The organism is Achromobacter sp. (assembly GCF_050285585.1).
In the GTDB taxonomy this organism is placed as follows: Bacteria; Pseudomonadota; Gammaproteobacteria; order Burkholderiales; family Burkholderiaceae_B; genus Achromobacter.
Genome location: NZ_JBLZXF010000007.1, coordinates 166459 through 219844, shown reverse-complemented (window position 1 = coordinate 219844; position 53386 = coordinate 166459). Strand labels below are relative to the sequence as shown.

Genomic DNA, 53386 nt, shown 5'->3' with positions numbered 1-53386 from the left:
TACAGGGTGGCCAGGTCGATTTCGCCCAACGGCTGCGGCGAGACGATGCCGACGTTGTTGACCACCGCGTCGACGGGGAATTTCTCGCGGATTTCGCGCAGCACTTCCTCGGTGCGGCCGGCGTCCGCCAGGTCACAGGCGTAGAGATAGCCGGGAAAATCCACGTCGGTGGTGTTGCGCGCAATGCCCACCACGTGACAGCCCATGTCGGACAGCCGCTGCGTAAGGGCCCAGCCTATGCCTTTGGTGGCGCCCGTGATGAGTACGCATTTGTCCTTCATGGATTGAAACCTCGTCGTCTGTTTTCTTGGTCAAAAACGGGCGCTTGAGCGCCCGGTCTTCCAAGTAGACACCATCCGGCGCCACCTGTCTTGTAAATTGCGTAGCAATTCTTGCACGCCGGACGTGTCGGCTCAGGCGTCCCGAGTGACCGGGACGCGCGGCGCCAGCGCGCACAGCAGCTCGTAGCCAATGGTGCCGGCGGCCTGGGCGACCTCGTCCACGGAGGGGCCGTCCTCGCCCCAGAGCGACACGGGCGTGCCCACGCCGGCCGCGGGAATCGGGCCCAGATCGACGATCAGCATGTCCATGGATACGCGGCCCACCAACTGGGTGCGGATGCCGGCCACGACCACGGGCGTGCCGGTGGCGGCGTGGCGGGGATAGCCGTCGGCGTAGCCGCAGGCCACGATGCCGATGCGCATGGAGCGCTCGGCGCGGAAAATGGCGCCGTAGCCGACGGAGTCGCCCGCCTTCAGATCCTGCACGGCGATGATTTCCGAACGCAGCGACATGGCCGGCTTCAGGCCGAAGGAGACGGCCTCGGCGTCTGCGAACGGCGAGGCCCCGTAGAGGCAGATACCGGGGCGTACCCAGTGCGATTGCGTTTCCGAGCCCACGGCGATCTCGGCGAAGCGCAGCGTGGCCGCTGAATTGCAGACGCTGATGGTGCCCGGCAGCTTATGCGTCACCGAATTGAAGAGGCCCAGCTGTTCGTTCACGCCCTGCGGGCCGTCGGCGCAGGCGAAGTGGGTCATCTTGCCCACCGAGCCCAGGGTGCCCTGCTGTTGCAGCAGCATGGCGCGTTCGTGCGCCGCGGCATAGGCGGCCGGGCTGAAGCCCAGGCGGTTCATGCCGCTGTTGAGCTTGAGCATGATGTCCACCCGGCGCGACAGGCGCGCCCGCGCCAGCATGTCCAGCTGCTCGCGGTTATGCACGGTGGAGCTCAGGTGGTAGCGGTCGACGATCTCCAGGTCGGACGGGCTGAAAAACCCTTCCAGCAGCAGGATCGGCCCGCCCCACCCCGCCTCGCGGCAACGCACGGCTTCGTCCAGGTCCAGCATCGCCAGGCCCTGCGCCTTGGAGAAACCCGCCACCGCCTGCTCGATGCCATGCCCGTAGGCGTTGGCCTTGATGACCGCCCAGATCGAGGGCGGCAGGCCGGACGCGGCGGCCGCGGTCTGGTCGAGATGGCGGCGCACCGCCGCAAGGTTGTGCGCAAGGGCGGAAACGGAGACGGAGGCTGAAATTGGGCGCGGCATGGTGTGCAATCCTGTGGCGCTTAAGTCTAACTGATCCTTGCCCCCGCGGCATGGCCCCATGCCCGGGCCAAACGGCCGGGGCTCGTTCACCTTAAAATGGGTTCGTCAGGGCCCCCGGGGCCGCACCGCAAACCCGCTTTATGTCCATCGATCACTACGAGAACTTCCCCGTCGCCTCGCTGCTGCTGCCGCGCAGGCTGCGCGGCGCCGTGACCGATATCTACCGGTTCGCCCGCGCCGCGGACGACATCGCCGACGAAGGCAGCGCCACGGACGAGGAACGGCTGAGCCAGTTGGCCGCGTTCCGGGCCGAACTGCACCGCATCGGCGCCGAACCGGGCTCGACGCCGGAACCCGGCTCGCCCGAACTGGCCGGCATCTTCCGGCCGCTGGCGGCCACCATCGCCCGCCACCAGTTGCCCATCACCCCTTTCTACGACCTGCTGTCCGCCTTCGAGCAGGACATCAGCGTCAAGCGCTACGAAGACTACGCCGCCCTGGCCGACTACTGCACCCGTTCCGCCAATCCGGTGGGCCGGCTGATGCTGCATCTGTTCGAAGCCACCAATCCGCAGAACGTGGACGAGGCGGACGCGATCTGCACCGGCCTGCAGCTCGTGAACTTCTGGCAGGACGTGCGGGTGGATTGGCGCAAGCATCGCGTCTACCTGCCGCAGGAAGACCTGCGCCGCCATGGCGTGACCGACGATGACCTGGCAGCCTGCCGGCTGACGCCCGCCTGGCGCGACCTGATGGCCTTCGAGGTGGAACGCGCCCGCGCGCTGCTACACTTCGGCGCTCCGCTGGCGCGCCGCCTGCCGGGCCGCATGGGCCTGGAGCTGCGCCTGGTGGTGCAAGGCGGGCTGCGCGTGCTGGAGCGTATCGAGGCGAGCGGCTACGATGTATTCATGAATCGCCCCGAATTGGGCGCCAAAGACTGGGCCATCATGGTGTGGCGCGCAATTACCTGATATGACCCCTGACGAATATTGCCAGGAAAAAGCCGCCAAAAGCGGTTCGAGCTTCTACTACGCCTTCCTGTTCCTGCCGCCCGAGCGGCGGCGCGCCATCACGGCGCTGTATGCCTATTGCCGCGAAGTCGACGACGTGGTGGACGAATGCACCGACCCGTCGCTCGCCCGCGTCAAGCTGGCCTGGTGGCGCACCCAGATCGACCAGATGTTCGACGGCACGCCGGACCACCCGGTAACGCGCGCCCTGCAACCGCACCTCGAAAGCTGTTCGATCACCCGCGAACGCCTGCAGGCCGTGGTGGACGGCATGGAAATGGACCTGGACCAGACCCGCTACCTGGATTGGCCCGGCCTGCGGAAGTACTGCTGGCATGCCGCCGGCGTGGTGGGCGAGCTGTCGGCCGGCGTGTTCGGCTACTCCGATCCCAAGACCCTGGTCTACGCGGAGAAGCTCGGCCTGGCGTTCCAGATGACGAACATCATCCGCGACGTGGGCGACGACGCCCGCCGCGGCCGCATCTACCTGCCCGTCAACGACATGCAGCAATTCGAGGTCAAGGCCTCTGACATTCTGAACGGCCAGTACTCCGAGCGCTTCAGCGCGCTGATGAAGTTCCAGGCCGACCGCGCGCGCGGCCTGTACCGCGAGGCAATGAACAACCTGCCCGAGGCCGACCGCCGTTCGCAGCGGCCCGGGCTGATGATGGCCGCGATCTACCACGCGCTGCTCGACGAGATCGAGCGCGACAACTGGCAGGTGCTGCACCAGCGGATTTCGCTCACGCCCCTGCGCAAACTGTGGCTGGCCTGGAAGACCTGGGTGGGCGGCGGACGCGGACTCGTCCGTCGGTTGGCGCGGTGAAGGCCGCGGTCATCGGCGCGGGCTGGGCCGGACTGGCGGCCAGCGTGGCGCTGCGCGAGGCGGGCGCCAAGGTCACCGTGTTCGAAGCCGGCCATACCCCCGGCGGGCGCGCTCGCCGTGTCTTCCACACCGAATTCGACGCGCCGCTGGACAACGGCCAGCACCTGCTTTCGGGGGCCTACAAGCACACGCTGGCGCTGATGCGCCGGGTGGGCCGCAATCCGGACGCCCTGCTGATGCGCCGCCCCCTGCGGCTGGCCAGCCTGGACGGCCGTTTCCGCCTGTCGGCCCCGCGCCTGCCCGCCCCGCTGCACATGGCCATCGCCATCCTGCGGGCGCGCGGCCTGTCCTGGGCCGACCGGCTGGCCACCCTGCGCCTCATGCGCGGGCTGAAAACCATGTCCTGGACGCCTCCGCGCGATTGGACCGTGCTGCACCTGCTGCACTACCACGGCCAGTCCGACGCGCTGATCCGCCAGCTCTGGGAACCGCTCTGCCTGGCCGCGCTGAACACACCGATGGCCACGGCCAGCGCCGCGCTGTTCGCGCGCGTGCTGCGCGACAGCCTGGCGGGCAGCCGCGAGGACAGCGACATGCTGCTGCCCTGCACCGACCTGTCGGCGCTATGGCCCGACGCGGCCGCGCGCCAGGTCACCATGCGCTACGGCAGCACGGTGCGCCAGATACGCCCGTCCGACGACGGCATCGACATCAACCAGGAACGCTTCGACGCGGCGGTGCTGGCCGTGCCGCCCACCTTCGCGGCCCGGCTGCTGGACGCCCCGCTGCGGGAAGCCGGCGCCAGCGGCCTGCTCGAGGCCCTGAAGGCCTTCGACTACCTGCCCATCGCCACGCTCAACCTGCGGCTGGCGGAGCCCTGGCGGTTGCCGGAGCCCATGATGATGCTGCGCGAGGAAGCCGCCCGCGGCCACATCGGCCAATGGCTGTTCGACCGCGCGCAACTGGCCGGCGACGCCAAGGCCGGCGAACTGGCCGTGGTGGCCAGCGCCGCCGCCGGCATCGCGGACCGCAACCGCCAGCAGGTCATCGAGGAACTGATCGACCAGGTGGCCGAGCAGGCAGCGCGCCATCCCGCGCGCCTGCCCGCCATGCCGGAAGTGACGGCGGCGGAACTCTTCATCGAGAAACGCGCGACCTTCGCGGCGGTGCCGGGCCTGACCCGCCCGCTGAATTCCACGCCTTGGCCCACCCTGGCGCTTGCCGGCGACTGGACCGACACAGGCTACCCCGGCGTGCTGGAAGGCGCGGTGCGCAGCGGCCTGCAGGCCGCGCGCGTGCTGGCCCCGCTGGCCGGCTAGCGCAGCAGGCTGGCGGTGGCCAGGCCCGCCGCCGTCAGCAGCAGCGAACCCGCCAGGCTGAAGCCGGCATAGCCCACCGCGGTGCCGTAGGCGCCGCGCTCCAGCATGGCGACGGTTTCCGCGGAGAAGGTCGAAAACGTGGTCAAGCCGCCCATGAAGCCGGTGATCGCGCCGAGCCGCACCCAGGCGGGCCATTCGGGATGGCCGGCCACCAGGGCCAGCACCAGCCCCACCAGATAGCCCCCCGCGAGGTTCACCGCGAAGGTCCCCCACGGCCAGGACTCGACGTTCAGCCACAGACCGACCAGCCAACGGACCCAGGCGCCGAGCGTGGCGCCCACGCCCACGGCGAGGAAATTCAGGGGGATCAGGGTCTGGTATGCGGACATCGGGAATCAGGACGCCTTGTGCTGTCTGAGTCGGAAGGAAAAAACCAGCAGAAGTATGCCGAAAAACACGGCATAGATGCCAATGACCCAGACCAGCGCCAGCGCGCCCGCGCCGGGCTGCATGATGAGCATGCCGCCGAACAGCACCGACACCAGCCCCGACAGGCCGAGCAGCCATTCGTTGCGGATTTCCTTGCGGAAGCGGACGGCGGCGATGATCTGGAATACGCCCGACACCAGCGCCCAGATCGCGATGATGTACAGCAGGATCAGCGCGGTCAGTCCGGGCCAGAGAAAGGTGACGATCCCCGCGGCGACGCCCAGCAGGCCCACGACGATGAGCGCCCACAGCGGCTTGCCATTGTCCCGGATGCGCACGCCGGCGATCAGCGCCAGCACGCCGTCGGCCAGCGCGAAGGCGCCCCACACCAGCACCAGCGCGGAGAGGGTGATGGCTGGCATCGACATGGCCATGAGGCCAAACAGGATGGCGACGACGCCGCGCAGAGCCACCCACCCCCAATGACGACCGATGCGATCCGCGACTTGCTGTTCAAGCATGACGACCTCCGGTGTTTGTAACGGGTGGCCTATCTTATCGCCGCCAGCGCACAGGCGCCACGCCGCGCGCCCCCCCAAGGGGCAGCGAGCCCGAAATCGATTGAAATCGCCTCTCAGGCGCAATCGCGGCATTTATAAGATTCATTCTCATTAAATGTTAGAATCCGCGGGCTTTCACCCGATACCCCATGGACAGTCAACCCACCCCTCGCCGCCGGGCCTATTGGCTCAAGACGCTGCATCAATGGCACTGGATCAGTTCGGCGCTGTGCCTGCTGGGAATGCTGCTGTTCGCCGTCACGGGGCTGACCTTGAACAACGCCTCGCACATCGAGGCCAAGGCGGTGGTGACCAGCCGCGAGGCCAGGCTGCCCGCCGCCGTGCTGGCGCAATTGTCCCCCCCTCCCGCGCAGAAAAAAGCGCCCCTGCCCGCCCCCGTCGCGCAGTGGCTGGACGACACGCTGGACGCCGCCGCGGCCGGCAGGGCCGCCGAATGGTCCGCGGACGAGATCTATCTGTCGCTGCCGCGCGCCGGCGGCGATGCCTGGCTGTCCATAGACCTGTCCAGCGGCGACGTCGAATACGAACGCACCGACCGCGGCTGGATCTCGTACCTGAACGATCTGCACAAGGGCCGCAACACGGGCCTGGCCTGGAGCTGGTTCCTGGACATTTTCGCCGCCGCCTGTCTGGTCTTTTCGCTGACCGGGCTGGTACTGCTGAAAATGCACGCCGGCAACCGCAGCGCGACCTGGCCCATGGTCGGGCTCGGCGTCGTGATCCCGGTCGTGCTGGCCCTGCTCTTCATTCATTGATCCCATCGATCCGCCCTGGAGACTTCCATGCGCAAGCTGTTGCTGTCGGCCCTGCTGGCCGGCCTGATCGCCCGAACGGCCCAAGCGGCCGACATCGGCCTGTCCATCGAGGTTCCGCGCCTCGATGTCGCGGAATACCACCGCCCCTACGTGGCGATCTGGATCGAGAATCCCGACCAGAGCGTCGCCACCGATCTGGCGGTCTGGTACGACGTGGCCAAGAAGAACAACGAAGGCACCGAATGGCTCAAGGACATGCGCCAGTGGTGGCGCCGCAGCGGGCGCAACCAGCAGTTCCCGGTGGACGGCGTGAGCGGCGCGACCAAGCCGGTGGGCAAGCACGCGCTGAGCTTCGACGCGGCCAGCAAGCCCCTGTCGCAGCTCAAGCCCGGCCAGTACGCGATGGTGGTGGAAGCGGCGCGCGAAGTCGGCGGCCGCGAACTGCTGCGCATCCCCTTCCAATGGCCGCCGCAAAAGGCCGAGCAGTTGACGGCCCGCGGCGAGCATGAACTGGGCGCCGTCGCGCTCGACCTGAAACCCTGACTAGGAACGCAACGATGAAATCCGCCGCCAAACTGGCCGCCGCCCTGGCGCTCTGCCTGCCTTTCGCCGCCCACGCGCACGACGTCTGGATCGTGCCGTCCTCGACGGTGCTGTCCGGCACCGACAGCTGGATCACGGTCGACGCCGCCGTGGGCAACGACAAGTTCTATTTCAACCACGCGCCGCTGCGCCTGGACGGCCTGGCCGTGACGGCGCCCGACGGCGCCTCCGCCGAGGCCGAGAACCTCAACCGCGGCAAGCTGCGCAGCACCTTCGACCTGCAGCTCAAGCAAAGCGGCACGTACCGCGTGGCCGTCGTCAACGACGGCGTGTTCGCTCGCTGGAAGGAAGACGGCAAGAACAAGCGCTATTTCGGCAAGGCCGAAGGCCTGGCCCAGGCCGTGCCCGCCAAGGCCGAGGACCTGGAAATCTCCCAGAGCCTGGGCCGCGTCGAAACCTTCGTCACCGCCGGCAAGCCCTCGGCCGTCAAGCCGGTGGGCCGCGGCCTGGAACTGGCTCCCGTCAGCCACCCCAACGACCTGTTCACGGACGAATCCGCCACCTTCCAGATGCTGCTGGACGGCAAGCCCGCGGCGGAACTGGAAGTCAACGTCGTGCCCGGCGGCAGCCGCTATCGCGACAAGGTCGGCGAGATCCAGCTGAAGACCGACAAGGACGGCAAGTTCTCGGTGAAGTGGCCGCAACCCGGCCTGTACTGGATCGAGGCCGGCATGGAAGACGCCAAGGTCAGCGTGCCGCAGGCCAAGAAGCGCCGCCTGTCGTACGCGGGCACGGTCGAAGTGCTGCAGCCCTGAGCCTGCCTGGCCGCATGACGACTCCCCCTTCCTACGCTCCGCGCGGCGCGGCCGTCGCCACGCCGCGCGTCGCCTATGGCGCCATGCCGGCCCGGCCGGCGGCGCTGGCCGGGGCGACCATGGGCACCACCTGGTCGGCGCGCATGGCCCTGCCGGCCGGACGCACCGAGGCCGCCGCGCGGCAGGCCATCCAGGCCGCGCTGGACGAAGTGGTGGCCCAGATGAGCACCTGGGAAGCGGATTCCGACATCACGCGCTACAACCAGGCGGGCCCCGGCTGGCAAACGCTGCCCGCCGGCTTCTTCCACGTGCTGGACCACGCGCTGGCGCTGGCCGAGGAAACCGGCGGCGCCTACGACCCGACCGTGGGGCCGCTGGTGAACGCCTGGGGCTTCGGTCCGCACCAGCGCGCGTTCGAGCCGCCCTCGCCCGCCGCCATCGAAGCCGCCCGCGCGCGCTGCGGTTGGCGCCGCGTCCGGCTCGATTCCGGCAGGCGCGCGGCGATGCAGGAAGGCGGCACCTATCTGGACCTGTCTTCCATCGCCAAGGGCTACGGCGTGGATCGCGCCGCGATGGCGCTCGACGCCCTGGGCATCACGCAATACCTGGTGGAAGTCGGCGGCGAACTGCGCGCGCGCGGCAAGCGGCCCGACGGCCAGCCCTGGCGCGTGGCCGTCGAAGTGCCCGACGCCAGCGACGGCCACGCGCTGGCGCTGCCGCTTGCGGAATGCAGCATCGCCACCTCGGGCGACTACCGTCGCCACGCGGGCAGCGGCGACGAACGCTACGCCCACACCATCGATCCCCGCAGCGGCCAGCCCGTGCGCAACGGACTGGCCTCGGTCACCGTGGTGCACCGGAGCTGCATGCAGGCCGACGCGCTGGCCACCGCCCTGACGGTGCTGGGCCTGGACGACGGCCTGGCCCATGCCCGCCGGCACGGCCTGGCGGCCCTCTTTATCCTTCGCGACCCCGACGCTTATCGCGTCGCCGCCACCCCGGCGTTCCAGGCGCTGGCCCTCCCCCGCTGAAACCATGGCCCCTACCCGGTTGATCGCGGCGGCGTGCGTGGTGGGGCTGTGGCTGCTCCTGTGCCTATGGGCGCTGCGCCGCGCCCGGCGCCAGGAAGCCCAGCACGCGCAGGCGCGGCAGGCCCTGGACGCCCCCGTTCCCGAAGACACCCTGCTGGTCGCCTACGCGACGCAGACCGGCTACGCCGAATCGTTGGCCGAACAGACCGCCGAATCCCTGCGGGCGGGCGGCCTGACGGTGCGCGTCGCGGCGCTGGGCCAGTTGGACCTGGCGCGCCTTGCCGGCTACCGCCGCATGCTGTTCGTGGCCAGCACCTATGGCGAAGGCGACCCGCCCGACGCCGCCGCCGCATTTTCCGACCGGATGCTTGCCGGCGCGGCCGGGCGAGGCGGACCCTCGCTGGCGGGCTCGCAATACGCGGTGCTGGCGCTGGGCGACCGCGAGTACGCAAACTATTGCGGCTTCGGCCGCCGCCTCGGCGAATGGCTGCATGCGCAAGGCGCCGCGCCGCTGTTCGACCTGGTCGAGGTCGACAATGGCGATCCCGCCGCGTTGCGGCACTGGCAGCACCACCTGGGGCTGCTGGCCGGACGCAGCGATCTGCCCGACTGGCAGGCGCCCGCGTACCAGTCCTGGCGCCTGGACGCGCGCGAACGGCTCAATCCGGACAGCCGGGGCGGCCCGTGCTACCTGCTGACCCTGACGCCGCCCGCGGACGCCGAGGCCGCCTGGCAGGCCGGCGACATCGCCGAGATCGGCCCGAGGCTGGAAGCCGGCGGCCCGTTGCATGCGCACCGCGAATACTCCATCGCCTCGCTGCCCGAAGACGGGGCCATCCAGCTGCTCGTGCGCCAGATGCGAGGCGCGGACGGCGCCCTGGGATTGGGCAGCGGCTGGCTGACCCACATCGCCCAGCCCGGCGATGCGATAGACCTGCGCGTGCGCGTGAACCGCAATTTCCACGCCCCGGCCGACGGCCGCCCGCTGATCCTGGTGGGCAACGGCACGGGCCTGGCCGGCCTGCGCGCGCTCATCAAGGCGCGCCGCGCGGCCGGCCACCGGCGCAACTGGCTGGTGTTCGGCGAGCGCAACGCCGCGCACGATTGGTTCTGCAAGGCCGATATCGCCGCCTGGCGCGGCGACGGCACGCTGGAACGCGTGGATGCGGTGTTCTCGCGCGACCAGCCCGAACGCCGCTACGTGCAGCATCATTTGCGCGAACAGGCGGATGCCGTGCGCGCCTGGGTCGACGATGGCGCGGCCATCTACGTCTGCGGCAGCCTGCAGGGCATGGCCGGCGGCGTCGACGCCGCCCTGCAGGACATCCTGGGCGACGCGCGCCTGCAGGCCATGCAGCGCGACGGCCGCTACCGCCGCGACGTGTACTGAGCGGGCGCGGGCGCGGCCGCCCGCGCCATCACTGCAGCTTGATCTGCGCCTTGTCGATCACCGACTTCCAGCGGTCGCGCTCGGTGCGGATCTGCTCGCCGAACGCCGCGGGCGTGTTGCCCAGCGGGAAGGCGCCGGTCTCTTCCATCTTCGCGGCGGTCGCCGGATCGCGCACCGCCTGGGCGAAGGCCTGGGCCAGCTTGTCGCGCACATCGGCCGGCATGCCCGCCGGGCCCACCACGCCGTACCACGCGGTCACGTCGTAATCCTTGTAGCCCTGCTCGGCGAAGGTCGGCACGTCCGGCAGGCGCGGGTTGCGCTCGGTGCCCGTGATGGCCAGGGCGCGCAGGTGGTTGCTCTTCAGATAGGGCAGCGAGGACGGAAAGTTGTCGAAGATCACCGGCACCACCCCGCCCACCGTGTCGGTCAGCGCGGGCGCCGAGCCCCGGTACGAAATGCTGTTCATCTTGCCGCCGATGATCTGCAGGAACCAGATCATGCCCAGGTCGTTCACGCCGCCGGCGCCCGCGTTGGCGTAGCCGTCCTTGTTCGGGTTGGCGCGCACGTGCGTCACGAATTCCGCCAGCGTCTTGGCGGGGAACTGCGGGTTCACGCTGAGGATGTTGGGGCTGGTGACCAGGTTGCTGACCGGCGTGAAATCCTTGACGGGATCGTAGGCCAGGTTGGGAAACAGGTGCGGCGCCGTGCCGTGCGTGCTGACGGTGGCCAGCCCCACGGTATAGCCGTCGGGCTTGGCGCGGGCCGTGGCCGTCATGCCGATCGTGCCGGACGCGCCCGTGCGGTTCTCGACCACGATCTGCTGGCCCAGGATCTCGCCTGCCTTGGCCGCGGCAAGCCGGCCGACGATGTCGGTCGGGCCGCCCGCCGGGAAAGGCACGATCAGGGTGATGGGGCGGTCCGGAAAGGCCGCGTGAGCGGCGGGCAGCACGGCGGCCAGCGCCAGGGCGATGCAGGTCTTGCGCATCATGGGGGTTGTCTCCTGTAGGAATGGGATATGTTTTATCGAAGGGAGCCCGCGGCATCCGGCTCCATCGCCTCGCGCCGCAGGATCCTGCCGGGCCGCGGCATGCCCGCCGACGCCGGGAAGACCTGGCTGCCATTGACCAGCACGCGCTCGACGCCCGCGGACGCCAGGGTCGGCGCTTCCCAGGTGGCGCGGTCCTCGACGGTGTCGGCATCGAACACCACGATGTCCGCCCACGCGCCTTCGGTGAGCTGGCCGCGTCCCGCCAGGCCGAACACGCGCGCCGGCAGGGCGGTCATCTTGGCGACCGCGGCCTCCAGCGTAAGCAGCCGCGCCTCGCGCACATAGCGGCCCAGCACGCGCGTGAAGCTGCCCCACAGCCGCGGGTGGGGATGCGCGTCGTTGGGCAGCCCGTCGGAACCGACCATGCAGCGCTCATGCTGGAAAATGCGCTGGACCTCGGCCTCGTCCATGGCGAAATAGATGGCGCCCGCCGGGCACAGCCGGCGCGCCGCCGTGGTCTTGTCGCAGCCCCAGCGCGCCGCGATATCGCTCAGGTATTGGCCGCCGCATTCGGGGTGCGGGGTAGACCAGGTGATGCGGATATCGTCGATGATCTCGGCGCGTTCCGGGATCAGGATGGTGGAACTGCCCGGATACGGATAGATGTCCAGGGCCACGTCCAGGCCCTCCGCCCGGGCCCGGTCGATGTTGGCCAGTGTGGCGCGGCTCTTGCCCCAATTGCGCGGCAACATGCATTTGTGATGCGACAGCACCGTGGCGCAGCCGGTATTGCGGCCCACGGACAGCACTTCGTCCACCGCGGCCTCGACCTGATCGCCCTCGTTGCGGATGTGGCTGGTGTGCATGGCGCCGCGCGCGGCCGCCACCTTCGCCAGGCCCTCCAGCTCCGCCGGCTGCGCGGCGCCGCCCGGCTGGTAGGCCAGGCCGGTGCTGAACCCCACGGCGCCGGCGGCCAGGGCGTCGTCCAGCATGCGCTGCATGGCGCCCTGCTCTTCGTCCGTGGGCTGGGCAGCGGGGTCGCGCATGGCGGCCAGGCGCAGGTTGGCATGCCCCACCAGGGCCGCCACGTTGATCATGGGCTGCTGGGCGCGCAGCTCGTCGAAATACGCGCCCATATCGGCGAACAAGGGCGTTTCCCCCAGCAGGGCCAGCGCCGCCGCCGTATTGCCGGGCAGGGGCGCGGGCGCGCCGCTGACGCCGCAATTGCCCACCACGACCGAGGTGATGCCCTGGCTGGTCTTCCATTCCAGGCCGGGGCGCTCCACGAACATCAGGTCGTCATGGCCATGCACATCGATGAAGCCCGGCGCCACGATCTTGCCGCGGGCGTCCACGCGGCGCGCCGCGGCAACGCCGGCCAGGTCGCCGATGGCGGCGATGCGTTCGCCCGCCACGCCCACGTCTGCGCGCCGCCGGGGGCCGCCCAGTCCGTCGACCACCCAGCCGCCTTCAATGATGAGGTCCAGAGTCTGCTGCCGCATGCTGCTTCCGTCTTGATCCGGCCCGGGAGGCCGAAGGATGCTGAAAGGGCGTAGTATCGTCGCGGCGATCAATCTGGGAAAATTGTTTTTATTGATCCATCCATCGTGATTTGAAATGAATCGGCTGCCCAAGCACGTCACCCTGAAACACCTGACCGCCTTCGTGGCGGTGGCCCAGGAATCCAGCTTCACGCATGCGGCCAAGCGCCTGTTCCAGACCCAATCGTCCGTGACCAGCCTGGTGCGCCAGCTGGAGGACGCGCTTGCCACGCAGTTGTTCGCGCGCACGAGCCGGCGCGTGCTGCTGACGGCCGCGGGCGAGGAGTTCCTGCCGCGCGTGATGCGGCTGCTGGCGGACTTCGACGGCGTGATCGAGGATGTGGTGCGTTTCGGCGCGATGGAGCGCGGGCGCGTGGGCGTGGCGGCGGCGCCGTCTGCCATCACGCAGATCATCGCGCCCGCCGCCGCGGCCTTCTCGGCCCAATACCCGGGCGTGCGCCTGTATCTCAGCGATGACAACTCCGGCCGCATCCAGCGCAAGGTCTCCGCCCGCGAGGTGGATTTCGGCCTGACCAGCCGCTGGGCGGACGCGCCGGGGTTGCGTTTCGACGCATTGCTCGAAGACCGTTTCGGGGTGCTGTACCGCGAAGACGACCCGGACCTGCGGACGGGCCGCGACGGCGCGATGCGCTGGTCGGACCTGGCGCAGCGCAAGCTGGTGGGCGTCGTGGACGAGACCGGAATCATGGCGCTGCTGCGCGCGCGCGCCGACCTGCCGATCGAAGCCGCCGCGCCCTTCTACGAGGCGTCCAGCACCACCTCGCAGGCCGCGCTGGTGAAGGCGGGGCTGGGAGTGGCCCTGCTGCCGGCGCTGGCCGCGCAACGCGTGCTGGAACCGGGGCTACGCTACGCGTTGCTGGCGCGCCCGACGGTCGTGCGCACGATCTGCATCATCCGGCACAAGGAGTATCCGCTCAGCCCCGCGGCCCGGGCGCTCATCGACGCCATCCGCGGGTACCTGCGCACGGCGGAACTGCCGGCCGGCTGCAAGCGGCTTCCAGCCAAACCCGAAGCGCCGTAGGATGGGTAAAGCGCGAGACCCTCTGTCCAAGAACGCAATTGCCCAGCGCGCGCAACCCATGCGGCCGTGGGCAGACAGCGCCCCGCATCGGCCGAAAAACAATCTGCCCATGACGGCATGGGTTACGCGCGTTCGACAGCGGCGTTCTAGCTTAAGAACTCTCGCGCGCTACCCATCCTGCGCGGCTTGCGGTCAGGCGCGGCGCAGCTTCTCGTCCAGCGCCGCCAGCCCGGCCGCGAACACGCCCTTGCCCACGGCGTTCGCCACGTCGCTCAGTTCCGCGCCCTCGACGCGGAAGTCCGCCCACCATTGCACCAGCGTGTGGCCGCTTTCGGTGACGGGGTGCAGCGACACGCCGGCAACGTAATCGCGCATGGGCAGGTCGGTCTCGATGATGGAATAGCGCAGCGCCGTGCCCGGATCGTCCAGCATCAGCAGGCGCTCGCGGACGAAGCCGGCGGGCTTGAGCGTCAGGTGCCGCACCGAGCCCACGGCGTCATGGCGCCCCCCCTCTTCCAGGCGGCTCTGCTCAATGCCGGGATGCCAGCCCGCCAGGCCGTCGAAATCGCGGAACCGGGCCCAGACTTCCTGCAGCGGGGCGTGCACGACGGCGCTGACATGTACGGTGTGCGTCATACGGACTCCTGCGGGCGCGCGGCCCAGAAAAGAATGCGGAAACGGCGGGGATGGGGGGTCAGAACGTCAGGTTCTTGAACTCGCGGGTCGCGGCGGTCAGGGCCTGCTCGGTGGGCAGGCGCTCCATGGAACTGGCGCCGTAGAAGCCGTGGCAGTGCTTGCATGCCCGCAACACGTGCGCGGCATCCTCGGGCGTGGCGATGGGACCGCCGTGGCACAGCACGATGACGTCCGGGCGCACGGCCAGCGCCGCCTCGGCGATGCGGTCGATGGCGGCCACGCAATCGTCCAGCGACAGCGCCGTTTCGGCGCCGATGGAGCCGCCGGTGGTCAGGCCCATGTGGGCCACGATGATGTCCGCGCCGGCTCGGGCCATGGCCACGGCGTCGTCCTCGTTGAACACATAGGGCGTGGTCAGCATGCCCTTCTTGTGCGCCAGGCGGATCATGTCCACTTCCAGGGCATAGCCCATGCCGGTCTCTTCCAGGTTGGCGCGGAAGTTGCCGTCGATGAGGCCCACGGTCGGGAAGTTCTGCACGCCGGCAAAGCCCTGGCGCTTGAGCTCGTCCAGGAACACGTCGAAATCGCAGAAGGGATCGGTGCCGTTCACGCCTGCCAGCACGGGAGTCTTTTTCACCACCGGCAGCACCTCGCGGCCCATGTCGACCACGATCTCGTTGGCGTTTCCGTAGGCCAGCAGGCCGGCCAGCGAGCCGCGGCCCGCCATGCGGTAGCGGCCCGAGTTGTAGATCACGATCAGGTCGATGCCGCCCGCTTCCTCGCACTTGGCCGACAGGCCCGTGCCCGCGCCGCCGCCCACGATCGGCGTGCGCGCGCGCACCATGGCGCGGAACTTGTCCAGTAGCTCGTTGCGGTCAAAACGCGGCATGGCGGCAATCCTCAGTGTGTAGCGATTTCAAGATAGTGTTCGACCGCGGCCTGGGCGAAGCGCGGGTCGTTGATGTGGAACGGCACGCGCACCAGGCGGCGGTCCGCCGTCTGCCGCAGGTTCGCCTCCAGCGCGCCGAACAGCGCGGCGTCCGCCTCCGGATCCCAGAACGCCTGGCCCGGCGCGTCCAGCGCGGACACCCCGCCTTCGGGGATCAGGAAGCGCACCGGCCCCTGGCAGCGGTTCAGCCGGGCGGCGATCCATTCACCCTGCCGGGCATTCTCTTCCGCGGTGGTGCGCATCAGCGTCACCTGCGGGTTGTGCGGGTAGAACTTGCGGCCGCGATAGCGCTCGGGGATGGTGTCCATGGCGCCGAAATTCACCATGTCCAACGCGCCGCAGGAACCCACGTAGGGCGCGCCCGTGCGGGCCACGGCGCCAAAGCGGTCTTCCGTGCAGGCCAGCACGCCGCCGAAAAGAAAGTCGCAGACTTCGGTGGTGGTCAGGTCCAGGACGCCGGCAAGCAGATGGCTGTCCAACAGCTTTTCCATCGACTGGCCGCCCGTGCCCGTGGCATGGAACACCAGGCAGTCGTAGCGGGATTCGAGCAGCGGGGTGACCTGCTGCACGCAAGGCGTGGTGACGCCGAACATGGTGATCCCCACGGCGGGCCGGCCGTCGTCCATGGCCGCGCTGGAGGCCTGCCGGAAGGCCCCGCCGATCGCGCCGGCCGCATTGGCCAGCACCCGGCGCGAAATGCGGTTCAGGCCCGCGACGTCGGTCACCGAATACATCATGGCGATGTCGGACGGCCCGACATAGGGCGCCACATTGCCCGAGGCCATCGTGGAGACCATCAGCTTGGGCGTGCCGATCGGGAGCGCCCGCATCGCGGGCGTGATCAGGGCGGTGCCGCCCGAGCCGCCCAGGCCCAGCAAGGCGCCGATGCCGGCGTTGCCCGCGGCGTAGCGCTCGAAGGCCTGCGCCATCGCGGCGATGGCGGTGCCCCGGTCGCCGGTGAAGACGGCGTCGGCGCCTTGGGGATGGCATGCGGCCACCTCGCGCGCCTGGACCTGGGCCGCGCTGGCCGCGCCCGAGGTGGACACGTCCACCGAAACGGCGTCCAGCCCTTCCCGCTTGAGCAGGCCCACCACGTATTCGGCCTCCTGGCCCTTCGTGTCGTAAGTGGCGGCCACGTAGACCCGCCGGTTCGAATGCGTCATGACTCCTCCGCGGGCGGCTACACTCGGTGCGCGCCTCGATGTGTGGGGCCGCGAGGCCTGTAGAATCTAGAAATGAGACGAAAGAATCATACTGAGACACCTGTCTCACGTCAAACCCGTTCCCCCACCAGGAATGCCCCGGCAAGCACCGGCTCGGCGCGGCTCATCGCGCCCGCCAGCCCCCAGGCGGCGGCCAGCGGCGAACCCCCGCACGGCCCCCGGGCGCGCATGCGCAAAACCCTGCTGGACGCTGCCCAGCGGCTGATGGCGCAAGGCATTACGCCCTCGGTCGCCGAACTCGCCGAGCACGCCCAGGTCTCGCGCGCGACGGCCTATCGCTACTTCCCCAGCCAGAGCGCGCTGATCGCGGCGGTGGTCGACGAAAGCCTGGGGCCGATCCTGGCGTGGGACTCAAGCGCCCCCGACGCCGCCGCCCGGGTCGATGAACTGCTGCGCTTCGCGTATCCCAGGCTCGAATCGCACGAAGCGCCGCTGCGCGCCGCCATCATGGTGTCCCTGCAGCAGCACGCCGAAGCCAGCGCCGGCAAGTCGGGCGCCGAACCGCGGCTGGTGCGCGGCCACCGGGTCGACATCCTGAAGCGCGCCATCGCGCCGCTGGCGGCCGACCTTGCTCCGGCCCAGCTGGAGCGCGTGGCGCAGGCCCTGTCATTGGTCTACGGGACCGAAGTATTCCTGGTCCTGAAGGACATCTGGAAGCTGGAACTTTCCGAGCTCACCGACGTGGCGCGCTGGACGGCCAATGCCATCATCAAGCAGGCGCTGGCCGAGGCAGGATCCGGAAAGGAGTAGCGTCGCCGCGCTACTTGCCCGACTTGCGGTGGGTGCGGAAAAGCAGGTGCGTGGACGCCAGATGGAAGCGCATCGCGATCTGGGCGCACTCCGCATCGCGCGCCCGCAGGGCCGCGATGATCTGGCGATGATGCTCCACGCTGCGCAGCATGTCGTCCTTGGTGTAGAAGTAGAACGAACCGATGATGATGGGCATGTCGAGCAGGCTTTCCACCATGGAACGCACCCGCGCGGATTGCGCGGCCTCGAGCAAGGCGTGATGGAATTGATTGTTGAAGTGCTGCACGCGCGCGACGCTGTCGGGAGCGTCGGCGTTGATCGCCTCGAGCATGCTCTCGTTGATGCGCTCGAGCTCGCGTATCTGCTCCGGGCTGGCCCTTTCGGCGGCAGCCTTGGCCGAATACGGTTCGAGCAGCATGCGCAGCTCGAATGCTTCGTCGATATCGCGGTCTTGCCAGCCCAGCACCACGGCGCCCCGCCGGCCTTCGTGCTTGACCAGGCCGTCCGTCACGAGGCGCTCGATGGCGCTGCGCACCGGCGTGCGGCTCACGGAAAGCTCGGCCGCGATGTGCTCTTCGCGCAGCCGCTCGCCCGGCATGAAAGAGCCCGCCATCAGGCGTCGGCGCAACTCTCCATATACGTAATCGCGGGCGCTAGACATGATGGCGCATGGCTCCAGACTTGGGTTTTCGAACTATACCGGAAGCCTATCCCCGCGAACCGGCGGTGGCGGCGTCGACACGGCGCTGCGCGAGCCGTTCCAGGAACCTGGGCCAGACCGCCGGATTCAGCAGCCGGGGCGGCCGGCGGCCCGCCAGCATCTCCGCGATCTGGATGGCGGACCCCTGCGCCACCTTGCGCCGCCCTTCGTGCGTGACGCCGCCCGTGTGATAGGTCGCGACGACGTCGGAGCGCAGCAGCAGGCCGTTGCCGGGCAAGGGAGGCTCCTGGCTCCACACGTCCAGGCCGGCGCCCGCCAGGCGCCCCTGCTCCAGGGCGGCAAGCAACGCCTGTTCGTCGTGGATGCCGCCGCGCGCGGTCGAGAGAAAGAGCGCGCCGGGCTTCATCCTGCCGAACGCTCCCGCCCCCAGCATGCCCCGCGTCTCGCCGTTGAGGGGGCAATGCAGGCTCACCACGTCGGCCTCTTCGAGCAGCGCCTCGAAGCCGGCCGGTTCGGCTCCCCGGGCGCGGATTTCCTCCGGCGTCAGCAACGGGTCGAATGCCACGACCCGCAGGCCGAAGCCGGCGGCAATGCGGGCGACTCTCCGCCCGATCTCACCGATCCCCACGATGCCGAGCACGCGCCCTTCGATTTCGCGCCCCATCAGCGCCTCGCGCGACGCGGCGGTCCCCGCTTGCAGCGCGGCCTGGGATTCGCGCAGGCGCTTGACCAGCGAGAGCAGCAAGGCGAACGTCATTTCCGCCACCGACGCGGCATTGGCGCCGGCCTGGTTCACCACGGCCACCCCGGCCCGCGTGCAGGCCGCCACGTCCACGGTGTCGTAGCCCGCCCCGCCCGAGGAAACGCAAAGCAGTTCCGGGCACCGGGCGAGCAGGCCCTCCGACACCCGCCAACGCTCCGGAACCTCGTCTTTGGCCGCGCTGACGTGATAGGCATGCGCGCCGGCCAGCCCTGCCGCCGTGACGGCGCCGCCATGCGCGGGCAGTACCTCCAGGCTCAGGGCCTGCTCGCGCCCGATGCTCGCGTCGAATACCGGGTCGATCCAGAGATCCAGCCGCACGACGCGCATCTTGTCCCCGGGCCGCGCCGCCGCGCTCACGCTTGCGCCTCCGCGCAGCCCAGGAGCTTGAGCCTGGCATCGACCCAGGACGTGTCCAGCGTGCCCGCGGCGATATCCGCCAGCATTCTGGTTTCCAGTTCGTGCTTGGACGACGCTGCCTGGTGGAGCGCTTCCGTTTGCTCGAACGGGATCGACAGAAGGCCGTCTTCATCGCCCAGGACCAGGTCCCCCGGCGCGATGGTCATGCCATCCAGGGCGATGACGCAATTGATCTCGCCCGGCCCGTCCTTGTAGGGGCCGCGATGCGTCACGCCTGCCGCGTAGACGGGGAACGATCCGCGGCGGATCGCGCCGCTATCGCGGATCGCGCCGTTGATCACGATGCCCGCGATGCCGCGCGACTGCGCATAGCTCGTCATGATCTCGCCGATGATGGCGTTGGTCAGGTCGCCGCCCGCGTCCACCACGATCACATCGCCCGGCTGCGCAAGATCCAGCGCCTTATGCACGAGCAGGTTGTCGCCGGGACGGGTGCGCACGGTCAGCGCCGGGCCGGCCAGCGGACTGCCATCGTGCATCGGCATCAAGCGCGCGCCGCCCGCCGTCATGCGCGACATGCAGTCGCTGATGTTGGCTACCGGCACGCCGTTGAACTTGTTCACGGTTTCCTTGCTTACCGCGCGCGCGCGGGGGTGGATCTGAAAGCCGATCATCTTTGCTCCTGTCGGAAAAATTGCGGATGCTTTGCGCTTACTGCTTGGGAATGCCGGCTTCCTGCACGACCTTGCCGAAGATGTCGTGGTCCGAGCGGTGCTGCCTGGCCAGATCCCCGGGCGTGCCCTTGAGCACGCTGTAGCCGGCGTCTTCCAGCTTTTTCACCAGCTCGGGATTGGACTGGACGCCCTGCAGCGCCTGGTTCAGCGTGGCGACCACGTCGTCGGGGGTCTTCGCGGGCGCCATCAGGCCCCACCAGATCGACTGGTCGATCGTCTTGAATCCGTTTTCGGCGAACGTGGACACGTCGGGCAAGGCGGGCGAGCGCTCCTTGGCGACCACGGCCAGCGCGCGGACCTTGCCGCCGCGGATCTGCGGCAACAGCGAGGCCACGGAGCCCACGTACATATCGATGCGGCCGCTGGCCAGGTCCGGGAACGCCTGGCCCCAGCCCCGGTACGGCACGTGCATCAACTCCATGTTCGCCGCCTTGCGCCAGAGATAACCGGTGAGGTCGCCCGTGCCGCCGATACCGGGAATGCCCAGCGAAACCTGCCCCGGCCGCGCCTGGGCCGCCTTGACGACATCGTCGATCGTCTTGAACGGAGACTCGGGCAAGACCACGAAAACGCTCGGCGAGGTCGCCACCGGGCCGACCGGCTTGAAATCCTTGAACGTGTCGTAGCTGAGCTTGTTGTAGAGCCAGGGATTCAGCACGATGTTGTCGGTCTGGGCCATCACCAGGGTGTGGCCGTCCGGCTTGGCGCGGGCGGTGGCGTCCAGCGCCAGGTTCCCTCCGGCGCCCGGCTTGTTCTCCACCACGATGTTCCAGCCCTTGTCCTGGCTGATGGCGCTTCCGATCATGCGCGTCAGCGTGTCGGTGCCGCCTCCGGGCGGGAAAGGGGAAATGAGCGTGACGGGCGCATTGCCCAGATCGGCGGCGTTCGCCGCGGCGCAGCCCAGCACGAGCGTGGCGGCCAGGAGGTTCTTCAGGAGTTTCATTGTCTTCCTCACAGTTGGTTTTGTTTGATGCGCAATGCGTTGCGGCCGGCGCGCTCAGTGGCGGCGCGCCAACGAGCCCAGCCAGGCCAGGCGCGCGTCGACGGAGTCGGGCACGTCGAAAGCCCCGCCGGCCCGCGCCGCCTGGATGCCCCGGCTGGTCCGGTCGAACAGCCGCTCCACGCCATCGAGAACCAGCGGTTCCAGCCCCGCCTCGACCAGTTGTTCCCGCGCTTCGCGGACTTCCGCCTGCCGGCGCTGGGCGTGCAGCACATGCGAACGGACGAACGAGTCCATGAACGCCGTGAGCGGCGTCCGGTCGATGTCCGCCAGCACTTCGTAAAGCGAGGCGCGCAGCCCCATGGACTCGGCCGCGACCAGGCATTCGACGGCCAGGCTTTCCATGCCTTTCGTCATGATGCTGCGCAGCAGCTTGAGGCGCACGGCGTCTCCGGCCGCCCCCGGTATGGCGCGCGCCGGCGCCCCGCCGCTCTCGGCCAGCCGCAGCACCACGTCCGTGCCGGTTCCCGCGCACAGCAATGGCGTGCGCTCGGCCAGCAGGGCAATGGCGCCCATGATCGCGACGTCGGTGAATGCGATATTCCGCTCTGAGGCCGCCGCCGCGGCCGCCTGCATATCCGGCGCGCTGGCCGTGGTGAAGTCGGCGTAGACCGCGTCCTGGCGCATGTGCGGAAAGCTCCGCCGCGCCACCTCGAGCGCCGCGTGGCCATAGACGGCGGACACGACGATGTCCGCCTCGCGCAGCCAGGGGCCGGGCTCCGCATGCAGCACCGCGCCATGGCGCCGCGCCCGCCCGGCCATTTCCTCGTCTTGCCGTAGCTCGCAGATTCCGCTCACCGCATGTCCGGCGGCCACCCATGCCTGCGCGTAGCAGGAACCGACCTCGCCACACCCCAACAGCGCAATTTTCATTTCTATAAATACATAAAAAAAACAATGATGCGTTTATAGAACGAAAATTAGGCAATAAAGATCGGTATAAACCCTAGGTTTTAGAAAAATAAAGTACATTAAAAAAACATTACGGCCAACACGAGCGCGACGAACGGGAATCGCGGCCAAAAAAAAAGCTCCTCGACAATTCGAGGAGCTTTCCTGGCACGGCCGGCGGTGGATGCCGGCCTGCGATACCCGCCTTACTGCAGCGTTCTCGTGAAGACGAACTGCCCGTCCTGCCAATCCACCGGCACCACATCCCTGGGGCCGAAACGGCCTTCCAGGATGAGGCGCGCCACCGGGTTTTCGATCTGCTGCTGGATCGCGCGCTTCAAGGGGCGCGCGCCGAACACCGGATCGAAGCCGGAACGGGCCAGTTCGGCCAGCGCGGGCTCGGTCACTTCGAGGCGCATCTCCTGCCGTTCCAGGCGTTCGCCGAGACGGCGCAACTGGATGCGGGCGATCGACTCGATGTGCTGGGCCTCCAGTCCGTGGAACACGACGACCTCGTCGATGCGGTTCAGGAACTCGGGGCGCAGCGTCTGCTTCAGCTCGTCCCACACCACTTCCTTGACCACTTCGTACGGCTTGCCGGCCAGGGTCTGGATGTGCTGCGAACCCAGATTGGAAGTCATCACGATCACCGTGTTGCGGAAGTCCACCGTGCGGCCCTGGCCGTCGGTCAGGCGGCCGTCGTCCAGCACTTGCAGCAGCACGTTGAAGACGTCCGGATGCGCTTTTTCCACTTCGTCCAGCAACACCACGCTGTACGGTTTGCGGCGCACGGCCTCGGTCAGGTATCCGCCTTCTTCGTAGCCCACGTATCCCGGCGGCGCGCCGATCAGCCGCGCCACCGAGTGCTTCTCCATGAACTCGCTCATGTCGATGCGGATCATGTGCTCTTCGGAATCGAACAGGAATTCCGCCAACGCGCGCGTCAGTTCGGTCTTGCCCACGCCGGTGGGGCCCAGGAACAGGAACGAGCCGTAGGGGCGCGACGGATCCGCCAGCCCGGCGCGCGAACGCCGGATCGCGTCGGACACGAGACGCACGGCCTCATCCTGGCCCACCACCCGCTTGTGCAGGTATTCCTCCATGTGGAGCAGCTTGTCGCGTTCCCCCTGCATCATCTTCGATACGGGGATACCGGTGGCGCGCGACACGACTTCGGCGATTTCCTCGGCGCCGACGCGGGTGCGCAGCAGGCGCGGACGCCCTTCGCCGCCCTCGGCGTCCTCGGCCGCCTCGGCCGCGCCCACTTCGGCCGCCTTCAGGCGCGCCTCCAGGTCGGGAAGCTTGCCGTACTGCAGCTCGGCCAGCTTGTCGAACTGGCCCTTGCGTTGCAACTCGGCCATCTCGGCGCGCACGCTGTCGATCTCTTCCTTGATGGCCTGCGTGCCCTGGACCGCGGCTTTTTCCGCCTTCCAGATTTCCTCGAAATCGTTGTACTCGCGCTGCAGCTTTTCCAGCTCGTCCTCGATCACGCCCAGGCGCCGCTTGGACGCATCGTCGGTTTCCTTCTTGACGGCCTCGCGCTCGATCTTGAGCTGGATGATGCGGCGGTCCAGCTTGTCCATCACTTCCGGCTTGGAGTCGATTTCCATGCGGATGCGGGCGCCGGCCTCGTCGATCAGGTCGATGGCCTTGTCAGGCAGGAAGCGGTCGGTGATATAGCGGTGCGAGAGCTCGGCCGCGGCCACGATGGCCGGGTCGGTGATCTCGACGCCGTGGTGGATCTCGTAGCGCTCCTGCAAGCCGCGCAGGATGGCGATGGTGGATTCCACGTCGGGTTCATCAACCAGCACCTTCTGGAAGCGCCGCTCCAGCGCGGCGTCCTTCTCGATGTACTTGCGGTATTCGTCCAGCGTGGTCGCGCCGATGCAATGCAGCTCGCCGCGCGCCAGCGCCGGCTTGAGCATATTGCCGGCGTCCATCGCGCCTTCGGCCTTGCCCGCGCCCACCATGGTGTGCAGTTCGTCGATGAAGACGATGTTGCTGCCGTCGTCCTGGGACAGTTCCTTGAGCACGGCCTTCAGGCGTTCCTCGAACTCGCCGCGGAACTTGGCGCCGGCCAGCAGCGCGGCCAGGTCCAGCGACAACACGCGCTTGCCGCGCAGCGTCTCGGGCACTTCATCGTTGACGATGCGCTGCGCCAGGCCTTCGACGATGGCGGTCTTGCCCACGCCGGGTTCGCCGATCAGCACCGGGTTGTTCTTCGTGCGGCGCTGCAGGATCTGGATGGTGCGGCGGATTTCGTCATCGCGGCCGATCACCGGATCCAGCTTGCCCTGGCGGGCGCGCTCGGTCAGGTCCATCGTGTACTTGGACAGGGCCTCGCGGTTGGATTCGCCTTCGGCGCCCGACACGTTCTCGCCGCCGCGCACGGCGTCGATCGCGGCTTCCAGCGCTTTTTTCTGCAGGCCGGCCTCTTGCAGGATGCGGCCGGCGGGGCCCTTGTCGTCGGCCAGCGCCAGCAGGAAAAGTTCGCTGGCGATATAGGTGTCGCCGCGGCGCGCGGCTTCCTTGTCGGTGCGCGTGAGCACGCTTTGCAGGTCGCGGCCGACCTGGACGTTGTCTTCGCCCTGCACCTGCGGCAGGGACTTCAGCGCGCTTTCGATGGCCGGCTGCAGGCGGTTGACCGCCACGCCGGCGCGCGCCAGCAGGCTGCCCGCGCCGCTGTCGGAATCCGACAGCAAGGCGGAGAGCACGTGGAGCGGCTCGATGTAGGGGTGATCGTTGCGGGCGGCCAGACTCTGAGCGTCGGCCAGGGCTTGCTGGAACTTGGTTGTCAGTTTGTCGAATCGCATAATGGTCATTTGGCTTGTTGGGGAGCCTGACCGATACGTGCCGGCGGGCTCGATAAGCTGAATATGCGGCCGGATGAGAGAATTTCAACACCCTGCCCGCGCCATGGTTTTTTTCGACGTGCAGCAACAATCTGACTTATGAGCATATACGTTTTTGTCTACGGCACGCTACGCGCCGGCGAAATCAACGACCTGGCGCAGGCTGCCGCCGGACGCGGGCTCCCGGCCGCCCGCTACGTGGGCCCGGCCAGCGTGCCGGGCCGTCTGGTGGACTTCGGCGATTGGCCGGGCCTGATCCCCGTGGAGGACGGCCGGCGCGTGCGGGGCGACGTTTTCCGGGTGGAGCCGGCGCTGCTCGCCCTGATGGACGAAATCGAGGAGTACGACCCTGAAAAACCCGGCTGCTTCCTCCGGCGCGAGGTCGCCGCCCTCCTGGGGACGCCGGCCGACGGCCGCGCTGCGGCCGCCGAGGCGCGATACCTGGCTTGCCAGTACTATCCCATAGACCCGGCCCTGCGCGGCGCGGCGGTGGATATCGAAGCCGACGACTGGGTCGGTTACCGGCGCGCCCGGCCAGCCCCGGAAGGCCGGTAAGACGCCCGTAGTAACAACAGACTACAATGGAATCTGTCTTCACGCTTTACACCCATTCCGGCGCTGGTCCGAGCAATGGGCACTATAAAGGTCATCGTATGCAAAAACGGGTTCCCGTTGCCCCTGATGCCGCCCACTGTTCCACATGCATGCTGGGCCACGTCTGCGTGCCCGTCGGCATGGCAGCCGCCGAAGTGGAAAAGCTCGACGAACTGGTCAAGGAGCGCGTGCGCCTTGAAAAAGGCAAGCCGCTGTATTCGCTGAATCATCCGCTGGACGCTGTCTACAGCGTGCGCTTCGGCAGCCTCAAGACGCAGCTCGAAGACGCCACCGGCCAAATCCAGGTCACTGGCTTTCACCTGCCCGGCGAAATCGTCGGCATGGACGGCATGCTCGACGGCAAGCACGTCTCGACCGCCGTGGCGCTGGAGGATTCCGAGGTCTGCGTCATCCGCCTGTCGGACATCGACCGCGTCGCCACGCACCTGCCGTCCCTGCAGCAGCAGTTCCGCCGCCTGATGAGCCGCGAGATCAACCGCTCGCACCAGATGCTGGCCTCGCTGGGCTCCATGCGGTCCGAACAGCGCCTGGCCGCGTTCCTGCTCAATCTGTCGCAGCGCTACGCCTCGCTGGGCTATTCGTCCACCGAGTTCGTGCTGCGCATGAGCCGCGAAGAGATCGGCAACTATCTCGGCCTGACCCTGGAAACGGTCAGCCGGCTGTTCTCACGCTTCGCGCGCGACGGCCTGATCAAGATCAACCAGCGCGAAGTTCGCATCCTGGATCTGCCCGCGCTCAAGCAGCTGCTGGGCCACGAGGGCTGCTGATCGCCCGCCGCGCCATGCGCCGCGCGCCCGCTTCCCCCATGCGCCAGGCGCGGCCGGGCCGGGCCGCCGGGGCGTCGCGCCGCCTCGCCGCGACGCTCGCGCTGGCGGCCTGCCTGGCCCCCTTGGCGGCGCACGCCCAGACTCCCCTGCCCGACCCCTACGACTACGACGAAACCGTGCCCGCGCCCAAGCGCGCGGCGCCGTTGCGCTGGCAGGCCGTGGAACTGGGCAGGGTCGGGCACCGGTACAAGATGCCGGTCTACGCCAACCGCAAGCTCGACCGCGACGACCTGCGCGGCATCAAGCACATCATCGTCGTGATCCATGGCGTCAAGCGCGACGCCGACCGCTATTACGAAACCATCGACGAACTGCTCGCGCGCAATCCCCTGCGCGCGCGCGACACGCTGATCCTGGCGCCGCGCTATTCGGGCGCGATCGACTCCGGTTTCGGCGGCATGGCGGCATGGCGCAAGGCCAGCTGGGAGGACGGCGAAGACAGCGTGCAGGCCTCCGGACGGCCCGCGCCGGTGAGCTCGTTCCAGGTGCTCGACGATCTGCTGCGCAGCCTGGACGACCGCAAGCGCCTGCCCGCGCTGGCGGACATCGTGCTGGCCGGACACTCGGCCGGCGCGCAACTGGTGCAGCGCTACGCCGTGCTCAACAATGTCGACGGGCCGCTGCGGCGCGACGGGCTGGGGGTGCGCTACGTCATCGCCAATCCTTCGTCCTACCTGTACCTGACCAATGAACGCCCGCGCCCCGACGGCAAGGGTTACGCGCCCTACGAACGCGGCATCTGCCCGACCTACAACCAGTACAAATACGGCCCCGACAAGCTGCCTTCCTATGCGCGCGAAACCGACGAATCGCGTCTGTTCGTGCGCTACGCGGCCCGCGACGTCACCTATCTGCTGGGCGGCGCGGACAACAATCCCGAGCACCGCCTGCTCGACAAGACCTGCGGAGCCGAAGCCCAGGGCGCGACGCGCCTCGCCCGAGGCGTGGGCTACGCGCAGTACGAGCACCTGCTGGCCGGCCGCGGCGCCAAGCCCGTGCCGCTGCACCGGCGCGCCTACGAAGTAACGGGCGTCGGGCACGACAACAAGGGCATGTTCGGCTCGGTCTGCGGCGCGCGCGCGCTGCTGGGCGAAGACGCCAGGACGGCCGATGGTGCGGCGCCCTGCGAGGCCGTGAAACCGCGCGCAAAATAAGGCCTGGCGCCCCGATGTGTCCTGACAGGAAACTGAAGAACGATCCCGATTCCAGGGCGTGCAATTTCGCGTCCGCAGGCGCAACATAACGCGTAGCGTGATCCATCCGCGGCGAGCCTGTTCGCCCTGGCGGCGCAGGCCCCTGGCCGCGGTCGCGTGTCCGGCGCTCCCGACAGACGCAGCTGAAGGACAGACATGACGCAAGCGTATCTCGACATGCCCGACGCAAAACGCCGCATCAAGGCCATCTTCGTCGGTTCCATGGGCAATCTAGTGGAGTGGTATGACTTCTACGCCTACACTGCCTTCGCGCTCTACTTCGCCCCCGCGTTCTTCCCTTCCCACGACCCGGTCGTACAGCAATTGAACGCCGCCACGCTCTTCGCCGCGGGCTTCATCGTGCGCCCGCTGGGCGGCTGGCTGTTCGGCCACCTGGCGGACCGGCACGGGCGGCGGCTGTCGCTGATGGTGTCGGTCGGGATGATGTGCGTGGGCTCCCTGATCATCGCCGTCACGCCGACCTACGCCACCATCGGCCTGGCGGCGCCGGCCCTGCTGGCGCTGGCGCGCGTGATCGAAGGCCTGAGCCTGGGCGGGGAGTATGGCGCCAGCGCCACCTACCTGACCGAGATCGCCGACCCCGAGCACCGCGGCTTCTATTCCAGCTTCCAGTACGTCACGCTGATCGGCGGCCAGCTCTCCGCGATCCTGGTGCTGCTGCTGTTGCAGAATGTCTTCCTCACGCACGAGCAACTGCTGGAATGGGGCTGGCGCATCCCCTTCGTCATCGGCGCGATGCTGGCCGTCATCACCGCCGTCATGCGCCGCGACATGCCCGAGACCGATTCCTACAAGGAAGCCCAGAAAGAAGCGCAGCCGCAGACCGGCTCGCTGCGCGGCCTGCTGAAGTATCCGCGCGAAGTGGCGATCGTGGTGGGCCTGACGGCCGGCGGCACGGCCGCCTTCTATACCTTCACGACGTACATGCAGACCTTCGTGCGGCAGACGTCGGGGTTCTCGGACATCGTGACCACCTACATCGTCGCGGGCTCGCTGATCTTCGCGCTGATCCTGCAACCGGTGTACGGCGCCCTGTCCGACCGGATCGGGCGCAAGCCGCTGCTGATCTTCTTCGGCGTGGCCGGCGCCGCGCTGACCGTGCCGATCCTGATGACGCTATCGCACACGCGTTCGCCTTTCATCGCCTTCCTGCTGGTCTGCGGCGCCTGGATCTTCACGGCGGGCTACACGTCCATCAACGCCGTGGTGAAGGCCGAGCTATTCCCCACCAACGTGCGCGCCACCGGCGTGGCCGTGCCGTATGCCGTGACCGTATCGATCTTCGGCGGCACGGCGCCGGCCATCGCCCTATTCTTCAAGCAGCAGGGCCACGAGGAATGGTTCTACTACTACCTGGCGGGCATCATCTTCCTGTCCTTGCTGGTGTACGCCAGCATGCGCGACACCAGACACGCCTCCGCCATGCGCCAGCACGCCTGACCCCCGCCCCGGCCGGGGCGCTGCCGATGTCTCGATTTTTCGCTTGACACGCCATCCGGGCCGGCTTAATACTTAACCTTATGGTTAACTTTAACGACGACACGCTCGACGGCATCTTCGCGGCGCTGGCCGACGGCACGCGGCGCCGGGTGCTGGCCGACCTGGAACAGGGCGCGGCTTCGGTCAGCGAACTGGCCCGCCCGCACGCCATGTCCCTGCCCGCCTTCATGAAACACCTGCGGGTACTGGAAGACGCCGGCCTGATCGCGCGCGCCAAGGATGGCCGCGTGGTGAATTGCACCCTGTCGCCGGAACCGATGCGGGCCGCGTCCGACTGGCTGGCCCGCTACGACAGGTTCTGGAACGGACAGCTGGATTCGTTGGCGCGATACCTGTACCACGAGGAGGAGATCCACCCATGGAAGACCGACACCCCCCCCAAGCAGCCGCCCCCATCGAACTCCGGCTCAAACGGCGCTTCGACGCCCCCGTCGAACGCGTCTGGCGCGCCTGGACGGACCCGCAAGCGCTGATGCGCTGGTTCGGCCCCGCCGAGACCCGGCGGGTGCTGGTGGCGGAAACCGACGCGCGCGTGGGCGGCGCCTACCAGGTCGGATTCTCCACCGAGGACGGGCTGGAGCATCATGCCAGCGGCCACTACCGCGAAGTCGAGCCGCAACGCCGGCTGGTCTTCACCTGGGCCTGGCGCGATACGCCCGCCGAGGTTTCCCTGATCACCCTGGAATTCACCCCTGCGGGCGGCGGCACGGAGCTTGCCTTCCTGCAGACCCCGTTCGTCGACCAGGCCACCCGGGACAGCCACGACCATGGCTGGTCGGGGGCGATGGAACGGCTGGCGGGCCACCTGGCGGACACGGCCTGAGCCGGTCCGCCCTACCGGGCCGCCAGGCCCGCACCAGAGGAGCCGCAGATGCAAACCGATCATCCTGTCGTATCCCAGGCGCAATGGGACGCCGCCCGCGAGGCGTTCCTGCGCCGCGAGAAAGAACTGACCCGGGCCCAGGACGCGCTGGCGCGCGACCGGCAGGCCCTGCCTTGGGTCAAGGTGGAGAAGGCGTACCGCTTCAAGGGTCCGGACGGCCCTCTCGCCCTGGCCGACCTGTTCCAGGGGCGGCGCCAACTCATCGTGTATCACTTCATGTTCGACCCGGACTGGGAGGAAGGCTGCGTGGGTTGCTCGTTCCTGGCGGACCACATGGAGGGCGCCCTGATGCACCTGCGCCAGCACGACGTGACGGTGGTGGCCGTCTCGCGCGCGCCCTACGCCAAGCTTGAAGCGTTCAAGCGGCGGATGGGCTGGCGCTTCGACTGGTATTCGTCCCATGGCGACGACTTCAATTTCGACCTGCGGGCCTCGGTGCCCAAGGCCGACGGCGGCGTCGAGGAACGCCCGGGCGCCAGCGCCTTCTTCCGCGACCCGGACGGCGAGATCTTCCACACCTATTCGGCCTTCGAACGCGGCGTGGAACGGCTGGCAGGCGCGTACAACTACCTGGAGCTGGCGCCGCTGGGCCGCAACGAAAACGGCCCCCACTTCAACCTGGGCGACTGGGTCCGGCATCATGACCGCTACGACGACGCGCGGCAGGCCTGCCACGCCTGCGGCTGAGGGCGCGCCGCGCGCCCGCGCCGGTCAGGCCGGCCTGTGGCTGGCCTGCATGGCGGCGATGGCGGCGGGGCTGTGGATCGATACGCTGCGCACGCCGGCCGCCCTGCTGGCCAGCGAATGCGCGGCCCCCGCCGGCGTGGCGGAAATGGCGTGGCGGCATGCGTCGCTGATGCCGGCAAGCAGCATCGCCATGCTGGCCGCGGCGCTGGCGCCCTGGCCGCGCGCTCCCGCGCTCGGGGCGCGCCTGGCCTGCGCGGTATCCATGGGCATAGGCATGTTCGCCGGCGCGCAGTTGGGCATGCTGGTGGCCCTGCCGCTGGGCGTTGCGCCGTTTGCCGGCATGGTGGCAGGAATGGCGGGCGGCATGGCCGTCGCGCTGCCGGCGGTCGGCTCGCCCTAGCGCCGCGCGCCGGTCAAGGGGCGCGGCGCGGAAGCGGCGGGCTCGAGCGGCGCGGCCAGCGGGGCCTGGATTTCCAGCGCGGAGACGGGCTGGGCCACGCAGGGCAGGATCCAGCCTTCCTCCTTCTCGTCGCGCGACAACCCCGGCCATTCGATGCCGTAGAGGACGGATCCGTCCAGCATCAGGCACATGCAGGCGCGGCAGGTGCCGTTGCGGCAGGAGCTCGGCAGCTTGATGCCCGCTGCCTGCGCCGCCATGAGCACGGACGCCCCGGCGGGCGCATCGAAGCGCATGCCGGAGGGCTGCAACAGGACCGGGAAGGACTCGGACATGGCGGGAGAATGCCGCGCCTCAGGCGGCGTTGTCCTGCCAGTCGAGCCGCCATGCGCCCGACAGCACGTTCTGCATCCACAGCACGCAGGTCAGGGTCTTGGCGTCGGTGACTTCGCCCTTGCGGCATGCCTCGATCAGCTCTTCAGGGCGCGCGCTGGCCACGTCCAGGAATTCGTCCTGGTCCAGCTGGCGGGGGCCGGGACGCAAGTCCCGGGCGAAAAAGATGTGAATGATTTCCGTGGAATAGGCAATGGCCAGGTGCAAGGCGCCGGCATGCGCCCACTGGCCGGCCGTGTAGCCCGTTTCCTCTAGCAGCTCGCGCTTGCCGCAGACCAGCGGGTCTTCGCCCGGATCCAGCTTGCCCGCCGGAAACTCCGTCATGACGCGCCCGATGGGATAGCGGTATTGCCGTTCGAGCAAAACGCGGCCGTCGTCCAGCAGCGGAATCACCACCACCGCGCCCGGATGCACCACGTATTCGCGTATCGCGGTATTGCCATTGGGCAGGCTCACCGTGTCGCGGCGGATCTTCAGGAAGCTGCCGTCGTAGGGCGCCTCGCTGGCGACGAGTTTTTCAACGAGATGGGAATCGGGTTTGTCGGTCATGGCGGGTTCCTGGGCCTGGCGCAACGCGCGAGCCGCCTGGGCCCGCGAGGATCATGCAGCTTACCATCGCCGCCATGACGCCTCAGCCGAACTTGCGGCGGGCATCCAGCGCCAGGCCGGCGCCGATGCTGCCGAACAGATCGCCTTCTACGCTGCGCGCGTCCGGAACCAGCGCCGACACCGCCTCGCGCAGGCGCGGCACGCGGCTCGAGCCCCCGGTGAAGAACACGGTGTCCACGTCCGCCGTGGGCACGCCGGCCTCGCGCAGCAGCGCGCCCGCCGTCGACTCGACCTTCTCGATCAGGCGGCCCACGCAGGCATCGAACGACGGACGCGTCACCTCCACGCCCAGGTCGGGCGCGACGCGCGACAGATCGATCCGCGTGGCGGCGGTTTCCGACAGCGCGATCTTGGCCTCTTCCACCTGCACCGCCACCCAGTGGCCGGCGCGCTCCTTGACGAGGTTGAGCAGCAGATCGATCTTCTCGCGGTCGCCGGCCTCGGCTCGGATGAAGGCGAAATGCTCGGCCGCCTTGCGGGTATAGGCCTGGTTGATGGTGTGCCAGCAGGCCAGGTTGCCGTACTGAGTGGAAGGCACGTCCTTGCCACTGCGCAGCTGGCTGCCAAGCCCGAGCAGGGGCATCACGTGTCCCAGGCTGAGCTGCTTGTCGAAATCCACGCCGCCGATATGCACGCCGCCATAGGCCAGGATGTCGTCGCGCCGGTCGGCCTTGGCGGCCCGGCCGGGCCCAAGGCGGATCAATGAAAAATCCGAGGTGCCGCCGCCGATGTCGATGACCAGCACCAGCTCTTCGCGATCGATCTGCGATTCATAGTCGAACGCCGCGGCCAGGGGCTCGAACTGGAATTCGATGTCGGTGAAGCCGACGCTGCGGGCGATTTCGCCCAGCGTATCCTGCGCCGTCCGATCGGCGGCGGGGTTGTCGTCCACGAAGAACACCGGCCGGCCCAGCACCGCGCGGGTAAAGTCCCGGCCCGCCGCGGTCTCGGCGCGCTGTTTCAGTTCGGCGATGAACCGGGTCAACAGGACGCGAAACGGAATCGAACGGCCCTGGACTTCCGTCGAGCCGTCGATGAGCGAACTGCCAAGCAGGCTTTTCATCGAACGCATCAGGCGCCCGTCGTAACCCGCCAGATAATCGGAGATGGCCGCCCGGCCATAGCTGACCTCGGCGTCCTCGTCATGGAAGAAAATGGCCGAAGGCAAGGTGGTCTTGCCGTCTTCCAGGGCGAGGAGCGCGGGCAGGCCGGCGCGGCTCCAGCCTACGGTGGAATTGGACGTGCCGAAGTCGACGCCGCATGCGGTGGAAATCATGAAAACTCTGGAGCAGAAGCAAAACGGCGCACAAGTGTACCCGCTTCGGCTCCCGCGCCTTGACCTGCCCGCCGCCCCTAGCCCGCGAGCCGCGCCAGCGCCTTCGCGGTAAAGCCCAGGGTCAGGACCGCCACCGCCAGGCCCGCGGCGAAGCCTCCGGCATAGCCCGCGTAGGCGGCCAGGCCCGTCATCAGGGACGAAGTCAGGATCTCGCCCAGATCCCGCGCGCTCTGGACCGCGGTCATGTCGGTTCCCGCCTGCTCCCCCCGGCGGGCGAAACGCATGGCCAGCGTCATCAGGGCAACCGACGCCGCCCCCGCGCCGAAAGATCCCAGCGCCTGCGCCGCGTAGGCCAGCCCCGCCTGCGCGGGCGCCCAGCCCTGCGCCTGCGCCAGCCAGCCCAGGGCCGCGGCGCCGGAGGCCGCCAAGCCCAGCGCCAACGCCGCGCGCGCCCCCAGCCTGCCGATCAGCCACGCGCCCCCGCCGCAGCCCAGCAGCACCGTGACGGCGCCGCCCGCCATGCCGATGCGGCCCACGTCCTCGACCCGCCAGCCCGCGTCCACCAGGAACAGCTTGGACAGGCCATAGCCCGCCACCGCCGTCATGGCCGACAGGAAAGCGGCCGCCGCCAGCGCCCAGGCGCCCGGCCGGCGGATGAACCCCGTCAGCGTGGCGCGCGGCCGGGCGGGCGGCGCGACGGCTTCCGTCTCGCGCCAGGACGCGGCCAGCAGCAGGCTGAACGCCACGGCGGCGGCAAGCACCGCGACGGCGCCCGCCTGGCCGACGTAGCCCGTCATGATCAGGCAGCCCGGGCCGCCGAGGAAGAAGCCCATCATCGTGCCGCCCACTTGCGCCGCATTCGCGCGCGCCAAAGCCTGGCCTTCGAAACGCTCCGCGGTCAGGCCGTCGGTGGCGATATCCTGCGTGGCGCTGGCCAGCGAGGCCGCGGCCATCAAGGCGACCACCCAGGCCGCGCTGGCCGAGGAGATGCCCAGCAGCGCCACGCCCGACAGGCAGGCCAGGACGACCGCCTGCAACGGAACGATCCAGCTGCGCCGCCGGCCCATCGTCGGACGCCAGCGGTTGTCCACCACCGGCGCCCACAGGAACTTCAGCACCCATGGCAGGCCCACCAGCGGCAGCCAGGCCAGCGCGCGCAGGTCCGCCCCATCGCGGCGCAGCAGCGTAGGCAAGGCCTCCATCGCCACGCCCAGCGGGATGCCCTGTGAAAAATACAGGGCGGCGATCATCAGGAACAAGCGTCCATTAGGCTTGGGGGGCATCGTCAGGATTCCAGTTGCGGTTGCGCCGCCGCGCGGCGGTGTTCGCTGCCGCGGCCCGGCGTCACGAACAGGATTTTTCCGGGACAGGCGATATGCAGGCGGTGCCACACTCCGCGCGGCACCACCGCGCAGCGCCGGGTGTCCAGCAGCACGTCGGTTTCCGCGCCGCCGTCATCCGCGAGCGTCAGCACCACGCGGCCTTCCAGCACGCAGAGCATTTCCTCGCCGGCCGGGTGGCGCTCCCACACGTCGCCATGCACGTCCGCATCGCTGGCGACGGCCTTGACGCCGACCAGCCAGCCTTCGCCGGGCGACAGGCTCCGGCGCCTGCCGACCTCGCGCAGGGCGCCGTCGTCGCCCAGCGCCATGAAATGATCCAGCCAGTCGAAGACCCGCGGTATCGGATGGGGTTCTGTCTTCATCGGGAAGCCTCCTTGGGATGGCGGCGGGCGCCGCACCCGCCGGTGTCGTTCAGTACTGGGCGCGCAGCGTCAGCATGACGTTGCGGGGTTCGCCGTAGCGGTTGTTCCATGCCGTGCCCGAAAGGCTCTGGTAGTAGCGGCGGTCGAACAGGTTGTTGACGTTCAGCGCAGCGGTCAGGTGCTTGTCCAGCCGGTACGCCATGCGCAGGTCCACCAGCGTGTAGCCGCCCTGGCGCAGCGTGACCGGGCCCGAGACCGTCGAGTAGCCCGACTGCATCTGCACGCCGCCGCCCACGCTCAGCCGGCGCTCCATGACGGGCAGCGCGTAATTCGTCCACAGGCGGAAGATGTGCTTGGGCGTGAAACTGGCGAAGGGTTGGCCGTTGGAGACCGAGTCGGACAGATACTTGCTGGTGTTGAACGTGTAGCCCGCGGCCACCGTCCAATACGGGGTGACCTGCCCGCTGGCCTCGGCCTCGAAGCCGCGGCTGCGGACTTCGCCGCCCGAGATGTAGTAGCAGTTGCTGCCCACGCAAGGCCAGTCCGGGTCCTGCTGCGCGCGGTTCTTCTGCTGGATCTGGAACACCGCCATCGATACGTTCAATGCGCCGTCCGCCAGTTCGCCCTTCACGCCGGCCTCGTAGTTGGTGCCGGTCACCGGATCCAGAGGCTTGCCCTCGCGGGTCAGCTGGCTTTGCGGCTGGAACACCTGCGCATAGCTGCCATAGACGGACCACTGCGTGTCCAGATTAACGATCAGCCCGCCGTAAGGCGTGAACTCGGGGTCGATACGCTGGCGCGCGGACGGCGCGCTCTGGCTCCACCAGCTCATGCGGCCGCCCAGCGCCAGGGTCACCGGGTCGGCGAGCGAAAAGCGGCCCATGGCGTAGACGCCCTGCTGCTTCAACCGCGTTTCGCCCGGCGAGGCATAAGGCCCCACGGCGGGTTCGGGCACGCGATGCGGATCCCAGTCGAAAACGTTCACCGGCACGTTCAGCGCGGGGCGCAGCATGCCCGTGTACTGCTCGGTCGTGGTGCGCTGCGCGTTGCCGCCCAGCAGCAGTTCATGCCGGCGGCCGAACCACTGCACGGGCCCGCTCACGTAGGCGTCCACGCTGGCCTGCGTGTTGTCGAATTTATAGGCGCCGCCCATCAGCCTCGACCCCATGCCGGTTTCGCGGTCGATGGCCCCATACGCGCCGGCGTACTTCAGGTTGCTGTCGGCCGTCAGGTAGTTGGCGCTGATCTTGGCCGTCCAGCCCTCGCCGAAACCGTGTTCCAGGTCAGCGAACACGCGCGTCGTGTCCCAGTTGAAGCGATCCCACGCAGCGTCCAGATAGGTCGAACGCGACAGCCCGAGGTCGCCGCCGTCCTTGTAGCGCGGCACGCCCGCCATGTTGGTGGTGGAGCGGATGCGCTGGTACTGCAGTCCGGCGGACAGCACTGTCCGCGGCCCCAGGTCCACCTCGCCTATGCCATAGAACAGGGCCGACTGCTGGTCCGCCACGTCGTAGAAATAGCCGCGGTCTTCGGCCGCGCCGACGATACGTCCGCGCACGCTGCCGCTGGCGTTCAAGGGGCCGCCCAGGTCCGCCTCGGCGCGGTAGCGGTCCCAGCTTCCCGCGCTGACCGTGCCATTGAATGCGAACTCTCGCTGGGGCCGCTTGCGCACGAGGTTCACGGTGGCCGCCGGGTTGCCCGCGCCATGCAGCAGGCCATTGGCGCCGCGCAGGATTTCCACGCGCTCGTACACGGCCATGTCCTGCGGCGAGGCCGCCATATTGCCCATCAGCACCGGCACGCCGTCCTGCTCGAAGGAATCGACCTTGAAGCCGCGCGAGTAGTACGCCGTGGTCAGCAACTGGTAGGGCTGCACCGTGATGCCGGTGGCGTGCTGCATCACTTCGTCCAGGCTTTGCAGGTTCTGCTCCCGCATCCGCTCCAATCCGATCACCGTGACCGATTGCGGGATCTCGCGCACCGACAGCGGCAGCTTGCCCAGCGTCGCCGTGCCCGGCGCGATGCCTTCGCCGCTGACCGTCACCGCGGGCAGCGATTGCGCCTCCTGCGCGTGCGCCGTCCCCGCCGCCGCCGCGAGCCATAACGGCCACTGCAATACGCGCGCCGCGTTCCTGAGCGCCCTGCCCGCCCCGGCTTTCAACTGTTTCCGCACCGCCATTCCTCTTTATTACTGAGAATTATTCTCAAATAATTCTAGAGAGGACGACCAGCGGCCGCTGGCGATCGCGGAAGTCTTGCTGGCGATTGCGGAAGTTTCTCCGGCGCGGCAGGCGCGCGCTCAGCCGCGTGGCGCGAAGCTGCTGGGCAGCATGCCGTAGCGGCGCCGGAAGACTTTGGTGAAATGCGAGTCGGTGTAGCCGCAGGCATAGGCGGCCTCCGACACCGAGAGCCGGCCCGCGGCCAGCAGCGCGTGGGCCTGCTCCATTCGCCGCTCGCGCACGTAGGCGTAGACGCTCATGCCGAACAGCTTGCGAAAGCCCGTGGTGAGCTTGTTGACGTTAATGCCCGCCAGCCGAGCCAGCTCCGGCAGCGACGGCGGGTCCTGCAGGTTGCCGGCGGCCAGGTCGCGCGCGTGATGCAGACGCTCGACGTCGGCGCGCGTCATGCCTTGGGCCCGCGCCTCGCCCGGCGCGGGCTGCAGCGCGCCCAGCGCCAGCGCGGCCAACTCCAGCGCCTTGCCCGACAGGTACATGCGCTTGAGCGCGCCCTGCACCGGGCAGGCCAGCATCTGGTTGCCCAGGGCCTGCATGGCGGGAGCCACCCGCAGATTGGCGTCGGCATAGGCTTGGCCGCCGGGCGCGCGCAGCAGCGCCGCCAACTCCTCCGGCGCCACGCGGAACGCGTCGGCCAGATTTTCCAGGCCGGTGCGCAAAGAGACGAACCTCAGCGCCTTCTGCCCGCCGAACTCATGCTCCATGCCCATGGCATCCTGGCAGAGGCTCAAGTGCAGCAGCGGGCCGCTCACCCGCCTGGCCGGCGCGCCGCGCACGCTATAGCGGAGCTCGCCGTCCAGCACCAGCACCAGCTTCAGCCCCGGCTCCAGACGTTCATGCACCCGTTCGTCGCTGCCAAAACGCAGCGTGCCGCCCGCCAGCGACATGGCGGGCATGGCTGCCGATACGGTCCAGTCGGGTTCGGATTGAAGGGCGGTCACGGTCGGGGGCGCGGGGCGCCCTGCCTTGTTGATGAGATTGAATATTATTACCGTTTGGCCAAAACGGAAAGCCGGCCCCGCGCCGGCGCTGCGTCCCTACTGCTGCTGACGGCGCTGCTCCAGCTCTTTGAGGCATTGCGCCACGCCAGCCTGCATCTGCGCGTTCGACACCGCGGCGCGGTCCGAGACTTCGCGGCAGCGCGCGTATTCGGCCTGGCTCTCCGGCGTATCCCGGATGATGGCCGGCGCGGCGTTGGGGTCCGGCGTTACCGTCATGCGCAGCGTGGAAGGCGGAGAGAGGCTGCCGTCCTTGGAACGCACGCTGGGATATTGGTATTCCTGCGTGACGGGCGCGGCGTTCTGCGCCTGCGCGGCGCCGGCCGCGCACAGGGCGGCCAGCAGGAATGCGGAGATGTGGTGTGTCTTCATGGCGACCTCTCTTCGATGAGCAAGCGCGCCGCCCTCGGAGGCCAATGGCGGCCCGGGCCGGCGCGCGCCGCCCTATCGTATCCTCGCCCGGCCCCGCGCGACGCTACACAATCCGCCACAGTTGTTTCGCGGGGTTTCTCGCCCGCTCCGCTTCAGCGCTTGCTTGCGGACTTGCCCGCGGGCGTGGCGGCGGACTGCCGCAGCGGCGCCAGCAGCGACGACAGGCCGTTGTGGTCCAGCTCGTGCATCAGGGCCAGCAAGCGTCCCAGTTCGCCCGGAGGAAAGCCCTTGCGCGCGAACCAGGCCAGGTACGGCCCGGGGAGGTCCGCGATCAGGCGGCCCTGGTATTTGCCGAAGGGCATCGTGCGCGTGACCAACAGGGAAAGCAGTTCAGGATCCATGCCGCTCGCCTCGTTGCCAAGTGCGGGCGTACATCCAGAAGTGGCGCGGCTCGCCACGCACTATCCGGTACGCATGCAGCAAGCCCTCCCGGTGGAAACCGCAGCGCGCCAGCACGCCCGCCGAAGCCGCGTTCGAGTCCAGCACCGTGGCCTGGATACGCGCAAAACCCAGCGTTTCGAGCGCCCAAGCCGTCATGGCCGCGCAGGCCTTCGTGGCCAGGCCGCGGCGCCAGTGCGCCGGGGCGATGTCGTAGGCGATCTCGGCGCGGCGCTGCGGCAGCGCGATCTCGTTAAGGCCGATGGTGCCGACGAGCCGGTCGTCCTGGCCCACGATGGCGAAGCGCATGCTGTGCGACTGGCCGGGTTGCGCGTAGGCGCGGATGAGGCCGGCCAAGGTTCCAACCCCTTCCAGGCGCCAACTGGTGTGGCGCGTCACCTCTTCGCGCCGCAGATAAGCGTACCAGTCGGCGGCGTCTTCGTCGCGCATGGCGCGCAGGCGCATTCCAGGCACGTCCAGGAAGGGAGGGTCATCGGGCCAATCGGCAAAGGTCGGCGGCATTACGGTCCAGTGCGAAAGGCGGCAGCGCCGCCGTTACGCGCAGCTTATCAGGCGCCGCGCCTCAGTCGGCGCGGACGATGCGGGGTTCGCAAAGCACCGGGAAGTTCACCGAATTGGCAATGAAGCAGAAGTGGTGCGCGCGGCCGTGCAGCTCCTTGGCCAGCGCCGCGTCGCCGCCCGCGGCGATGGTCACCACGGGGCGCAGCGTGACCCGGGAGAACGCCCCGCCGCGCTCGCGGTCTTCGGTCATCGCGCCTTCGGCCTCGTCCCGGTAGGCCAGCACGGTCACGCCCTCGACCGCGCAGAGATGCAGGTACCAGAGCTTGTGGCAGGCGGACAGCGACGCCACCAGCATATCCTCGGGATTCCAGCGCGCGGGGTCGCCCCGGAACGCCGGATCGGACGATCCGGGCACGTCCGGCTTGCCCTGCGCCCGTATCAGGTGATCTCTGGAATACGCCGCGTAGCTGGAGGTGCCGGTGCCGGTGTTGCCGGTCCACTCCACCGTAACGTGGTAGCTATGTTCGCCGTTCATGGGAATCGTCCTGTTCGGTTCATGGCGCCAGGGCCGCCCCGGCAGGCAAAGACGCCAAGCGTAGCGCATGCGCGCGGGCGGATGAAGGCCCGCGGCCTTACAACCCGTTTCAGCACCGGGGCGTTACTGTCCGTATCGTGAACGCGTTTTTCACACAGGAGCTCGCCATGATGAAAACCACCCTGACCTGCGCCCTGACGCTTGCCCTGCTGGCCGGTTGCGCGCCTTCCCATACCGTCTCGGGCCGCGCCGCGCCCGCCGACGACCATACCGCCCGAAACTCCCTGGACTGGCCGGGCAGCTATGAAGGCACCCTGCCCTGCGCGGACTGCCCCGGCATCCGCACCCGGCTGACCCTGGCCCAGGACGGCCGCTACGAAAGACAGACCCAGTATCTGGACCGCGAGCCGCAGCCCGAGACGGTGACGGGCACGTTCAGCTGGGAGTCCGACGGCAGCACCATCCGGCTTGACGCCTCGGGCGACAGCCAGCGCTACTTCGTCGGCGAAAACCAGGTAACCATGCTGTACCGCGACGGCACGCGCCCCACCGGCCCGCTCGCCCCGCACTACATCCTGCGCCGCGCACAATAAGCCGCCGCGCGAGGCGCGCGCCTGCGGCTGCTATGCTTGCCGCAACGTCCGCGCCGCGGCGCGGCCCCACCCGCCAAGGAAACCATGAAGACCGACCACGAGCTGCTCTCCGCCTTCGCCCCCACGGGCGCGCTGCGCGCGTCCATCAATCTGGGCAATCCCATCCTGGCCAATGCCGACCCGGTCACCGGCCGGCCCGGCGGCGTGTCGGTGGACCTCGCCACCGAACTGGCGCGGCGCCTGCAGGTGGAGCTGGAGCTCGTCGTGTTCAAGTCCGCCGGCGAGTCCGTCAATGCCGTGGCCGCCGAGCAGGCGGACGTGGGCTTCTTCGCCATCGATCCGCTGCGCGGGGAACAGATCGCCTTCACCGCGCCCTATGTGGTCATCGAAGGCGCGTACCTGGTCCGGGAGGACTCGCCCATCAGCGCCATGGACGAAGTGGACCGCCAGGGCCGGCGCGTCGTGGTCGGCAAGGGCAGCGCCTACGACCTCTACCTGACGCGCGAACTCAAGCAGGCGGAGATCTTCCGCGCCCCCACCTCGCCGGCCGTGGTCGACACATTCCTGCGCGAAAACATGGAAGTCGCCGCCGGCGTGAAGCAGCAATTGCAGGCCGACGCGCAACGCCTGGGCGGCCTGCGCCTGCTGGACGGCCATTTCATGCTGATCCGCCAGGCCATGGGCGTGCCCAAGAGCCGCGGCGACAAGGCCAGCGCCTATCTGGGCGCCTTCGTCGAAGCCATGAAGAAATCGGGATTCGTGGCCGAGGCCCTGGCGCGCCACCGGATCCAGGGCGCGGCCGTGGCGCCGCTGGAACCGGCGCCCGGCGCCTGACGACGCGCGGACGGCCTCAGGCGCCGTCCCGCAGCATTTCCCGCAGGCGGAATTTCTGCACTTTGCCCGTCGGCGTGCTGGGCAGGGTGTCGCGCACCTCCAGCCGTTCCGGGATGTATTGCAGCGCCACGCCATGGCCCTTCAGGAAATCCACCAGCTCGGACAGTTCCAGCGTGCTGTCCGGCTTTAGCGTGACCACGGCGCAGGCCCGCTCGCCCAAGCGCTCGTCCGGGTACGCCACGATGGCCGCCTGGCCAATGGCCGGATGCCGGTACAGCAGGGATTCGATCTCCACCACCGGAATGTTCTCGCCCCCGCGGATGATCACGTCCTTGCTGCGGCCGGTGATGCGCAGGTAGCCCTGTTCGTCGATGCGCGCCATATCGCCGGTATCGAACCAGCCATCGCCGTCGGTCGCGTTCAGCTGAGGACGCTTCAGATAGCCGCCGAAGTTGGAGCAGGAACGCAGCCAGAGATTGCCTACCTCGCCAGCCGGCAGCGCCGCGCCGGACGCATCCACCACCTTGATCTCGACGCCCGGCAGCGGACAGCCATCGCTGGTGTAGGCGCGTACGTCGTCGTCTTCCGGACGCGTGAGCGTGACCGCGCCATTCTCCGTCATGCCCCACGCAGAGATGATCTTCGCGCCCAGCACCTGCCGCGCCTGTTCCACCAGGGGCCCCGGTATCGGCGCGCCCGCGCACAGAAAGGTGCGCAGCGTGGGCACGCCCAGCCCCGACTGCGCGACTTCGCGCGCCAGGTCCGTCAGGAACGGCGTGGACGCCATGCTGAACGTCGCGCCGTGCTCGCGAATCAGGCCTGCCGCGACCGCCGGGTTCCAGATATCCAGCGTCACGGCCTCGCATCCCAGGTAGATCGGCATCATCAGGCCGTACATGAAGCCGGTCTGGTGCGCCATCGGCGATCCCATCAGCACCACGTCGCCCGCGCCCAGGCCCAGCCGCCCGGCGTAGGCGGCGATGTTGGAGAACGTGGTGTTTGCCGTGTGCATCACGCCCTTGGGCTCGCCCGTGGTGCCGGACGTGTAGATCAATTGCGTGACGTCGTCCGGGCCGGGACGGGAACGGCCCAGAATGTCCCCCGCGTCGGGCGCGTCCTCCCAGCGGGGGTCGGCCAGCAGCGCCTCGAAGCTGTCCGGGCCCGCGCCTCCCGCCTCGATCACGCGTTCCAGCCGGGGCAGATCGGCCCGCAGGCCTTCGGCCATGGCCGGATAATCGAAGCCGCGGAAACGCCGCGGCACGATGAACACGCGCGCCTCGCCGTGGCGCAGCATGAACGAGAGTTCGCGCTGGCGGAAGATGTGCATCAGCGGATTCATCACCGCGCCGATGCGCGAACAGGCCAGGTAGGTCACGACGAACTGCCAGCCGTTGGGCAACTGGCAGGCCACCACGTCGCCCGCCCCGATGCCCAGCCGCGCCAGCCCCACCGCCACCCGGTCGGCCATGGCGGCGAGCTGGCGATACGTGAAGCGCCTGGTTTCGGCGCTGTCGGTATGCACGGCGGTCAGCGCCGTCTTGTCCGGATGCAAGGCCGCGCCCTGGTCCAGGAAGTCATTGATGGTGCGGTCCGGCCACCAGCCGCGCGCGACGCTCTCCTGCCGTCTGGGTGCAATCAATACAGCATCGAATTCCATGTCTATCTCTCCGATGATATCCGCGCCGGGCCGGCGTCAGGCGGGCACCGCTGCGCGCCCGGCCCGGGCGCGCGCGATGATGGTCTTCATGATCTGCGCCGTGCCGTCCCCGATCTGGAAGCCCAGCACGTCGCGCAGACGCTGCTCCATGACGCCGCGGTCATAGCCGCCATGGCCGAAGGTCAGCAGGCATTGGTGCACCACGTCGTACGCCAGCTTCGGCCCCCACCATTTGCACATGGCGGCCTGCGCGCCGTGCGGCAGCTGGCGGTCTTTCAGCCACAGGGTCTGCAGGCACAGCAGGCGGGCGGCCTCGACCTGGGTGTCGCCCTCGGCCAGCGGATGCGAGACGCCCTGGAACGCCGACAGGGGCTTGCCGAAGGCTTCGCGTTGCGCCGCGTGCTCCCAGGTTTCGTCCAGCGCGGCCCGCGCGACCGCCAGCACCTGCAGGCCGATCAAGGCCCGCGAATAGTCGAAGCCCTGCATCACCTGGACGAAGCCCTCGCCTTCCCGTCCCAGCAGGTGGTCCGCCGGCACGCGCACGTTCTCGAAGAACAAGGAACCGCGCCCGATCGCGCGTTGCCCGTGGCAGTCGTAGCGGTTGCGCGTGATGCCCGGCAAATCCATCGGCACGAGCAAGGCGGTGACGCCTCGCGCGCCGGACTCCACCGTGCCGCTGCGGCCGAACACCACCGCGGCGTCTGCCTGGTCGGCGGCGGAAATCGACGCCTTCTCTCCGTTGAGCACATAGTGGCCGTCCACCCGCTCCACCCGCAGGCGCAGATGGGCCGCATCGGAGCCGCCGCGCGGCTCGGTCAGCGCGATGGCCAATAGCGCCTCTCCCCGGGTCAGGCGGCCCAGCCATGGCCGCGCCACTTCCGGCTTGCCGTGCTGCGCCAGTATCTGGCCGTTCAGCGACGCCAGCAGGTTGATGTATGACAGGCTGAGATCGGCGCGCGCGATCTGCTCGTGGATCACGCCGGCGGCCAGGCAACCCAGCCCCTGTCCGCCGCAGTTCTCGGGCAGCTCGGGCGCGATGAAACCCATGCCGCCCATTTCGAGCATGAGCCCGCGGTCCAGCGTGCGCGTGGCGTCGCGTTCGAGAAAGCCCGGCGCCACGCGCCCGGCCGCGAAACGCCCGGCGTGCTCGGACAGCGCGGCCAGGTCCTCGTCGATATAGGGATTCATCTTGTCTCCTGCGGCTCGCCGCAGGTGGCGGCGAACGCGTGCGTGGGCATGCGCTATCTGGCGTAGCGGCGGAAATCGGGCTTGCGTTTTTCCTGGAAGGCCTTGACCCCTTCGCGCGATTCCTCCGTGTCGTAGTACAGCTTCAGCGCGTACATACCCATCCCGGCGATGCCGGCCTGATGCGCCGTGTCCATGTTGAAGGAACGCTTGGCGATCGCGATGGCGGTGGGACTTTTCTCCATGATCTCGCCGCACCATTTCCGCACTTCGGCGTCGAGCTGGTCCGGCGGCACCACCGCATTGACCAAGCCCATGGCCAAGGCCTCTGCCGCGGAATAGCGACGGCACAGGTACCAGATTTCACGGGCCTTTTTCTCGCCCACCACCCTCGCCAGGAATGCCGTGCCGTAGCCCGGGTCCACCGACCCCACCTTCGGGCCCACCTGGCCGAACACGGCCCGCTCGGACGCGATCGTGAAATCGCAGATGGTGCACAACACGTTGCCGCCGCCGATGGCGTAACCCTGGACCCGCGCGATCACGGGCTTGGGCACGTCGCGGATGGCGCCGTGCAACTCTTCCATCGGCAGCCCGATGGTGCCCCGGCCGTCGTACTGCCCGGCGTGGGCGGACTGGTCGCCTCCGGTGCAAAAGGCCTTGTCGCCCGCGCCCGCCAGCACGATCACGCCGATATCCGGCGCGTAGCCCGCGCGGTTGATCGCGTGGATCAGCTCATCGCAAGTGCGGCCGCGGAAGGCGTTCATCTTGTCCGGCCGGTTGATCGTGATCCAGGCGGCGCCGTCGCGGACTTCGTAGAGGATGTCTTCGTAGTTCATGGGAGGTTCCTGTGAAGAAAAAAAAGGCCCGCTCAGCCGTTCATGGTCAGGCCGCCCGAGACGCTCAGCACTTGCCCGGTGACATAGGCGGCGTCGTCGCTGGCAAAGAACAGGATCGCGCCGGGCAGGTCTTCCGGCTGGCCGATGCGGCCCAGCGGAATCGCCCGGGTAAAGGCCTCGACCAGCTTCTCGGGATTGCCCGCGCCTTCCTTGTAGCTGGCGAACAGCGCGGTATCGGTGGGCCCCGGGCACACCACGTTCACCGTAATGCCGTGCCGCGCATGCTCGCGCGCGATGGTCTTGGAAAACGCCACCAGGCCGCCCTTGCAGGCCGCATACACCGCCTCGCCCGACGAGCCGGCGCGGGCGGCGTCGGACGCGATATTGACGATGCGCCCCGACTTGCGCGCCGCCATGCCCGGCAGCACCGCGTGGTGCATGTGCAGGGCGCCGATCAGGTTGATGGCGACGAGCCGGTCCCATTCGGCGGGCTCCGTCTTCGTGAAGGGTTTGAAGATGTCCCAGCCCGCGTTATTCACCAGCACGTCGACCGGCCCCAAGCCGGATTCGGCGGCCGCCACGGCCGCGTCGACCTCGTCGCGGCGCGTGATGTCGCAGCGCAGGGCCAGCGCCCGGCCCCCCTCGGATTCGATGTGGGCGGCGACGGCGCCCGCCGCTTCCGGGTCCAGGTCCAGCACGGCCACGGCCGCGCCCTCCCGGGCAAGGCGCCGGCAGGCGGCCCCGCCGATGCCGCCGCCGCCGCCCGTCACGATCGCCGTCCTGCCGCTCAGTCTTTGCATGATTTCCTCTGCCCAGGTTGCGGGGCTTGGTATCCTTACCCGATTGGCCGGATACGCCACCCAAATACGTCAATATGTTTACCTATATTAGCGATCGTCGATACCGGCAATCAAGGCTGGAAACGCGAAGAATCCACTATGGAAAACCCTAGAAAAAATACTGAAATCGCACGAATGGAGCTGGCCAACCGTTTGTTTTTCAGGTTGTATCAATGCGCAAACATGCTGCATAAAACGGGAAGCCGAGCGGTGGAGCACCTGGGTTTGACGACGCAGCAGTGGGCGGTGCTGGGCGCGCTGTCGCGGCCCGAGGCGCAGGCGGGAATCAGCGTGGGGGATCTGGCCCGCTACCTCATGGTCAGCCGGCAAAGCCTATCGGGCCTGATCAGCCGGATGGAACGCGACGGCCATATCGCCAGCGCGCCGGACGGGCGCGACCGGCGCTCGCGCCTGGTCACCATGACGGAGTCGGGCCGCAAGGTCTGGACCCAGGACGCGCTGCCGCGCATCCATGAATACTACGAAGGGGCGCTGGACGAGTTCTCGATGGGAGACCTCAGCCACACCCTGCACTATCTGCTGAAGCTGCTGGAGAACATGCAGCGGCTGGACGAAGCCGCGCCGCGCGCCGAGGGAGAATAGGCCCGCCGCGCGCGCATGCCGGCGCGCGGCGGGCCCGCTGCCGCTAGTGGCTGATCATCCAGGGCCGGGCGCCCGCGAATGATTTCGCCCCGTCCGGCGCCGTGCGCGTCTTGCCCGCCCCGGCGCGGCCGGAACAACACCCGCAATTCATGCCGTGGCCCGAGCGCGTGCTGCGCGGTTCGTGCGCGCTGCGCTCGTTGGCCGCGCGCGCCCGGTTCATCGCGGACGACAGCGCCGAGATGGCGGGCGCTCCCCCCACGATACGGCCCGACGCCTCTCCGCATTGCGGGCAGGCAGCCGGGTCGCGCCACCGGGCCAGGGGCACGAGCGCCGCGAATTCTCCGCAGCGGCCGCAAGCATAGTCGTACATGGGCATCGTAATTCCTCCTAGCGGTCGCGAGACAGCGGCATGTCGACCCCGCCCTGGATGTGCTTGACGGGCCCGGAGGCCGACGGCTGGATGTCGAAGTCGAAGATCTCGGTGGGCAGCCACAGCGTCGCGCATGAGTTGGGAATATCGACCACGCCGCTGATATGCCCCTGCACCGGCGCGCAACCCAGCAGCGAATAGGCCTGGGCGCCCGAATAACCGAACTTCTTCAGGTATTCGATGGCGTTCAGGCAGGCCTGGCGGTACGCCACGTTCACGTCCAGGTAGTGCTGCTTGCCCGATTCGTCGACAGAAATGCCCTCGAAGATCAGGAAGTCCTTGTAGGCGGGCGCGATCGGGCTGGGCTTGAAGATGGGGTTTTTGATCGCGTATTTCTCCATGCCGCCCTTGATCAGCGACACCCGCATGTGCACCCAACCCGCCATCTCGATAGCGCCGCAGAACGTGATCTCGCCATCGCCCTGCGAAAAATGCAGATCCCCCACCGACAGCCCTCCGCCCTTCACGTAGACCGGGAAGAAGACGCGGGCGCCGCGCGACAGATCCTTGATATCGCAGTTGCCGCCATGCTCCCGCGGCGGCACCGTGCGCGCGCCTTCCGCCGCCGCCCGGTCGCGGTCGGCCCCTTGCAGGCCGCCCATGTGCGCGGTCTTGGGCGCGGGCGGATTGGCCAGCGGCGGCACCCGCTTGGGATTGGTCTCGATCAGCGCCTGCTCGCGCCGGTTCCAGGTATCCAGCAGCTTCTTGTCGGGCAGGCAGCCGATCAGCCCCGGATGAATCAGGCCCGCGAAGCTCACGCCGGGGATATGCCGCGACGAGGTGAACATCCCGTGGAAATCCCAGATGGATTTCTGCGCATGCGGGAAATGCTCGGTCAGAAAGCCGCCGCCATTGTTGCGGCTGAAGAAGCCGTTGAAGCCCCACATGCTTTCGGGCTTGGCGCCGATGTCCAGCAGGTCCACCACCAGCAGGTCCCCGGGCTCGGCCCCTTCCACGCCCACCGGGCCGGACAGGAAGTGCACCGTGGTCAGGTCGACGTCGCGGACGTCATCCGCGCTGTCGTCGTTCTTGATCGCGCCGCCGGTCCAGTCGTACGTTTCCAGGACGAAGTCATCCCCCGGCTTCACCCAGACGGCCATAGGAATGTCCGGATGCCAGCGGTTGTGGATCTGCGCGTTGTCGTAGGGGGATTGGGCCAGATCGACCTTGATGAGCGTATCAGCCATTCTCTTTCATCTCCAGCGTAATGTGTTGATAAAACAGAAATTTCCATCGCGGATCCGCTGATGCCCACGGGCGGCTCGGCCCGTTCGCGGATCGTTGATATGTGAAGCACAGTAGGCGAGATTCGGGCAACCGTAAACTGGGATTCCGACCAGTAGAAGATATCTGCCTGGCCGACCCTATACTGGCCCTTCCGCTGGCAGCATCACATCGTCCAACAACCCGCTGCGCGTGCGCAGAAATCGGATCCATCATGGCAATCTCAACCGCAATCACCGCCATTCTCGTGGCGCTTCTGGTCGGCGCAATGAGCCCTGGCCCGAGTTTCGTCGTCGTCGCTCGAACCGCGGTGGGCTCCTCGCGTCAGGCCGGCCTAGCCGCGGCGTTGGGCATGGGGGTGGGCGGCGTCCTGTTCAGCGGCGTGGCGCTGATCGGCCTGTACACGGTGCTGGCAACGGTCGGCTGGCTTTATATCGGCCTGAAAATCGCCGGGGGGCTGTACCTCGTGTATCTCGCGTGCAAGATGTGGCGCGGCGCCAAAGAGCCGCTGGCCCTGCACGGCCTCCCGGGCGGACAAGGCACCCGCAAAGCCTTCCTGACGGCCCTGGCCACCCAGCTCAGCAATCCCAAGACGGCCATCGCCTATGGCAGCATCTTCGCTTCGCTGCTGCCGCACAACCCTCCGCTGTGGTGCTACTTCGCGCTGCCGCCTCTGGTATTCCTGGTGGAAGCGGGTTGGTACTCGACGGTAGCCCTATGCCTGTCCAGCCGCCGCCCCCGTGAACTGTATCTGCGGTCCAAGGCCGGCATCGACCGCGTGGCCGCGGGCGCCATCGGCGGCCTGGGCCTGCGCCTGATCTGGACGGCACGCGTCACGGACTGACCGCCGGGAAGAATTCCGCCGCCGGGGCGCGGCCCATGGCCTGGCTCGCGCGTGCGCCTGATACCCGCGCGCCGCCATACCCATCACGACGGATGCTGCTTCTCATCCGAATGCCGGCGCCACAGATGGAAGCGCCACGGGAACATGCGCCTGCAGGCAATCCCTACGCCCGAGGCGGGCGCGCCGACGCGCAAGGGCAGCTCGGCCCGCCGGCGAAGCGTTGATATGTGAAGCACGGTAGACGAGATTCGGGCAACCCTAAACCGGGACTCCAGGCAGCGCCCGCCGGCCTAAGCCGGGTGCCCGCCTCGATTTGCGAGAATGAGAATTATTTGTAAAATGCGCGGCTCGCCCTGCCTACGGATGCCGCGTTCCCATGTCCCGCAGTTCCTCTTCCCGCCCCGGCTGGCTCGCGTATTACGACGAGCTGGTCGGCGCGTGGAGCCGCCGGACGGGCAACCGCCATGACGCCGAGGACGCGGCGCACGACGCCATCGAAGATTTGCTGAAGGCCGATGCCAGCGTTGCCAAACGCGCGCGCAGCTATCTGTTCCAGGCCACGGGGCACCGGCTGATCGACCGCTGGCGCAGGCAGTCGCGGCTGGAACACGTCCCCCTGGATGAACTGGGCGAAAATGAACAGCCCGCGATAAGCGACCCCGACGCGCCGCTGCGCGCGGCGCAATTGGCCGACGACCTGGCCCGCGTGCTGGCAGAATTGCCCCCCAAGTGCCGCGAAGCGTTCGTGCTCAACCGCATCGAGGGCTGGACCCAGGCCGAGGTCGCCCGGCACATGGGACTGTCGAAGAACATGGTCGAACGCTACGTAATGCGGGCCATACAGTATGCTCGCGACCGCATGCACCAACATACCCCATGACCGCGCCGCCCTCCTCCTCCACGCCCGAGCCCGGGCCGCCGCGCACCGCCGCCTGGTGGTTCGCGCGCTGGCATTCGGGCGAACTGGGCCGGGCCGAACGGCGCGCATTCGACGCATGGCGCCGGGCGCATCCGGAAGCCGCGCGCGAATTCGACCAGATGCAGCGCCTGGGACGGGCCGCCGAGGGCCTGTCGCGCCAGCAGGTCGAGGCCTTGCTTGGCGGCGCCGTGCCGCCGCGACCGCGGCGCCACAGCCTGGCGCCGCGCCGGCGCGCGGCCCTGGGCTGGGCATGCGCCGGCCTGGCGCTGCTTGTCGCTGGCGCGGGCTGGTGGAGCCTGCCCGCCGCGGCGCCGTCCTATTCGGCCGCGATCGCGGCCGAACGCGGCGAGCGCCGCCGGATTTCGCTGCCCGACGGATCCGTGCTCGACGTCAACGGCGCGACCCGCGCGCAATTGCGGTTCTACGGCGAGCGGCGCGAAGTCAGCCTGACGTCGGGAGAGATCCTGTTTTCCGTCGCGGGCGACCCGGCGCGGCCCTTCGTCGTCAAGGCCGGCAGCGGCGAAGTCCGCGTCACCGGCACCGTATTCGACGTGCGCCGCGACGCGGACGAGGTGTCGGTGGCGGTCGAGTCCGGCACCGTCGAGGTCACCGGCGGACACTGGTGGAACCTGGGCAAGGCCGTGCTGCGGGCCGGACAGGGCATCCGCGTCCCGGCCAGCGGCGCGATCGGCGTGCCCGCGCCCGCGGACGTCGCGGCGCTCACCGCCTGGCGCGACGGACGCGCCGTATTCCGCAATGCGCCCTTGAACGAGGTGCTGCGCGAAATGAACCGCTACCTCGCCGCGCCCTTGAGGCTGGCGGACGAGCGCGCCGGCCGGATACGCATCTCGGCCTCCTTCAGCCTGGACCGTCCGGAAGCGATACTGGACGCTTTGCCGGCCATTGCGCCGGTGCGCCTGGCGCCGGCGCCGGACGGCGGCATCGAGATTTTCCTGCGCTGAAACCCTCCGGCCGGATTCAGGTTTTTTCCCTGCTGGTTCGTTCTAGTAAAGCGGCGTCATTTCATCGCCGCGACGACCCATAGCGAACCGAACTCAGGCATCGTGAACAATCGAATCCTCACCAAAGCGCCGCGCGCCGCCAGCACATCGCAGCCCGGGCTGCTCCTGTCCATCGCAATCGCCCTGGGGCTTGCGCTGGGCGCCAGCCAGGCGCAAGCCCAGGCGTCGGCCCAGACCAAGCCCGTGGCCATCGACATCGCGCCGCAGCCGCTGGGCGACGCGCTGCTGCAATGGGCCGCCCAGACCCGCGTGCGCGTCTTCTATCCGCCCGAGGCGGTGGCCGGCGCGGACAGCCCCGGGCTGCGCGCGACGCTGGCGCCGGAAGACGCCCTGCGCGCCCTGCTCGAAGGCACCGGCGTAACCTATCGCCGCCAGGGCGACAGCATCATCCTGGCGCGCGAAGACCAGGTGTCCAGCCTCGCGCCCGTGACGGTGCTGGGAACCGCCGACCCGACCGTCACGGAAGGCACGGGCTCCTACACCACGGCCGCCACCTCGGCGGCCACGGGCCTGACCCTGAGCCTGCGCGAAACGCCGCAATCGGTAAGCGTAGTGACGCGCCAGCGCATCGAAGACCAGAACCTGCGGTCGCTCGACGAAGTAATGGGCAACGTGGTGGGCGTGCAGGTGGTCAGCGAAGACAGCGACCGCACCGACTTCTGGTCTCGCGGGTTCTACATCGACAGCCTGCAGTACGACGGCGTTCCCACTACCCTGGGCTTGTCCATGTACGGCGAATCGGACAACGATTCCGTCATCTACGACCGCATCGAGGTCGTGCGCGGAGCCACCGGCCTCATGACCGGCGCCGGCAATCCGTCGGCCTCCATCAACCTCGTGCGCAAGCACGCCAACGCCCGCGAGTTCACCGGCACGGTGAGCGCCGGCGCGGGCTCCTGGAACCAGTACCGCGGCGTGATGGACCTCACCGCGCCGCTCAACGAAGAAGCGACGGTGCGGGCGCGCATGGTGGCCATGTACCAGGGACGCGATTCGTACCTGGACATGTACCACGCCAACAAGCGCTTGTTCTACGGGGTGATCGATGCGGACCTGAGCCCGACGACGCGGCTGAGCGTGGGCGCGGATTACCAAGACAAGCGGCCTCGCGCTTCCACCTGGGGCGGCCTGCCCGTGCTGTTTTCGGATGGATCGCCGACGGACTGGCGGCGCTCCAAGAGTCCCGCCGCGGACTGGACTTACTGGGACACGAAGAACCGCAGCCTGTTCGCGACCTTGTCGCATCGTTTCGGCAACGGCTGGGAAGCCCGCGCCGACTGGTCGCAGCGCAAGAGCGAGTACGACGCCAAGCTGCTGTGGCTGAGCGGCCAGCCGGACCGCCAGACCGGCGAAGGCATGAGCGCCAGGCCGGGCTACTGGAATTCCTACGCGCAGCAGACTTCGCTGGACTTGCAGGCCAAGGGGCCGTTCGACCTGTTCGGACGGCGCCACGAACTGGTGCTGGGCGCGATGCGCAGCCGCTACGGCGAGGACTTCTACAGCTACGACCGGACCGGCGAACTGGACAGCGTCGGCAACTTCTATCGATGGGACGGTTCGTTCGCCCAGCCTGAGTGGACCACCGCGACGCTGCGCGACACCGTCACGCACCAGCGCGGCGTCTACACGGCGGTGCGCTGGTCGCTGGCCGACAGCCTCACGGCCATCACCGGAGGGCGCTATGCCACCTGGAAATCGCGGGCCCCGGGACGCGACCAGAAAGACTCGCAGTTCATTCCGTACGCCGGCGTGATCTACGACCTGAACGACAGTTATTCGGCCTACGCCAGCTACACCGATATTTTCCTGCCGCAGGACTACCGCGACCGCAACGGCGGCTATCTGGATCCGGTGCAGGGCAGGAATTACGAAGTGGGCCTGAAGGGCGAATACCTGGACGGCAGGCTGAACGCGTCCATCGCCTTGTTCAAGGTCGAGCAGAGCAAGGTGGCCGTGGTGGACCCCGGCCAGATCGTGCCCGGCACGTTCGACGAGGCCTACACCACCGCCGACGGCGTGACCACCAAGGGCGTGGAACTGGAGTTGAGCGGGCAGCTTGCGCCGGGCTGGAACATCTATGCCGGCGGCACTTACTACACCAGCCGCGACGCCCACGGCGTATCCGTCAACACGGAACGCCCCCGAGCGGTGACGCGCTTCTTCACGACCTACCGCCTGCCGGGCGAATGGAGCAAACTGACCGTGGGCGGCGGCGTCAACTGGCAGCTCACCACCTGGTCCAGCGTGCCTGTCGGCGACGGCAGCGTCACGGCGCGCCAGAAGGCCTACGCGATCTACAACCTCATGGCCCGCTACGACTTCAGTTCGCGGCTGTCGGCGCAGATCAATCTCAACAACCTGTTCGATGAAAAGTACTACCTGGGCGGCGTGATGAACCAGGTCTACTATGGCGAGCCGAGAAGCGTCTTCGTCAACCTGACGGCGAAGTTCTGAACGCGGGGCTATGCGGCGCCGCGCGGTACGGCGACTGGCGGTTCGCGCAAGCCGTTCTCCCCGTGTCGCAACATTATTGCGAATTTATTTGCATTTATTTCGCATCACCCA

At 68.5% G+C, this 53386-nt stretch carries 57 protein-coding genes (1 of these 57 cut by a window edge); 25 read left to right on the top strand and 32 right to left on the bottom strand.

The genetic code is table 11. The annotated features are described in order from the left end of the window. Both ACN6PJ_RS12930 and alr read right to left on the bottom strand, forming a co-directional pair. Positions 1-281: the beginning of an SDR family oxidoreductase gene (locus tag ACN6PJ_RS12930; RefSeq protein WP_427996268.1), read on the bottom strand. It extends 439 nt beyond the left edge of the window; 281 of the gene's 720 nt are visible here — the first part of the coding sequence; its start codon is at positions 279-281; its stop codon lies beyond the left edge, outside the window. A gap of 132 nt (positions 282-413) precedes the next feature. Next, positions 414-1541 (bottom strand): alanine racemase, encoded by a 1128-nt coding sequence (gene alr, locus ACN6PJ_RS12925; protein WP_427996267.1) that lies wholly within the window; start codon positions 1539-1541, stop codon positions 414-416. A gap of 140 nt (positions 1542-1681) precedes the next feature. Here alr and hpnC point away from each other — a divergent pair, with 140 nt between their 5' ends. From hpnC to hpnE, 3 genes are read left to right on the top strand one after another with little or no spacing between them, the layout of a single operon-like run. Beyond that, a complete protein-coding gene (hpnC, locus tag ACN6PJ_RS12920; protein WP_427996266.1) occupies positions 1682-2512 on the top strand; it encodes a squalene synthase HpnC in 831 nt (276 codons plus the stop codon). Between the two features lies 1 nt (position 2513). Next, positions 2514-3377, top strand: coding sequence for a presqualene diphosphate synthase HpnD (gene hpnD, locus ACN6PJ_RS12915; RefSeq protein WP_427996265.1), 864 nt, complete (start codon positions 2514-2516; stop codon positions 3375-3377). After that, entirely contained in the window at positions 3374-4696 is a 1323-nt protein-coding gene (gene hpnE / locus ACN6PJ_RS12910) for a hydroxysqualene dehydroxylase HpnE (RefSeq protein ID WP_427996264.1), read from the top strand. Before hpnD ends, hpnE begins: the two co-directional genes overlap by 4 nt. Here the strand turns inward: hpnE and ACN6PJ_RS12905 are convergent. Further along, complete coding sequence (locus tag ACN6PJ_RS12905) at positions 4693-5085, bottom strand: fluoride efflux transporter CrcB (RefSeq protein ID WP_427996263.1); 393 nt, start codon at positions 5083-5085, stop codon at positions 4693-4695. The genes hpnE and ACN6PJ_RS12905 overlap by 4 nt on opposite strands. 6 nt (positions 5086-5091) lie before the next feature. Next, entirely contained in the window at positions 5092-5646 is a 555-nt protein-coding gene (locus ACN6PJ_RS12900; protein WP_427996262.1) for an HdeD family acid-resistance protein, read from the bottom strand. 188 nt (positions 5647-5834) lie between these two features. Between ACN6PJ_RS12900 and ACN6PJ_RS12895 the strand changes: the two genes are divergently transcribed. Genes ACN6PJ_RS12895 through ACN6PJ_RS12875 form a run of 5 tightly spaced genes read left to right on the top strand, consistent with a single transcriptional unit; the run spans position 5835 to position 10240 of the window. Then, entirely contained in the window at positions 5835-6461 is a 627-nt protein-coding gene (locus ACN6PJ_RS12895) for a PepSY-associated TM helix domain-containing protein (RefSeq protein WP_427996261.1), read from the top strand. 27 nt (positions 6462-6488) lie between these two features. Next, on the top strand, positions 6489-7004 hold the full coding sequence (locus ACN6PJ_RS12890; protein WP_427996260.1) for a DUF2271 domain-containing protein: 516 nt from the start codon (positions 6489-6491) through the stop codon (positions 7002-7004). 14 nt (positions 7005-7018) lie between these two features. Beyond that, positions 7019-7819, top strand: a complete 801-nt coding sequence (locus tag ACN6PJ_RS12885) for a DUF4198 domain-containing protein (protein WP_427996259.1) — start codon at positions 7019-7021, stop codon at positions 7817-7819. A 14-nt stretch (positions 7820-7833) separates the two neighbouring features. Continuing rightward, positions 7834-8850 carry an FAD:protein FMN transferase gene (locus tag ACN6PJ_RS12880; RefSeq protein ID WP_427996258.1) on the top strand — a complete coding sequence of 339 codons (1017 nt, stop codon included), beginning with the start codon at positions 7834-7836 and terminating at the stop codon, positions 8848-8850. Positions 8851-8854: 4 nt separating this feature from the next. Then, on the top strand, positions 8855-10240 hold the full coding sequence (locus tag ACN6PJ_RS12875; RefSeq protein WP_427996257.1) for a sulfite reductase subunit alpha: 1386 nt from the start codon (positions 8855-8857) through the stop codon (positions 10238-10240). A 28-nt stretch (positions 10241-10268) separates the two neighbouring features. Here the strand turns inward: ACN6PJ_RS12875 and ACN6PJ_RS12870 are convergent, their stop codons facing one another. After that, positions 10269-11228 (bottom strand): tripartite tricarboxylate transporter substrate binding protein BugE, encoded by a 960-nt coding sequence (locus ACN6PJ_RS12870; RefSeq protein WP_427996256.1) that lies wholly within the window; start codon positions 11226-11228, stop codon positions 10269-10271. A gap of 32 nt (positions 11229-11260) precedes the next feature. Next, the gene (locus ACN6PJ_RS12865; protein ID WP_427996255.1) at positions 11261-12730 is read right to left on the bottom strand and encodes an N-acyl-D-amino-acid deacylase family protein; all 1470 of its coding nucleotides are present in this window, start codon (positions 12728-12730) and stop codon (positions 11261-11263) included. Positions 12731-12845: 115 nt separating this feature from the next. Between ACN6PJ_RS12865 and ACN6PJ_RS12860 the strand changes: the two genes are divergently transcribed. After that, the gene (locus ACN6PJ_RS12860) at positions 12846-13811 is read left to right on the top strand and encodes a LysR family transcriptional regulator (RefSeq protein ID WP_427996254.1); all 966 of its coding nucleotides are present in this window, start codon (positions 12846-12848) and stop codon (positions 13809-13811) included. Positions 13812-14003: 192 nt separating this feature from the next. Here the strand turns inward: ACN6PJ_RS12860 and ACN6PJ_RS12855 are convergent, their stop codons facing one another. From ACN6PJ_RS12855 to ACN6PJ_RS12845, 3 genes are read right to left on the bottom strand one after another with little or no spacing between them, the layout of a single operon-like run. After that, positions 14004-14447, bottom strand: a complete 444-nt coding sequence (locus tag ACN6PJ_RS12855) for an SRPBCC family protein (RefSeq protein WP_427996253.1) — start codon at positions 14445-14447, stop codon at positions 14004-14006. 58 nt (positions 14448-14505) lie between these two features. Continuing rightward, on the bottom strand, positions 14506-15336 hold the full coding sequence (locus ACN6PJ_RS12850) for a phosphoenolpyruvate hydrolase family protein (protein ID WP_427996252.1): 831 nt from the start codon (positions 15334-15336) through the stop codon (positions 14506-14508). Positions 15337-15347: 11 nt separating this feature from the next. Beyond that, positions 15348-16559, bottom strand: coding sequence for a Tm-1-like ATP-binding domain-containing protein (locus tag ACN6PJ_RS12845; protein ID WP_427996251.1), 1212 nt, complete (start codon positions 16557-16559; stop codon positions 15348-15350). Between the two features lie 228 nt (positions 16560-16787). Here ACN6PJ_RS12845 and ACN6PJ_RS12840 point away from each other — a divergent pair, with 228 nt between their 5' ends. Next, positions 16788-17369, top strand: a complete 582-nt coding sequence (locus tag ACN6PJ_RS12840) for a TetR/AcrR family transcriptional regulator (RefSeq protein WP_427996250.1) — start codon at positions 16788-16790, stop codon at positions 17367-17369. Between the two features lie 10 nt (positions 17370-17379). Here ACN6PJ_RS12840 and ACN6PJ_RS12835 read toward each other — a convergent pair whose 3' ends face one another. From ACN6PJ_RS12835 to clpB, 6 genes are all read right to left on the bottom strand, one after another. Further along, positions 17380-18030 (bottom strand): GntR family transcriptional regulator, encoded by a 651-nt coding sequence (locus tag ACN6PJ_RS12835; protein ID WP_427996249.1) that lies wholly within the window; start codon positions 18028-18030, stop codon positions 17380-17382. Between the two features lie 46 nt (positions 18031-18076). Further along, entirely contained in the window at positions 18077-19120 is a 1044-nt protein-coding gene (locus ACN6PJ_RS12830) for a hydroxyacid dehydrogenase (RefSeq protein ID WP_427996304.1), read from the bottom strand. 26 nt (positions 19121-19146) lie between these two features. After that, positions 19147-19824: an RraA family protein gene (locus tag ACN6PJ_RS12825; RefSeq protein ID WP_427996248.1), complete on the bottom strand. Its 678-nt coding sequence runs from the start codon at positions 19822-19824 to the stop codon at positions 19147-19149. A 37-nt stretch (positions 19825-19861) separates the two neighbouring features. Then, complete coding sequence (locus ACN6PJ_RS12820) at positions 19862-20827, bottom strand: Bug family tripartite tricarboxylate transporter substrate binding protein (protein ID WP_427996247.1); 966 nt, start codon at positions 20825-20827, stop codon at positions 19862-19864. Positions 20828-20881: 54 nt separating this feature from the next. Then, a complete protein-coding gene (locus ACN6PJ_RS12815) occupies positions 20882-21757 on the bottom strand; it encodes an NAD(P)-binding domain-containing protein (RefSeq protein WP_427996246.1) in 876 nt (291 codons plus the stop codon). 224 nt (positions 21758-21981) lie between these two features. After that, positions 21982-24588, bottom strand: coding sequence for an ATP-dependent chaperone ClpB (gene clpB / locus ACN6PJ_RS12810; RefSeq protein WP_427996303.1), 2607 nt, complete (start codon positions 24586-24588; stop codon positions 21982-21984). A 138-nt stretch (positions 24589-24726) separates the two neighbouring features. Here clpB and ACN6PJ_RS12805 point away from each other — a divergent pair, with 138 nt between their 5' ends. From ACN6PJ_RS12805 to ACN6PJ_RS12770, 8 genes are all read left to right on the top strand, one after another. Continuing rightward, positions 24727-25182, top strand: a complete 456-nt coding sequence (locus ACN6PJ_RS12805; protein WP_427996245.1) for a gamma-glutamylcyclotransferase family protein — start codon at positions 24727-24729, stop codon at positions 25180-25182. Between the two features lie 98 nt (positions 25183-25280). Further along, positions 25281-26009, top strand: coding sequence for a helix-turn-helix domain-containing protein (locus ACN6PJ_RS12800; RefSeq protein WP_427996244.1), 729 nt, complete (start codon positions 25281-25283; stop codon positions 26007-26009). 14 nt (positions 26010-26023) lie between these two features. Beyond that, a complete protein-coding gene (locus tag ACN6PJ_RS12795; RefSeq protein WP_427996243.1) occupies positions 26024-27223 on the top strand; it encodes a hypothetical protein in 1200 nt (399 codons plus the stop codon). 195 nt (positions 27224-27418) lie between these two features. Beyond that, the gene (locus tag ACN6PJ_RS12790) at positions 27419-28723 is read left to right on the top strand and encodes an MFS transporter (protein ID WP_427996242.1); all 1305 of its coding nucleotides are present in this window, start codon (positions 27419-27421) and stop codon (positions 28721-28723) included. 80 nt (positions 28724-28803) lie between these two features. Beyond that, positions 28804-29256 carry an ArsR/SmtB family transcription factor gene (locus ACN6PJ_RS12785; RefSeq protein ID WP_427996241.1) on the top strand — a complete coding sequence of 151 codons (453 nt, stop codon included), beginning with the start codon at positions 28804-28806 and terminating at the stop codon, positions 29254-29256. Then, positions 29142-29606, top strand: a complete 465-nt coding sequence (locus ACN6PJ_RS12780) for an SRPBCC family protein (RefSeq protein WP_427996240.1) — start codon at positions 29142-29144, stop codon at positions 29604-29606. The genes ACN6PJ_RS12785 and ACN6PJ_RS12780 overlap by 115 nt, the downstream gene beginning before the upstream one ends. A gap of 48 nt (positions 29607-29654) precedes the next feature. Continuing rightward, positions 29655-30353 (top strand): DUF899 domain-containing protein, encoded by a 699-nt coding sequence (locus ACN6PJ_RS12775; RefSeq protein WP_427996239.1) that lies wholly within the window; start codon positions 29655-29657, stop codon positions 30351-30353. Next, positions 30307-30753: a hypothetical protein gene (locus ACN6PJ_RS12770; protein ID WP_427996238.1), complete on the top strand. Its 447-nt coding sequence runs from the start codon at positions 30307-30309 to the stop codon at positions 30751-30753. The genes ACN6PJ_RS12775 and ACN6PJ_RS12770 overlap by 47 nt, the downstream gene beginning before the upstream one ends. Here ACN6PJ_RS12770 and ACN6PJ_RS12765 read toward each other — a convergent pair. From ACN6PJ_RS12765 to ACN6PJ_RS12715, 11 genes are all read right to left on the bottom strand, one after another. Further along, positions 30750-31085, bottom strand: a complete 336-nt coding sequence (locus ACN6PJ_RS12765) for a 2Fe-2S iron-sulfur cluster-binding protein (protein ID WP_427996237.1) — start codon at positions 31083-31085, stop codon at positions 30750-30752. The genes ACN6PJ_RS12770 and ACN6PJ_RS12765 overlap by 4 nt on opposite strands. Before the next feature lie 19 nt (positions 31086-31104). Continuing rightward, positions 31105-31692: an NUDIX domain-containing protein gene (locus ACN6PJ_RS12760; protein WP_427996236.1), complete on the bottom strand. Its 588-nt coding sequence runs from the start codon at positions 31690-31692 to the stop codon at positions 31105-31107. A gap of 82 nt (positions 31693-31774) precedes the next feature. Beyond that, positions 31775-33028 (bottom strand): Hsp70 family protein, encoded by a 1254-nt coding sequence (locus ACN6PJ_RS12755; protein WP_427996235.1) that lies wholly within the window; start codon positions 33026-33028, stop codon positions 31775-31777. Between the two features lie 77 nt (positions 33029-33105). Continuing rightward, complete coding sequence (locus ACN6PJ_RS12750) at positions 33106-34311, bottom strand: RhtX/FptX family siderophore transporter (protein WP_427996234.1); 1206 nt, start codon at positions 34309-34311, stop codon at positions 33106-33108. Between the two features lie 2 nt (positions 34312-34313). Further along, positions 34314-34733, bottom strand: a complete 420-nt coding sequence (locus ACN6PJ_RS12745) for a cupin domain-containing protein (protein WP_427996233.1) — start codon at positions 34731-34733, stop codon at positions 34314-34316. A 49-nt stretch (positions 34734-34782) separates the two neighbouring features. Beyond that, entirely contained in the window at positions 34783-36912 is a 2130-nt protein-coding gene (locus tag ACN6PJ_RS12740) for a TonB-dependent siderophore receptor (protein ID WP_427996232.1), read from the bottom strand. 120 nt (positions 36913-37032) lie between these two features. Continuing rightward, positions 37033-37908, bottom strand: a complete 876-nt coding sequence (locus tag ACN6PJ_RS12735) for a helix-turn-helix transcriptional regulator (protein WP_427996231.1) — start codon at positions 37906-37908, stop codon at positions 37033-37035. A 96-nt stretch (positions 37909-38004) separates the two neighbouring features. Continuing rightward, positions 38005-38337 carry a hypothetical protein gene (locus tag ACN6PJ_RS12730; protein ID WP_427996230.1) on the bottom strand — a complete coding sequence of 111 codons (333 nt, stop codon included), beginning with the start codon at positions 38335-38337 and terminating at the stop codon, positions 38005-38007. A gap of 152 nt (positions 38338-38489) precedes the next feature. After that, positions 38490-38738 carry a DUF3820 family protein gene (locus ACN6PJ_RS12725; RefSeq protein WP_427996229.1) on the bottom strand — a complete coding sequence of 83 codons (249 nt, stop codon included), beginning with the start codon at positions 38736-38738 and terminating at the stop codon, positions 38490-38492. After that, positions 38728-39297, bottom strand: coding sequence for a GNAT family N-acetyltransferase (locus tag ACN6PJ_RS12720; RefSeq protein ID WP_427996228.1), 570 nt, complete (start codon positions 39295-39297; stop codon positions 38728-38730). The genes ACN6PJ_RS12725 and ACN6PJ_RS12720 overlap by 11 nt, the downstream gene beginning before the upstream one ends. Before the next feature lie 61 nt (positions 39298-39358). Further along, complete coding sequence (locus tag ACN6PJ_RS12715; protein ID WP_427996227.1) at positions 39359-39832, bottom strand: OsmC family protein; 474 nt, start codon at positions 39830-39832, stop codon at positions 39359-39361. Between the two features lie 167 nt (positions 39833-39999). On the opposite strand from ACN6PJ_RS12715, the gene ACN6PJ_RS12710 reads away from it, so the two are divergent. Further along, a complete protein-coding gene (locus ACN6PJ_RS12710; RefSeq protein WP_427996226.1) occupies positions 40000-40425 on the top strand; it encodes a copper resistance protein NlpE in 426 nt (141 codons plus the stop codon). A gap of 84 nt (positions 40426-40509) precedes the next feature. Further along, a complete protein-coding gene (locus tag ACN6PJ_RS12705) occupies positions 40510-41259 on the top strand; it encodes an ABC transporter substrate-binding protein (protein ID WP_427996225.1) in 750 nt (249 codons plus the stop codon). A gap of 16 nt (positions 41260-41275) precedes the next feature. On the opposite strand, the gene aliA is transcribed toward ACN6PJ_RS12705, so the two are convergent. From aliA to badH, 4 genes are read right to left on the bottom strand one after another with little or no spacing between them, the layout of a single operon-like run. After that, positions 41276-42916 carry a cyclohexanecarboxylate-CoA ligase gene (gene aliA, locus ACN6PJ_RS12700; RefSeq protein ID WP_427996224.1) on the bottom strand — a complete coding sequence of 547 codons (1641 nt, stop codon included), beginning with the start codon at positions 42914-42916 and terminating at the stop codon, positions 41276-41278. Between the two features lie 36 nt (positions 42917-42952). Next, positions 42953-44104 (bottom strand): cyclohexanecarboxyl-CoA dehydrogenase, encoded by a 1152-nt coding sequence (gene aliB, locus ACN6PJ_RS12695; protein ID WP_427996223.1) that lies wholly within the window; start codon positions 44102-44104, stop codon positions 42953-42955. A 53-nt stretch (positions 44105-44157) separates the two neighbouring features. Then, on the bottom strand, positions 44158-44940 hold the full coding sequence (badI, locus tag ACN6PJ_RS12690) for a 2-ketocyclohexanecarboxyl-CoA hydrolase (protein WP_427996222.1): 783 nt from the start codon (positions 44938-44940) through the stop codon (positions 44158-44160). A gap of 32 nt (positions 44941-44972) precedes the next feature. Then, positions 44973-45740, bottom strand: a complete 768-nt coding sequence (badH, locus tag ACN6PJ_RS12685) for a 2-hydroxycyclohexanecarboxyl-CoA dehydrogenase (RefSeq protein WP_427996221.1) — start codon at positions 45738-45740, stop codon at positions 44973-44975. A 174-nt stretch (positions 45741-45914) separates the two neighbouring features. Between badH and ACN6PJ_RS12680 the strand changes: the two genes are divergently transcribed. Continuing rightward, the gene (locus tag ACN6PJ_RS12680) at positions 45915-46382 is read left to right on the top strand and encodes a MarR family winged helix-turn-helix transcriptional regulator (protein WP_427996220.1); all 468 of its coding nucleotides are present in this window, start codon (positions 45915-45917) and stop codon (positions 46380-46382) included. A 43-nt stretch (positions 46383-46425) separates the two neighbouring features. Here the strand turns inward: ACN6PJ_RS12680 and ACN6PJ_RS12675 are convergent, their stop codons facing one another. After that, entirely contained in the window at positions 46426-46758 is a 333-nt protein-coding gene (locus tag ACN6PJ_RS12675; RefSeq protein WP_427996219.1) for a zinc ribbon domain-containing protein, read from the bottom strand. A gap of 11 nt (positions 46759-46769) precedes the next feature. Continuing rightward, a complete protein-coding gene (gene fmdA, locus ACN6PJ_RS12670) occupies positions 46770-47999 on the bottom strand; it encodes a formamidase (RefSeq protein WP_427996218.1) in 1230 nt (409 codons plus the stop codon). 251 nt (positions 48000-48250) lie between these two features. Here fmdA and ACN6PJ_RS12665 point away from each other — a divergent pair, with 251 nt between their 5' ends. The 4 genes from ACN6PJ_RS12665 to fhuE all read left to right on the top strand — a co-directional run bounded on the left by ACN6PJ_RS12665 (position 48251) and on the right by fhuE (position 53275). Then, positions 48251-48880, top strand: a complete 630-nt coding sequence (locus tag ACN6PJ_RS12665) for a LysE family translocator (protein ID WP_427996217.1) — start codon at positions 48251-48253, stop codon at positions 48878-48880. 376 nt (positions 48881-49256) lie between these two features. Next, a complete protein-coding gene (locus ACN6PJ_RS12660) occupies positions 49257-49760 on the top strand; it encodes an RNA polymerase sigma factor (RefSeq protein ID WP_427996216.1) in 504 nt (167 codons plus the stop codon). Beyond that, positions 49757-50761, top strand: coding sequence for a FecR family protein (locus ACN6PJ_RS12655; RefSeq protein WP_427996215.1), 1005 nt, complete (start codon positions 49757-49759; stop codon positions 50759-50761). Before ACN6PJ_RS12660 ends, ACN6PJ_RS12655 begins: the two co-directional genes overlap by 4 nt. A gap of 102 nt (positions 50762-50863) precedes the next feature. Further along, the gene (fhuE, locus tag ACN6PJ_RS12650) at positions 50864-53275 is read left to right on the top strand and encodes a ferric-rhodotorulic acid/ferric-coprogen receptor FhuE (protein WP_427996214.1); all 2412 of its coding nucleotides are present in this window, start codon (positions 50864-50866) and stop codon (positions 53273-53275) included. Positions 53276-53386: the final 111 nt, after the last annotated feature.

Excerpts from the sequence above, each read along its gene's own strand:
- alr (WP_427996267.1), bottom strand. The coding sequence starts at position 1,541 with ATGCCGCGCCCAATTTCAGCCTCCGTCTCCGTTTCCGCCCTTGCGCAC.
- hpnC (WP_427996266.1), top strand. The coding sequence starts at position 1,682 with ATGTCCATCGATCACTACGAGAACTTCCCCGTCGCCTCGCTGCTGCTG.
- hpnD (WP_427996265.1), top strand. The coding sequence starts at position 2,514 with ATGACCCCTGACGAATATTGCCAGGAAAAAGCCGCCAAAAGCGGTTCG.
- ACN6PJ_RS12905 (WP_427996263.1), bottom strand. The coding sequence starts at position 5,085 with ATGTCCGCATACCAGACCCTGATCCCCCTGAATTTCCTCGCCGTGGGC.
- ACN6PJ_RS12900 (WP_427996262.1), bottom strand. The coding sequence starts at position 5,646 with ATGCTTGAACAGCAAGTCGCGGATCGCATCGGTCGTCATTGGGGGTGG.
- ACN6PJ_RS12895 (WP_427996261.1), top strand. The coding sequence starts at position 5,835 with ATGGACAGTCAACCCACCCCTCGCCGCCGGGCCTATTGGCTCAAGACG.
- ACN6PJ_RS12890 (WP_427996260.1), top strand. The coding sequence starts at position 6,489 with ATGCGCAAGCTGTTGCTGTCGGCCCTGCTGGCCGGCCTGATCGCCCGA.
- ACN6PJ_RS12885 (WP_427996259.1), top strand. The coding sequence starts at position 7,019 with ATGAAATCCGCCGCCAAACTGGCCGCCGCCCTGGCGCTCTGCCTGCCT.
- ACN6PJ_RS12880 (WP_427996258.1), top strand. The coding sequence starts at position 7,834 with ATGACGACTCCCCCTTCCTACGCTCCGCGCGGCGCGGCCGTCGCCACG.
- ACN6PJ_RS12875 (WP_427996257.1), top strand. The coding sequence starts at position 8,855 with ATGGCCCCTACCCGGTTGATCGCGGCGGCGTGCGTGGTGGGGCTGTGG.
- ACN6PJ_RS12870 (WP_427996256.1), bottom strand. The coding sequence starts at position 11,228 with ATGATGCGCAAGACCTGCATCGCCCTGGCGCTGGCCGCCGTGCTGCCC.
- ACN6PJ_RS12865 (WP_427996255.1), bottom strand. The coding sequence starts at position 12,730 with ATGCGGCAGCAGACTCTGGACCTCATCATTGAAGGCGGCTGGGTGGTC.
- ACN6PJ_RS12860 (WP_427996254.1), top strand. The coding sequence starts at position 12,846 with ATGAATCGGCTGCCCAAGCACGTCACCCTGAAACACCTGACCGCCTTC.
- ACN6PJ_RS12855 (WP_427996253.1), bottom strand. The coding sequence starts at position 14,447 with ATGACGCACACCGTACATGTCAGCGCCGTCGTGCACGCCCCGCTGCAG.
- ACN6PJ_RS12850 (WP_427996252.1), bottom strand. The coding sequence starts at position 15,336 with ATGCCGCGTTTTGACCGCAACGAGCTACTGGACAAGTTCCGCGCCATG.
- ACN6PJ_RS12845 (WP_427996251.1), bottom strand. The coding sequence starts at position 16,559 with ATGACGCATTCGAACCGGCGGGTCTACGTGGCCGCCACTTACGACACG.
- ACN6PJ_RS12840 (WP_427996250.1), top strand. The coding sequence starts at position 16,788 with ATGCGCAAAACCCTGCTGGACGCTGCCCAGCGGCTGATGGCGCAAGGC.
- ACN6PJ_RS12835 (WP_427996249.1), bottom strand. The coding sequence starts at position 18,030 with ATGTCTAGCGCCCGCGATTACGTATATGGAGAGTTGCGCCGACGCCTG.
- ACN6PJ_RS12830 (WP_427996304.1), bottom strand. The coding sequence starts at position 19,120 with ATGCGCGTCGTGCGGCTGGATCTCTGGATCGACCCGGTATTCGACGCG.
- ACN6PJ_RS12825 (WP_427996248.1), bottom strand. The coding sequence starts at position 19,824 with ATGATCGGCTTTCAGATCCACCCCCGCGCGCGCGCGGTAAGCAAGGAA.
- ACN6PJ_RS12820 (WP_427996247.1), bottom strand. The coding sequence starts at position 20,827 with ATGAAACTCCTGAAGAACCTCCTGGCCGCCACGCTCGTGCTGGGCTGC.
- ACN6PJ_RS12815 (WP_427996246.1), bottom strand. The coding sequence starts at position 21,757 with ATGAAAATTGCGCTGTTGGGGTGTGGCGAGGTCGGTTCCTGCTACGCG.
- clpB (WP_427996303.1), bottom strand. The coding sequence starts at position 24,588 with ATGCGATTCGACAAACTGACAACCAAGTTCCAGCAAGCCCTGGCCGAC.
- ACN6PJ_RS12805 (WP_427996245.1), top strand. The coding sequence starts at position 24,727 with ATGAGCATATACGTTTTTGTCTACGGCACGCTACGCGCCGGCGAAATC.
- ACN6PJ_RS12800 (WP_427996244.1), top strand. The coding sequence starts at position 25,281 with ATGCAAAAACGGGTTCCCGTTGCCCCTGATGCCGCCCACTGTTCCACA.
- ACN6PJ_RS12795 (WP_427996243.1), top strand. The coding sequence starts at position 26,024 with ATGCGCCGCGCGCCCGCTTCCCCCATGCGCCAGGCGCGGCCGGGCCGG.
- ACN6PJ_RS12790 (WP_427996242.1), top strand. The coding sequence starts at position 27,419 with ATGACGCAAGCGTATCTCGACATGCCCGACGCAAAACGCCGCATCAAG.
- ACN6PJ_RS12785 (WP_427996241.1), top strand. The coding sequence starts at position 28,804 with ATGGTTAACTTTAACGACGACACGCTCGACGGCATCTTCGCGGCGCTG.
- ACN6PJ_RS12780 (WP_427996240.1), top strand. The coding sequence starts at position 29,142 with ATGGAAGACCGACACCCCCCCCAAGCAGCCGCCCCCATCGAACTCCGG.
- ACN6PJ_RS12775 (WP_427996239.1), top strand. The coding sequence starts at position 29,655 with ATGCAAACCGATCATCCTGTCGTATCCCAGGCGCAATGGGACGCCGCC.
- ACN6PJ_RS12770 (WP_427996238.1), top strand. The coding sequence starts at position 30,307 with ATGACCGCTACGACGACGCGCGGCAGGCCTGCCACGCCTGCGGCTGAG.
- ACN6PJ_RS12765 (WP_427996237.1), bottom strand. The coding sequence starts at position 31,085 with ATGTCCGAGTCCTTCCCGGTCCTGTTGCAGCCCTCCGGCATGCGCTTC.
- ACN6PJ_RS12760 (WP_427996236.1), bottom strand. The coding sequence starts at position 31,692 with ATGACCGACAAACCCGATTCCCATCTCGTTGAAAAACTCGTCGCCAGC.
- ACN6PJ_RS12755 (WP_427996235.1), bottom strand. The coding sequence starts at position 33,028 with ATGATTTCCACCGCATGCGGCGTCGACTTCGGCACGTCCAATTCCACC.
- ACN6PJ_RS12750 (WP_427996234.1), bottom strand. The coding sequence starts at position 34,311 with ATGCCCCCCAAGCCTAATGGACGCTTGTTCCTGATGATCGCCGCCCTG.
- ACN6PJ_RS12745 (WP_427996233.1), bottom strand. The coding sequence starts at position 34,733 with ATGAAGACAGAACCCCATCCGATACCGCGGGTCTTCGACTGGCTGGAT.
- ACN6PJ_RS12740 (WP_427996232.1), bottom strand. The coding sequence starts at position 36,912 with ATGGCGGTGCGGAAACAGTTGAAAGCCGGGGCGGGCAGGGCGCTCAGG.
- ACN6PJ_RS12730 (WP_427996230.1), bottom strand. The coding sequence starts at position 38,337 with ATGAAGACACACCACATCTCCGCATTCCTGCTGGCCGCCCTGTGCGCG.
- ACN6PJ_RS12725 (WP_427996229.1), bottom strand. The coding sequence starts at position 38,738 with ATGGATCCTGAACTGCTTTCCCTGTTGGTCACGCGCACGATGCCCTTC.
- ACN6PJ_RS12720 (WP_427996228.1), bottom strand. The coding sequence starts at position 39,297 with ATGCCGCCGACCTTTGCCGATTGGCCCGATGACCCTCCCTTCCTGGAC.
- ACN6PJ_RS12715 (WP_427996227.1), bottom strand. The coding sequence starts at position 39,832 with ATGAACGGCGAACATAGCTACCACGTTACGGTGGAGTGGACCGGCAAC.
- ACN6PJ_RS12710 (WP_427996226.1), top strand. The coding sequence starts at position 40,000 with ATGATGAAAACCACCCTGACCTGCGCCCTGACGCTTGCCCTGCTGGCC.
- ACN6PJ_RS12705 (WP_427996225.1), top strand. The coding sequence starts at position 40,510 with ATGAAGACCGACCACGAGCTGCTCTCCGCCTTCGCCCCCACGGGCGCG.
- aliA (WP_427996224.1), bottom strand. The coding sequence starts at position 42,916 with ATGGAATTCGATGCTGTATTGATTGCACCCAGACGGCAGGAGAGCGTC.
- aliB (WP_427996223.1), bottom strand. The coding sequence starts at position 44,104 with ATGAATCCCTATATCGACGAGGACCTGGCCGCGCTGTCCGAGCACGCC.
- badI (WP_427996222.1), bottom strand. The coding sequence starts at position 44,940 with ATGAACTACGAAGACATCCTCTACGAAGTCCGCGACGGCGCCGCCTGG.
- badH (WP_427996221.1), bottom strand. The coding sequence starts at position 45,740 with ATGCAAAGACTGAGCGGCAGGACGGCGATCGTGACGGGCGGCGGCGGC.
- ACN6PJ_RS12680 (WP_427996220.1), top strand. The coding sequence starts at position 45,915 with ATGGAGCTGGCCAACCGTTTGTTTTTCAGGTTGTATCAATGCGCAAAC.
- ACN6PJ_RS12675 (WP_427996219.1), bottom strand. The coding sequence starts at position 46,758 with ATGCCCATGTACGACTATGCTTGCGGCCGCTGCGGAGAATTCGCGGCG.
- fmdA (WP_427996218.1), bottom strand. The coding sequence starts at position 47,999 with ATGGCTGATACGCTCATCAAGGTCGATCTGGCCCAATCCCCCTACGAC.
- ACN6PJ_RS12665 (WP_427996217.1), top strand. The coding sequence starts at position 48,251 with ATGGCAATCTCAACCGCAATCACCGCCATTCTCGTGGCGCTTCTGGTC.
- ACN6PJ_RS12660 (WP_427996216.1), top strand. The coding sequence starts at position 49,257 with ATGTCCCGCAGTTCCTCTTCCCGCCCCGGCTGGCTCGCGTATTACGAC.
- ACN6PJ_RS12655 (WP_427996215.1), top strand. The coding sequence starts at position 49,757 with ATGACCGCGCCGCCCTCCTCCTCCACGCCCGAGCCCGGGCCGCCGCGC.